At 73.2% G+C, this 54,980-nt stretch carries 54 protein-coding genes (1 of these 54 running past the window's edge); 20 read left to right on the plus strand and 34 right to left on the minus strand.

What is annotated here, in order from left to right; genetic code table 11:
* Nucleotides 1-77: 77 nt before the first annotated feature.
* From IEY71_RS05935 to IEY71_RS05950, 4 genes are read left to right on the plus strand one after another with little or no spacing between them, the layout of a single operon-like run.
* Nucleotides 78-401, plus strand: coding sequence for a chorismate mutase (locus IEY71_RS05935; RefSeq protein ID WP_189084335.1), 324 nt, complete (start codon nt 78-80; stop codon nt 399-401).
* Between the two features lie 10 nt (nt 402-411).
* Entirely contained in the window at nt 412-1,395 is a 984-nt protein-coding gene (locus IEY71_RS05940) for an SDR family NAD(P)-dependent oxidoreductase (protein ID WP_189084336.1), read from the plus strand.
* Complete coding sequence (locus tag IEY71_RS05945; protein WP_189084337.1) at nt 1,395-1,583, plus strand: hypothetical protein; 189 nt, start codon at nt 1,395-1,397, stop codon at nt 1,581-1,583. Before IEY71_RS05940 ends, IEY71_RS05945 begins: the two co-directional genes overlap by 1 nt.
* A gap of 20 nt (nt 1,584-1,603) precedes the next feature.
* The gene (locus tag IEY71_RS05950; protein ID WP_189084338.1) at nt 1,604-2,176 is read left to right on the plus strand and encodes a hypothetical protein; all 573 of its coding nucleotides are present in this window, start codon (nt 1,604-1,606) and stop codon (nt 2,174-2,176) included.
* 33 nt (nt 2,177-2,209) lie between these two features.
* Here IEY71_RS05950 and IEY71_RS05955 read toward each other — a convergent pair whose 3' ends face one another.
* On the minus strand, nt 2,210-2,776 hold the full coding sequence (locus tag IEY71_RS05955) for an OsmC family protein (RefSeq protein ID WP_189084339.1): 567 nt from the start codon (nt 2,774-2,776) through the stop codon (nt 2,210-2,212).
* 308 nt (nt 2,777-3,084) lie between these two features.
* Between IEY71_RS05955 and erm the strand changes: the two genes are divergently transcribed.
* The gene (gene erm / locus IEY71_RS05960; RefSeq protein WP_189084340.1) at nt 3,085-3,945 is read left to right on the plus strand and encodes a 23S ribosomal RNA methyltransferase Erm; all 861 of its coding nucleotides are present in this window, start codon (nt 3,085-3,087) and stop codon (nt 3,943-3,945) included.
* Nucleotides 3,946-4,019: 74 nt separating this feature from the next.
* Here the strand turns inward: erm and IEY71_RS05965 are convergent, their stop codons facing one another.
* The 4 genes from IEY71_RS05965 to IEY71_RS05980 form a co-directional block, all read right to left on the minus strand.
* Entirely contained in the window at nt 4,020-4,280 is a 261-nt protein-coding gene (locus IEY71_RS05965; RefSeq protein ID WP_189084341.1) for a hypothetical protein, read from the minus strand.
* Nucleotides 4,281-4,282: 2 nt separating this feature from the next.
* Complete coding sequence (locus IEY71_RS05970) at nt 4,283-4,771, minus strand: NUDIX hydrolase (protein ID WP_229781540.1); 489 nt, start codon at nt 4,769-4,771, stop codon at nt 4,283-4,285.
* Between the two features lie 51 nt (nt 4,772-4,822).
* Complete coding sequence (gene purL, locus IEY71_RS05975) at nt 4,823-7,141, minus strand: phosphoribosylformylglycinamidine synthase subunit PurL (protein WP_189084342.1); 2,319 nt, start codon at nt 7,139-7,141, stop codon at nt 4,823-4,825.
* A gap of 267 nt (nt 7,142-7,408) precedes the next feature.
* Nucleotides 7,409-8,227: a shikimate 5-dehydrogenase gene (locus IEY71_RS05980; RefSeq protein ID WP_189084343.1), complete on the minus strand. Its 819-nt coding sequence runs from the start codon at nt 8,225-8,227 to the stop codon at nt 7,409-7,411.
* Nucleotides 8,228-8,429: 202 nt separating this feature from the next.
* On the opposite strand from IEY71_RS05980, the gene IEY71_RS05985 reads away from it, so the two are divergent.
* Nucleotides 8,430-9,632 carry an MFS transporter gene (locus tag IEY71_RS05985; RefSeq protein ID WP_189084344.1) on the plus strand — a complete coding sequence of 401 codons (1,203 nt, stop codon included), beginning with the start codon at nt 8,430-8,432 and terminating at the stop codon, nt 9,630-9,632.
* Between the two features lie 49 nt (nt 9,633-9,681).
* On the opposite strand, the gene IEY71_RS05990 is transcribed toward IEY71_RS05985, so the two are convergent.
* Nucleotides 9,682-10,152 carry a DUF3817 domain-containing protein gene (locus tag IEY71_RS05990; protein WP_189084345.1) on the minus strand — a complete coding sequence of 157 codons (471 nt, stop codon included), beginning with the start codon at nt 10,150-10,152 and terminating at the stop codon, nt 9,682-9,684.
* Between the two features lie 125 nt (nt 10,153-10,277).
* Here IEY71_RS05990 and IEY71_RS05995 point away from each other — a divergent pair, with 125 nt between their 5' ends.
* Nucleotides 10,278-10,811, plus strand: coding sequence for an adenine phosphoribosyltransferase (locus IEY71_RS05995; RefSeq protein ID WP_189084346.1), 534 nt, complete (start codon nt 10,278-10,280; stop codon nt 10,809-10,811).
* Between the two features lie 16 nt (nt 10,812-10,827).
* Here IEY71_RS05995 and IEY71_RS06000 read toward each other — a convergent pair whose 3' ends face one another.
* Entirely contained in the window at nt 10,828-11,691 is an 864-nt protein-coding gene (locus tag IEY71_RS06000; RefSeq protein WP_189084347.1) for a DUF1345 domain-containing protein, read from the minus strand.
* 40 nt (nt 11,692-11,731) lie between these two features.
* Between IEY71_RS06000 and IEY71_RS06005 the strand changes: the two genes are divergently transcribed.
* Nucleotides 11,732-12,466 (plus strand): flavodoxin family protein, encoded by a 735-nt coding sequence (locus IEY71_RS06005; RefSeq protein ID WP_189084348.1) that lies wholly within the window; start codon nt 11,732-11,734, stop codon nt 12,464-12,466.
* Nucleotides 12,467-12,479: 13 nt separating this feature from the next.
* Here IEY71_RS06005 and IEY71_RS06010 read toward each other — a convergent pair whose 3' ends face one another.
* Genes IEY71_RS06010 through IEY71_RS06035 form a run of 6 tightly spaced genes read right to left on the minus strand, consistent with a single transcriptional unit; the run spans nt 12,480 to nt 19,130 of the window.
* Nucleotides 12,480-13,607, minus strand: coding sequence for a zinc-binding dehydrogenase (locus tag IEY71_RS06010; RefSeq protein ID WP_229781541.1), 1,128 nt, complete (start codon nt 13,605-13,607; stop codon nt 12,480-12,482).
* Nucleotides 13,604-14,407: a phosphonatase-like hydrolase gene (locus IEY71_RS06015; protein WP_189084349.1), complete on the minus strand. Its 804-nt coding sequence runs from the start codon at nt 14,405-14,407 to the stop codon at nt 13,604-13,606. The genes IEY71_RS06010 and IEY71_RS06015 overlap by 4 nt, the downstream gene beginning before the upstream one ends.
* Nucleotides 14,404-15,645, minus strand: coding sequence for a TIGR03364 family FAD-dependent oxidoreductase (locus IEY71_RS06020; protein WP_189084350.1), 1,242 nt, complete (start codon nt 15,643-15,645; stop codon nt 14,404-14,406). Before IEY71_RS06020 ends, IEY71_RS06015 begins: the two co-directional genes overlap by 4 nt.
* Complete coding sequence (locus IEY71_RS06025; protein ID WP_189084351.1) at nt 15,642-17,306, minus strand: PhnE/PtxC family ABC transporter permease; 1,665 nt, start codon at nt 17,304-17,306, stop codon at nt 15,642-15,644. Before IEY71_RS06025 ends, IEY71_RS06020 begins: the two co-directional genes overlap by 4 nt.
* The gene (phnC, locus tag IEY71_RS06030; protein ID WP_229781542.1) at nt 17,303-18,154 is read right to left on the minus strand and encodes a phosphonate ABC transporter ATP-binding protein; all 852 of its coding nucleotides are present in this window, start codon (nt 18,152-18,154) and stop codon (nt 17,303-17,305) included. The genes IEY71_RS06025 and phnC overlap by 4 nt, the downstream gene beginning before the upstream one ends.
* A gap of 52 nt (nt 18,155-18,206) precedes the next feature.
* Nucleotides 18,207-19,130, minus strand: coding sequence for a phosphate/phosphite/phosphonate ABC transporter substrate-binding protein (locus IEY71_RS06035; protein WP_189084353.1), 924 nt, complete (start codon nt 19,128-19,130; stop codon nt 18,207-18,209).
* Nucleotides 19,131-19,323: 193 nt separating this feature from the next.
* Here IEY71_RS06035 and IEY71_RS06040 point away from each other — a divergent pair, with 193 nt between their 5' ends.
* Nucleotides 19,324-20,067 carry a GntR family transcriptional regulator gene (locus IEY71_RS06040; protein WP_229781636.1) on the plus strand — a complete coding sequence of 248 codons (744 nt, stop codon included), beginning with the start codon at nt 19,324-19,326 and terminating at the stop codon, nt 20,065-20,067.
* 18 nt (nt 20,068-20,085) lie between these two features.
* Here the strand turns inward: IEY71_RS06040 and IEY71_RS06045 are convergent, their stop codons facing one another.
* The 4 genes from IEY71_RS06045 to purS form a co-directional block, all read right to left on the minus strand.
* A complete protein-coding gene (locus tag IEY71_RS06045; RefSeq protein ID WP_189084354.1) occupies nt 20,086-21,000 on the minus strand; it encodes an EamA family transporter in 915 nt (304 codons plus the stop codon).
* Nucleotides 21,001-21,291: 291 nt separating this feature from the next.
* Nucleotides 21,292-21,804, minus strand: a complete 513-nt coding sequence (locus tag IEY71_RS06050; RefSeq protein ID WP_189084355.1) for a DUF1640 domain-containing protein — start codon at nt 21,802-21,804, stop codon at nt 21,292-21,294.
* 118 nt (nt 21,805-21,922) lie between these two features.
* On the minus strand, nt 21,923-22,621 hold the full coding sequence (gene purQ / locus IEY71_RS06055) for a phosphoribosylformylglycinamidine synthase subunit PurQ (RefSeq protein WP_189084356.1): 699 nt from the start codon (nt 22,619-22,621) through the stop codon (nt 21,923-21,925).
* A gap of 4 nt (nt 22,622-22,625) precedes the next feature.
* Complete coding sequence (gene purS / locus IEY71_RS06060) at nt 22,626-22,907, minus strand: phosphoribosylformylglycinamidine synthase subunit PurS (RefSeq protein ID WP_189084357.1); 282 nt, start codon at nt 22,905-22,907, stop codon at nt 22,626-22,628.
* A 172-nt stretch (nt 22,908-23,079) separates the two neighbouring features.
* Here purS and IEY71_RS06065 point away from each other — a divergent pair, with 172 nt between their 5' ends.
* Nucleotides 23,080-23,649 carry a PadR family transcriptional regulator gene (locus tag IEY71_RS06065; protein WP_189084358.1) on the plus strand — a complete coding sequence of 190 codons (570 nt, stop codon included), beginning with the start codon at nt 23,080-23,082 and terminating at the stop codon, nt 23,647-23,649.
* Between the two features lie 17 nt (nt 23,650-23,666).
* The gene (locus IEY71_RS06070; RefSeq protein WP_189084359.1) at nt 23,667-25,205 is read left to right on the plus strand and encodes a DHA2 family efflux MFS transporter permease subunit; all 1,539 of its coding nucleotides are present in this window, start codon (nt 23,667-23,669) and stop codon (nt 25,203-25,205) included.
* A 24-nt stretch (nt 25,206-25,229) separates the two neighbouring features.
* Here the strand turns inward: IEY71_RS06070 and IEY71_RS06075 are convergent, their stop codons facing one another.
* The 3 genes from IEY71_RS06075 to kynA are packed head-to-tail and all read right to left on the minus strand — an operon-like array spanning nt 25,230 to nt 28,395.
* Nucleotides 25,230-26,489, minus strand: a complete 1,260-nt coding sequence (locus tag IEY71_RS06075) for a kynureninase (RefSeq protein ID WP_189084360.1) — start codon at nt 26,487-26,489, stop codon at nt 25,230-25,232.
* Complete coding sequence (locus tag IEY71_RS06080) at nt 26,486-27,505, minus strand: amidohydrolase family protein (RefSeq protein ID WP_189084361.1); 1,020 nt, start codon at nt 27,503-27,505, stop codon at nt 26,486-26,488. The genes IEY71_RS06075 and IEY71_RS06080 overlap by 4 nt, the downstream gene beginning before the upstream one ends.
* Entirely contained in the window at nt 27,502-28,395 is an 894-nt protein-coding gene (gene kynA / locus IEY71_RS06085; RefSeq protein WP_268243555.1) for a tryptophan 2,3-dioxygenase, read from the minus strand. The genes IEY71_RS06080 and kynA overlap by 4 nt, the downstream gene beginning before the upstream one ends.
* Nucleotides 28,396-28,506: 111 nt before the next feature.
* Here kynA and IEY71_RS06090 point away from each other — a divergent pair, with 111 nt between their 5' ends.
* On the plus strand, nt 28,507-29,148 hold the full coding sequence (locus IEY71_RS06090) for a TetR/AcrR family transcriptional regulator (protein ID WP_189084362.1): 642 nt from the start codon (nt 28,507-28,509) through the stop codon (nt 29,146-29,148).
* Between the two features lie 55 nt (nt 29,149-29,203).
* Here IEY71_RS06090 and IEY71_RS06095 read toward each other — a convergent pair whose 3' ends face one another.
* Both IEY71_RS06095 and IEY71_RS06100 read right to left on the minus strand, forming a co-directional pair.
* Nucleotides 29,204-30,046: a VOC family protein gene (locus IEY71_RS06095; RefSeq protein WP_189085094.1), complete on the minus strand. Its 843-nt coding sequence runs from the start codon at nt 30,044-30,046 to the stop codon at nt 29,204-29,206.
* Nucleotides 30,047-30,199: 153 nt separating this feature from the next.
* Entirely contained in the window at nt 30,200-30,793 is a 594-nt protein-coding gene (locus tag IEY71_RS06100) for a TetR/AcrR family transcriptional regulator (protein ID WP_189084363.1), read from the minus strand.
* Nucleotides 30,794-30,942: 149 nt separating this feature from the next.
* On the opposite strand from IEY71_RS06100, the gene IEY71_RS06105 reads away from it, so the two are divergent.
* Both IEY71_RS06105 and IEY71_RS06110 read left to right on the plus strand, forming a co-directional pair.
* On the plus strand, nt 30,943-33,267 hold the full coding sequence (locus IEY71_RS06105) for an arylsulfatase (RefSeq protein WP_189084364.1): 2,325 nt from the start codon (nt 30,943-30,945) through the stop codon (nt 33,265-33,267).
* A gap of 63 nt (nt 33,268-33,330) precedes the next feature.
* On the plus strand, nt 33,331-34,851 hold the full coding sequence (locus IEY71_RS06110; RefSeq protein ID WP_189084365.1) for an ABC transporter substrate-binding protein: 1,521 nt from the start codon (nt 33,331-33,333) through the stop codon (nt 34,849-34,851).
* A 72-nt stretch (nt 34,852-34,923) separates the two neighbouring features.
* On the opposite strand, the gene IEY71_RS06115 is transcribed toward IEY71_RS06110, so the two are convergent.
* From IEY71_RS06115 to IEY71_RS06125, 3 genes are read right to left on the minus strand one after another with little or no spacing between them, the layout of a single operon-like run.
* Nucleotides 34,924-35,808, minus strand: coding sequence for a sugar phosphate isomerase/epimerase family protein (locus tag IEY71_RS06115; RefSeq protein WP_189084366.1), 885 nt, complete (start codon nt 35,806-35,808; stop codon nt 34,924-34,926).
* A complete protein-coding gene (locus IEY71_RS06120; RefSeq protein WP_189084367.1) occupies nt 35,805-37,061 on the minus strand; it encodes a dihydrodipicolinate synthase family protein in 1,257 nt (418 codons plus the stop codon). The genes IEY71_RS06115 and IEY71_RS06120 overlap by 4 nt, the downstream gene beginning before the upstream one ends.
* Nucleotides 37,058-38,236, minus strand: coding sequence for a Gfo/Idh/MocA family protein (locus IEY71_RS06125; protein WP_189085095.1), 1,179 nt, complete (start codon nt 38,234-38,236; stop codon nt 37,058-37,060). The genes IEY71_RS06120 and IEY71_RS06125 overlap by 4 nt, the downstream gene beginning before the upstream one ends.
* Nucleotides 38,237-38,418: 182 nt before the next feature.
* Between IEY71_RS06125 and IEY71_RS06130 the strand changes: the two genes are divergently transcribed.
* On the plus strand, nt 38,419-39,555 hold the full coding sequence (locus IEY71_RS06130; protein WP_189084368.1) for a glycerate kinase: 1,137 nt from the start codon (nt 38,419-38,421) through the stop codon (nt 39,553-39,555).
* A gap of 84 nt (nt 39,556-39,639) precedes the next feature.
* Here the strand turns inward: IEY71_RS06130 and IEY71_RS06135 are convergent, their stop codons facing one another.
* The 4 genes from IEY71_RS06135 to IEY71_RS06150 form a co-directional block, all read right to left on the minus strand.
* Nucleotides 39,640-41,400, minus strand: coding sequence for a glycoside hydrolase family 9 protein (locus IEY71_RS06135; protein ID WP_229781543.1), 1,761 nt, complete (start codon nt 41,398-41,400; stop codon nt 39,640-39,642).
* Nucleotides 41,401-41,402: 2 nt separating this feature from the next.
* Nucleotides 41,403-42,335, minus strand: coding sequence for a carbohydrate ABC transporter permease (locus IEY71_RS06140; protein WP_229781544.1), 933 nt, complete (start codon nt 42,333-42,335; stop codon nt 41,403-41,405).
* Nucleotides 42,336-42,359: 24 nt separating this feature from the next.
* Nucleotides 42,360-43,310, minus strand: a complete 951-nt coding sequence (locus IEY71_RS06145) for a carbohydrate ABC transporter permease (RefSeq protein ID WP_189084370.1) — start codon at nt 43,308-43,310, stop codon at nt 42,360-42,362.
* 87 nt (nt 43,311-43,397) lie between these two features.
* Entirely contained in the window at nt 43,398-44,684 is a 1,287-nt protein-coding gene (locus IEY71_RS06150; RefSeq protein ID WP_189084371.1) for an ABC transporter substrate-binding protein, read from the minus strand.
* A 224-nt stretch (nt 44,685-44,908) separates the two neighbouring features.
* Here IEY71_RS06150 and IEY71_RS06155 point away from each other — a divergent pair, with 224 nt between their 5' ends.
* Nucleotides 44,909-45,670, plus strand: a complete 762-nt coding sequence (locus IEY71_RS06155) for a GntR family transcriptional regulator (RefSeq protein WP_189084372.1) — start codon at nt 44,909-44,911, stop codon at nt 45,668-45,670.
* Between the two features lie 18 nt (nt 45,671-45,688).
* Here the strand turns inward: IEY71_RS06155 and IEY71_RS06160 are convergent, their stop codons facing one another.
* Genes IEY71_RS06160 through IEY71_RS06180 form a run of 5 tightly spaced genes read right to left on the minus strand, consistent with a single transcriptional unit; the run spans nt 45,689 to nt 51,418 of the window.
* Complete coding sequence (locus IEY71_RS06160; RefSeq protein WP_189084373.1) at nt 45,689-46,585, minus strand: N-acetylglucosamine kinase; 897 nt, start codon at nt 46,583-46,585, stop codon at nt 45,689-45,691.
* Nucleotides 46,582-47,601, minus strand: coding sequence for an SIS domain-containing protein (locus IEY71_RS06165; protein WP_189084374.1), 1,020 nt, complete (start codon nt 47,599-47,601; stop codon nt 46,582-46,584). Before IEY71_RS06165 ends, IEY71_RS06160 begins: the two co-directional genes overlap by 4 nt.
* 19 nt (nt 47,602-47,620) lie before the next feature.
* A complete protein-coding gene (locus tag IEY71_RS06170) occupies nt 47,621-49,579 on the minus strand; it encodes a primary-amine oxidase (RefSeq protein WP_189084375.1) in 1,959 nt (652 codons plus the stop codon).
* Nucleotides 49,580-49,631: 52 nt separating this feature from the next.
* On the minus strand, nt 49,632-50,384 hold the full coding sequence (locus IEY71_RS06175; RefSeq protein WP_189084376.1) for a GntR family transcriptional regulator: 753 nt from the start codon (nt 50,382-50,384) through the stop codon (nt 49,632-49,634).
* Nucleotides 50,381-51,418, minus strand: coding sequence for a Gfo/Idh/MocA family protein (locus IEY71_RS06180; protein ID WP_189084377.1), 1,038 nt, complete (start codon nt 51,416-51,418; stop codon nt 50,381-50,383). The genes IEY71_RS06175 and IEY71_RS06180 overlap by 4 nt, the downstream gene beginning before the upstream one ends.
* A gap of 219 nt (nt 51,419-51,637) precedes the next feature.
* Here IEY71_RS06180 and IEY71_RS06185 point away from each other — a divergent pair, with 219 nt between their 5' ends.
* The 4 genes from IEY71_RS06185 to IEY71_RS06200 form a co-directional block, all read left to right on the plus strand.
* Nucleotides 51,638-52,912, plus strand: coding sequence for an ABC transporter substrate-binding protein (locus IEY71_RS06185; RefSeq protein ID WP_189084378.1), 1,275 nt, complete (start codon nt 51,638-51,640; stop codon nt 52,910-52,912).
* A 106-nt stretch (nt 52,913-53,018) separates the two neighbouring features.
* On the plus strand, nt 53,019-53,903 hold the full coding sequence (locus IEY71_RS06190; RefSeq protein WP_189084379.1) for a carbohydrate ABC transporter permease: 885 nt from the start codon (nt 53,019-53,021) through the stop codon (nt 53,901-53,903).
* Between the two features lie 8 nt (nt 53,904-53,911).
* Nucleotides 53,912-54,778: a carbohydrate ABC transporter permease gene (locus tag IEY71_RS06195; RefSeq protein ID WP_189084380.1), complete on the plus strand. Its 867-nt coding sequence runs from the start codon at nt 53,912-53,914 to the stop codon at nt 54,776-54,778.
* Nucleotides 54,775-54,980 carry the beginning of a hypothetical protein gene (locus IEY71_RS06200; RefSeq protein ID WP_189084381.1) on the plus strand. Its footprint extends 316 nt past the window's final position, so 206 of the gene's 522 nt are visible here — the first part of the coding sequence; the start codon lies at nt 54,775-54,777; its stop codon lies off the right edge, out of view. Before IEY71_RS06195 ends, IEY71_RS06200 begins: the two co-directional genes overlap by 4 nt.

Raw genomic sequence — 54,980 nt, forward strand, 5'->3', positions numbered from 1 at the left:
AACGGCTCCGGTGCCCCGTCGGCGCGGAATGCGCGAGCTCGCGCGAGAAGCCGGCCCGCGCGAAGTAGGGTCGAAGCATGACCGCGATCGACGACCGGGACGCCGCGATGTCCGAGCTCCTCGGCATCCGAGCGAGCATCGACAACATCGACGCCGCCCTCATCCACCTGCTGGCCGAGCGCTTCAAATTCACCCAGCACGTGGGCCGGCTGAAGGCGACGCACGGCCTCCCGCCGAGCGATCCCGACCGCGAGAAGCGCCAGATCCAGCGGCTCCGCGCGCTCGCCGAAGACGCCCACCTCGACCCCGCGTTCGCCGAGAAGTGGTTCAACTTCGTCGTCGCCGAGGTCATCCAGCACCACGAGGAGCTCGCCGGCAACGGCGCCTCCGGCGAGCTGTGAGCCGCGCCCGATGAGCTGGTACCCCGTGCCGCTGCCCGATCTCACGGGCCGCCGCTACCTCGTGACCGGCGCGAACGCCGGGCTCGGCTTCTTCACGAGCGCCCGACTGGTCGGCGCGGGCGCCCACGTCGTGCTGTCGGGGCGCAGCCCCGAGCGGCTCGAGGCGGCCGCCGCGGTCATCCGCGAGCGGGTGGATGCCGGAGCCGACCGCGGCGAGCTCGGCGGGCGGGTCTCGACGCTCGTCATCGACACGGCCTCGCTCGACTCCGTGCGCGCCGGCGTCGCCGCCCTCCGCGGCGAGCCGCAGCTCGACGGCGCCGTGCTGAACGCCGGCATGGTGCACACGCCCGGACGACGACTCGAGAGCCCCGACGGCAACGAGCTCGTGCTCGCCACGAACGTGCTCGGGCACTTCGCGCTCCTCGCGGGGCTGTTCGGCGCGGCGGGCTCGGGCGACGAGCTCGTCCCCGGCTCGCGCCGCTTCGCGGACGGCGCACGGGTGATCACGCTCGGCTCGCTGTCGACGAAGCTCTCGACGTTCCGGGTCGAGCAGCTGCAGCTCGAGCGGGGCTACGACTTCTGGCGCGCCTACGCGCAGTCGAAGATCGCTGGGCAGTCGATCGGCTTCGAGCTCGACCGCCGGCTGCGCGGCGCCGGCGTGCCCGTGGCGAGCATCGTCGCGCACCCCGGCTACGCGATCTCCGGTCGCACCCCCACCGTGCCCGGCGTGAACGAGCCGAGCCGGGGCGACCGCTTCGCCGACGCGCTGCAGGCCGCCTGGGCGCAGGGCAAGCACCGCGGTGCGGAGCCCGTGCTGCACGCGCTCACCGCCGCGGAGGTCGCGGGCGGCGAGTTCTGGGGCCCGCGCGGGCTCGTGAAGGGCGAACCCGCCAGGCAGCAGCCGACGCGGGTGTCGAGCGACCCCGCCATCGGCGCGAAGACCTGGGCCTTCGCCGAGCTCGCCACGGCGACCCCGTTCACCCTCGTCGGCTGATGCGCGGGCTCCTCGCGAGCTGGTGGACGCGGCCCGCCGTGCGGCGACGCGCCGCCTCGATCGTGGCCGTCGTCGGAACAGCGCTGGCCGTGCTCGGCGTGTTCACCGGGCGCTGGGGACTCGTGGTCGTCGCCATCGTGCTGCTCGGCCTGGCGGCGGCCCTCGGCCCCGCACGGATCCGGCGGTGAGGGCGGGTACGCTGCACTCCATGAGCGACGGGCCTGGCGAGGCATCCGCGCACGCCGCGGGCGATGCGGCGTTCGCCGACGAGGCGTTCGCCGAGGCGCGCGCCGCCGTTGCCGCCGCGACCGCGCGTCTCGCGGCGGCCGGAGCGCGCCGGGAGGTGCTCGCCGCCTACGAGCCCCCGCGCCGTCGGCTCGGCCTGCCGCGGGCGGCGCGGATGCGACGGCTCGGCGAGGTCTGGCGACTCGGCTCGCTGCTGCTGGACGGCGACGGGCGGCTGTACGCGGTCGGCCGGGTCGTGCGCGCGGAGGCCCCGGCCCGGCGCTCCGTCACCGCGAACGCGGTCGCCGAGCAGCGCGCCTACCGCGCGGCGGCGGTGAAGGGCGGCATCCCGGCCGGCGAGACGGTGGACTTCGACGCCGTGCCGATCCCGCTCGACGGGGGGACAGCGGCGCTGCCGGCCGGTGGGCCGGTGGCGCTCCGCGACGGCCGGGTCATGGTGCGCTGGAACCCGAGCGACCCCGGTGCCTGGACGCCGCTCGCCGGCTACCTCGCCGAGCGGGCGGAGCTGCTCGCGCAGCCGGCGCCTGGGACGTGACGCCGGCCGGGCGGCCGGGCGCCGTCGCGCGGCTCAGCCGAGCGTGACCTGCACCGGCACCGGGTTCTGGAACAGGTCCAGCACCGGGCAGTGCGCGTCGACCGCGGCCTGCAGCTCGGCGTAGCGCTCCTTCGACTCGGGACCGCTCAGGCGCACGTCGAGGCGCACGGCCGAGAACCCGGCGCGGCCGGACTCGTCGATCCCGAAGAGCTTGCGCACGTCGAGGTCGCCCTCCGCGTTGATCTCGACGTCGTCGAGCACGATGCCGAGCGCCTGCGCGTACAGCCGGTACACGACGACCTGGCAGGAGATCAGCGCGCCGAGCGCGTACTCGACCGGGCTCGCGGCGGCGTCGTCCCCGGCGAGGGCGGCGGGCTCGTCCACGGTGAAGCGGTGCTTCCCGGCGATGATGCGGGTCGCGACGGCGCCGGTGCCGCGGCCGGAGACGCGGTAGGTGAGCTCGGCGTTCGCCGGCGCGGCGGCGATGCGCTCGTGCCAGGCGGTGCCGGCGGCGGTGAGGCGGGCGGCGCGGTCGGCCGCGTCCGCGGCGGTCTCGGCCGACGCGGCGGGAGTGGCGGTGGGGTCGTCGATGAGCGTCATGGCGGGAGCGTACGCGCGGGACGGATGCCTCGGCGAGCCCGCCCGTCATGCTCCGACGCCCGGCGTCACGCGGCGTCGCACGAAGCCTCCGGCGCCCGGCGTCACGCGGCGTCGCACGAGCGATTCGCGGCGCTCGCCGGCGCTTGCTAGGGTGGCGGACCATGTCCTGCATGTGCTCGCAGATGATCATTCGGCCCCGCACCGCCTGAGGCGGAGCGACCGGATCATTCTCCCGCTCCGCCGCCAGCCGAGTCCTCGGCCGCGGCGCGCTTCGGCGTCCCCGGCGTTCATTCGTCAGCGGAGCATCCATGCCTTCATCGAACCCACGTCCCTCACGCGCGCGCGGACGCGCGCAGCCGCACAGCGCGCGCAGCCAGAGCCATGGCGGCCGTCATGAGCTCGGGCAGAACTTCCTCGTCGACCGCCGCGTCGTCGCCGAGATCGTCGAGCTCGCCCGCACGAGCCGTCACCCCATCGTCGAGCTCGGCCCCGGCGGCGGGGCGCTCACCCGGCCGCTCGCCGAGCTCGGCCGGCCGCTCACCGCGGTCGAACTCGACCCCGCACGGGTCGCCCGACTGCGACGCGAGCTCGGGTCGCACGTCGAGGTCGTGCACGCCGACCTGCTGCGCTGGAGGCTGCCGAGGCATCCGCATCTCGTCGTGGCCAACCTGCCGTTCCACGTGACCACCGCCGCGCTCCGGCACCTGCTGGAGTCGCCCGGCTGGGACCGGGCGGTGCTGCTCACCCAGTGGGAGGTGGCGCGGCGGCGCTGCGGCGTCGGCGGGGCGAGCATGCTGACCGTGCAGTGGGCGCCGTGGTACCGCTTCCGGCTGCGTCGGCGGGTGCCGGCGTCGGCGTTCCGGCCCGTGCCCGCCGTCGACGGCGGCCTGTTCACGATCGAGCGGCGCGAGCGACCGCTCGTCGACCCCCGCGAGCGGCGGAGCTACCAGCGCTTCGTCGGAGAGGTCTTCCAGGGGCGCGGGGCCGGGCTCGCGCAGCGGCTCACCGCGGCCGCCGCGGCGACGGGCGGGACGGGCTGGGCGGATGCCGGTTCGGGGTCGGCGAAGGTGTGGCTCCGTCGCCGGGGCATCCCCTCCTCCACCCCGCCGGGCCGCCTCGCGGCGGACGACTGGGCCGCTCTCTGGGACGCCTCCCGCGGTCGCGGCTGAGCGGGTCGCTGACCCCCGCTCCCATCGCGACGTGCCCGACTTTCATGAAAGTCGGGCACGTCGCGATGGGGCGCTCAGCGCGGGGCGTCGGCGTCGCGCCCGGCGCCGCCGCCCTGCTCCTGCTCCTGCACCGCCTCGATGATGGAGGCCTGCAGGCCGCGCTGGCCGGTGTGCAGCTCCTGGTAGCTCTCGCCGGCGCCCGCGATCGGGCCGAGGGCGTGCCGCAGCCGGGACCGGACGCCGCGCGGGGCCCGGATCCAGCGCACGATCACCCCGACGAGGATGACGGCTCCGAAGCCGAGCATCGCGACGGTGCTGATGAGCGACGGATCCACGATCAGAAGCCGAACGTCGTGATGCCGGGAACCGGAGCGGCGCGCAGGGCCTCGAGCACCCGCAGCTCGTGCGGCACGACCGGGGCGGGCAGCGCGTCGAGCGGGAACCAGTCGAGCCCCGCGGCCTTGCCCTGCTCCATCAACCGGGGCTCGCCCACCCACTCGCGGGCCTGGAAGAAGACGTCGAAGCGCTGCTCGATCGGACGACCCGAGCCGTCGGTGCGGTGCATCAGCGTGACGAACTCCAGTGCGCCGGGCGCCAGCTCGACCCCGAGCTCCTCGCGGGCCTCGCGGGCGGCGCCGGCCGGCAGCGATTCGCCGGCCTCGACGTGGCCGGCCGCCCCGAAGGCCCAGTGCTCGTCGTAGTACCCCGTGCCGCGCCGCAGCTGCAGCAGCACCTCGTCGCCGCGGCGCAGCAGCACGTAGGCGGCGGGCACGACGGTGAAGCGGCCGTGCGTCGCGGCGTAGGCGTCGGAGTACTCCTCGATCACGCCACCAGTCTCACACGGGGCCGGGCGCTCCGCGCGCGGGCGATCCGGCGCTCAGTACCCGACGATCGGGCCGAAGGCCTCGGCGAGCGGTGCGCGGTTCACACCGCGGAGCTCGTCGACGGAGACCGTGAAGGCGTCCTGCACCTCGAGCGCGTCGGAGGCCGCGTCGGTCACGCCGATGCGGCGCACCGGGTAGCCGCGTCCCTCGCAGAGCCCGCGGAACTTCACGTCGTCCTCGCGCGGCACCGTGACGATGACCCGGCCGGTCGACTCGCTGAACAGGGCCGTCGCGAGGTCGATGCCGGCGTCTTCGACGACCTCGCCGAGGAACACCCGGGCGCCGACGCCGAAGCGGGAGACGCCCTCGGCGAGGGCGACCGCGAGTCCGCCGTCGCTGAGGTCGTGCGCCGAGTCGATGAGCCCCTCGAGCGCCGCGGCGCTCAGCAGTTCGCCCAGCGTCTTCTCGCGCCCGAGGTCGACCGCCGGCGGGCGACCGCCGAGGTGGTCGTGCACCGTGCCGGCCCAGGCCGAGCCGTCGAGCTCGAGCGCGGTGTCGCCGAGCAGGTAGATGTTGTGGCCGTCGTCCTGCCAGCCGCTCGGCACCCGGCGGGCGACGTCGTCGATCACGCCGAGCACGGCGATGACCGGGGTCGGGTGGATCGGCACGTCGCCGGTCTGGTTGTAGAACGAGACGTTGCCGCCGGTGACGGGGATGCCGAGCTCGAGGCAGCCGTCGGAGAGGCCCTCGACGGTCTGCGAGAACTGCCACATGACCTCGGGGTTCTCGGGGGAGCCGAAGTTCAGGCAGTCGCTGACGCCCATCGGCGTGGCGCCGGTGACGGCGACGTTGCGGTACGCCTCGGCGAGGGCGAGCTTGGCGCCCTGCTTCGGGTCGAGCTGCGAGTAGCGGCCGTTCGCGTCGGTCGCGACGGAGACGCCGAGGCCCGACTCTTCGTCGACGCGGATCATGCCGGCGTCGTCGGGCGCGCCGAGCGCCGTGTTGCCGAGCACGTAGGAGTCGTACTGGCTCGTGACCCACGCGGCATCCGCCTGGTTCGCCGAGCCGACGAGCTGCAGGAACTGCTCGCGCAGCTGCTCCGGCGTCTCGGGGCGGGCGAGGCCCGCGGCTGAGTCGGCCTGGAGCGCGTCGATCCAGGCGGGGTAGGCGACGGGGCGCTCGTAGACCGGGCCGTCGACGGCGACCGTGCGCGGGTCGACGTTGACGATCTCCTCGCCGCGCCAGGTGATCGAGAGGCGGCCGGTGTCGGTGACCTCGCCGAGCACACTCGTCTCGACATCCCACTTCTGCACGACCTCGAGGAAGCCGGCGAGCTTCTCGGGGCGCACGATGGCCATCATGCGCTCCTGGCTCTCGCTCATGAGGATCTCCTCGGGCGTGAGCGTGGGGTCGCGCAGCAGCACCTCGTCGAGCACGATCGACATGCCGCCGTCGCCGTTCGAGGCGAGCTCGCTCGTCGCGCAGGAGATGCCGGCGGCGCCGAGGTCCTGGATGCCCTCGACGAGGTCGCCGGCGAAGAGCTCGAGGCAGCACTCGATGAGCACCTTCTCGGCGAAGGGGTCGCCGACCTGCACCGCGGGGCGCTTGGTCGGGCCGCCCTCGGCGAAGGTGTCGGAGGCGAGGATGGAGGCCCCGCCGATGCCGTCGCCGCCCGTGCGGGCGCCGAACAGCACGACCTTGTTGCCCGCGCCCTTGGCGTTGGCGAGGTGCAGGTCCTCGTGGCGCAGCACGCCGACCGCGAGCGCGTTGACGAGGGGGTTGGCCTGGTAGGTGGGGTCGAACCAGGTCTCGCCGCCGATGTTCGGCAGGCCGAGGCAGTTGCCGTAGAAGCTGATGCCCGAGACGACGCCGTGCACGACGCGGGCGGTGTCGGGGTGGTCGATGGCGCCGAAGCGCAGCGCGTCCATGACGGCGACGGGGCGGGCGCCCATGGAGATGATGTCGCGCACGATGCCGCCGACGCCGGTCGCGGCGCCCTGGAACGGCTCGATGTACGAGGGGTGGTTGTGCGACTCGATCTTGAAGGTGACGGCCCAGCCCTCGCCGATGTCGAGCACGCCCGCGTTCTCGCCCATGCCCACCATGAGGTGCTGCTTCATCTCGGGCGTGACCTTCTTGCCGAACTGGCGCAGGTAGATCTTCGAGGACTTGTAGGAGCAGTGCTCGCTCCACATCACGGAGTACATCGCGAGCTCGGCGCTCGTCGGGCGACGGCCGAGGATGTTGCGGATGCGCTCGTACTCGTCGGGCTTCAGCCCGAGGGCCGCGTAGGGCTGCTCCTTCTCGGGCGTGGAGGCCGCGACGTCGACGGTGTCGAGCACGGAAGCAGGGGTGGTGGCCGGCTGAGTCACAGGGGAGTCTCCAGGGCTGAGCGACGGATGCCGCGGACGGAAGCCTGACCGGATCAGTCTACCGGCGGCGCGCGGGCCCGGAGGCCTGCCCGTCCGTCCGTCCGTCGCCCCTTGCCCGGGGCCGTGTCGTCAGTATTTGCGGGTCACGCCGCCCGCGGACCCGCAAATACTGACTTCACGGGGAGCTCGGAGCGGGGACGAGGAGGGGGCGGGGCGGGGGACGAGGCGGGGGACGGGCGGGAAGGCGGAGAGGCAGGAGCGCGCGGGTCACCCCTCCCGGGCGAAGGCGGCCGCGCGGGCGACCTGCTCCGGCGTGAGCGCGACCCCGGTGTAGCGCTCGAACTGCCGGGCGGCCTGCAGGGCGTGCACCTCGGCCCCCGAGATCACGAGCTTGCCCGCGTCTCGTCCGGCCCGGATGAGCGGCGTCTCGGCCGGGAACGCGACGACGTCGAAGACGACCGCCGCCGCGGCGATGTGCTCTGGGGAGAAGGCGAGCGTCTCGGCATCCGCCCCGGCCATCCCGATCGGGGTGACGTTCACGAGGACGTCCGCGGCGCCCGGCGCCGGGTCCTCGGCGAGCCACTCGTAGCCGTACCGCTCGGCGAGCGCCGGGCCGAGCTCGGCGTTCCTGGCGAGCACCGTCAGCCGGGCGAAGCCCGCGTCGCGGAACGCGGCGACCACGGCCTTCGCCATCCCCCCGGAGCCGCGCACCAGCACCCGCGCCTCGGGGTCGAGCCCGTTCGCGCGGATCAGCTCGGCGATCGCCTCGTAGTCGGTGTTGGCCGCGACGAGCCGGCCCGCGTCGTTCACGATCGTGTTCACGGACTCGATCGCGCGGGCCGAGGGCTCGAGCTCGTCGACGAGGGGGATGACCGCCTCCTTGAACGGCATCGAGACGCTCGCCCCGCGGATGCCGAGCGCGCGGATGCCCCGGACGGCGCCCGCGATGTCCTCGGTCGAGAACGCCTTGTACACGAAGTTCAGCCCGAGCTCGTCGTAGAGGAAGTTGTGGAACCGGGTGCCCAGGTTCGACGGCCGCGCCGAGAGCGAGATGCACAGGGTCATGTCCTTGTTGAGGATGGGCATGCTCCCAGTGTGCACCCGGCTCCCGAAGAAGCGGCACTGGAAGCGGCACCGACGGGGCGCCACGGGCCCGGGTACACTGGACGCGGTCGTCGGTTCCCGGCGGCCCTGGGCGCGCACATCGGCGCGCAGTCCTCGTCGCGGCGCACGCGCGGAGCCCCGCCCCGGTGCCGACGAGCGACACGCTCCCTCTTGGGTATCCGCAATGACCACGTCTTCGTCGGCGCGCGCCACCCCGGCGCCGCCGTTCCCCTGGCTCGGGCTCCTCACCCTGGCCACCGCCGTCTTCCTGTCCATCACGATCGAGATGATCCCGACCGGGCTCCTGCCCGACATGAGCCGCGAGCTCGGGGTCGGCGAGCCCGCGATCGGCGTGCTCGTCACCGTGTTCGCCGGCACCGTCGTGATCGCCGCCGTGCCGCTCTCGGCGCTCACCCGCCGCGTCCCGCGCCGCACGCTCATCGTGATCACCCTCGGCATCCTCGCGCTGAGCTGCGTGCTCACCGCGCTCGCACCGAATTACCCGACCGTCGTCGCGACGCGCGTGCTCGGCGGCGCCGCGCACGCCGTGTTCTGGTCGGTCGTCGGCGCCTACGCCGGCCACCTCGTGCCGAAGGAGCAGCTCGCCCGCGCCGTGTCCATCAGCGTCGCCGGCGGCTCCCTCGCCTTCGTGCTCGGCGTGCCGCTCAGCACCGCGCTCGGCCAGGCGTTCGGCTGGCGCCTCGCCTTCGCCGTCGTGGGCGGCGCCGCGCTCGTCGGCGCGCTGCTCGTGCTGCGCTTCCTGCCGCCCGTGGCGCACCATGCCGCTGCCGCCGATGCGGAGCCGCTCAGCCTGCGCCGCGACCCCACCTTCGTGCCGGTGCTCGTCGTCTGCCTCATCACGATGGTGACGATGGTGGGCGCGTACACCTTCTACACCTTCGTGGCGCCGTTCATCACCGAGGTCATGGGTCTGCCCGCGAGCGCCATCAGCCCGATGCTGCTCGCCTACGGCATCGCCGGCGCGGTCGGCCTGCTGCTCGCCGGCACGGTGCTCGGCCGGCGGCCGACCGTCGGCCTCCTCATCGCGCTCGTCGCGACCGGCATCGGCGTCGCGGGCCTCGCCGCCTTCGCCCAGTCGCCCGTCGTCGGGATCGCCTCGTTCCTGCTCTGGGGCACGGCCTTCGGGGCCCTGCCGCCGATGCTGAACACCCGGCTGCTGCACTCGGCGTCCGCGCGCATCCGCGACGCTGCGGCCTCGTTCTACACGACCGCGTTCAACCTCGGCATCGGCGGCGGCGCGCTGCTCGGCTCGGTGCTCTACGGCGCGATCGGGCTCGCGGGGCTGCCGTGGGTCTTCGTCGGGCTGCTCGTCTGCTCGACGGCCGCCCTCGTCTGGACGGCGCTCGTCAACCGGCTGCGCCGGTAGCGAGAGCCGCCCCGCTCGCGCAGGCCGGTGGAGGCCGCGTCCGCGCCGCTCAGCTCTGCCAGCCCCCGGGCGGGCCGAGCACGAGCAGGCCGCCGAAGATCGCGGCGATCGCGACGACCGCGACCGAGACGAGCAGCACCGGGCGGGCGAGGAACCAGCGCAGCACGCGGTTCCACCAGGCGCCGTCGGCCGGGTGCTCGGTGGCTTCGCGCCGCCACTCGCCCTCGAGGCGTCCGCTGCGCACGAGGTGCAGTTCGAAGGGGATCGTCGCGTACGGCACGATCGCGGTGAGCACGGCGAACGCGATGCGGCCGACGCTCCAGCGCTGGTTCACGCCGACGAGGATCGAGCTCGCCGCGTACGCGAGGAAGACGAAGCCGTGGATCGAGCCGCCCACGAGGACGGCCCATTCGACGCCGGCGGCGTACTTCAGGATCATGGCGACGATGAGGATCGTCCAGGTGACGGCCTCGGCGAAGGCGAGGCCGCGGAAGAGCCGCTTGGGGCTGAGCGTGGTCATGTGCGGGGGGACTCCAGCGATCGGGATGCTTCCATCGTCGCCGATCGGGCGCGCCGAGGCATCCGTCGAAGGTTGGAAAGGCCGAGCCGTTCTGGCGGCCCCTCGCGGCGGGCTAGCCTGTCACGGTGAACGAGTCCGAAACCCGTGCCCTCGTCGAGTCGCGCCTCGCGCTCATCCCCGACTTCCCCGAGCCGGGCGTGCTGTTCCGCGACCTGACCCCCGTCTTCGCCGACGGGGCGGCGTTCCACGCGCTCGCCGAGGCGCTGACGGCGCCGTTCGCCGGGCGGTTCGACGTGCTCGCCGGGGTCGAGGCGCGGGGCTTCCTGCTCGCGGCGGCGGCCTCGGTGGCGGCAGGCGTCGGCGTGCTGCCGATCCGCAAGGCGGGCAAGCTGCCGCGCGCGGTGCTCCGCGAGGAGTACTCGCTCGAGTACGGCACGGCCGCGCTCGAGGTGCACGAGGGCGAGCTGCCGCCGGGCACGCGCGTGCTGATCGTCGACGACGTGCTCGCGACGGGCGGCACGGTCGCGGCCGCCGCGCGTCTCGTCGAGCGGGCCGGATGGCACGTGGCGGGCGTCTCCGTCGCGATCGAGCTCGCCGAGCTGCACGGCCGCGACGCCCTGCCCGCCGGGCTCGAGGCGTACAGCCTGCTCAGCTACTGAGCGGGCGCGGGGCGCGTCACTTCAGCAGGTCCGGGTCGATCTGGATGCCGGTGATCGTGTTGATCGCGAGCACGAGGATCAGCGCGTTGAAGAAGAAGCTGAGCGAGGTGTGCCAGATCACGGTCCAGCGCATCCGCGTCGTGGTGACCAGCACGTCGGACACCGAGAAGTTCGTCGCGTTCGTGAAGGCGAAGTAGACGAAGTCGATGAGCTCCGGTTCCGGGGTCTTCGGGAACTCGAGCGGTCGGATGCCGGTCGCCCGGTGGTACCGGGAGTAGTAGATCCGCGCCCAGCCCCAGTGGAACAGCCCCCAGGCCACGAGCATCGCCCAGACCGCGAAGAGCTCGATGAAGCCGCTCCACTCGGGGTCGTTGCGCAGCACGATGAGCTGGATCGCCGCCATGATGCCGACCGTGCTCGACGAGAAGGTGAGCAGGCTCGCGGCGATGCGCATGGCCGGGTGCGCGAGGAGCCGGCGGGTGCCCGCCCGACCCGTCATGCCCGGCAGCCGCACCGCGAGATTCAGCGCGACGATCGTGACCACGAGATAGAAGGTGCCGAGGAGGCACCAGCCGACGAGCTCCTCGATGTCGTCGCCGACGATGAAGGCGATCCCGAGCCAGACGAGCGGGATCTGGATCGCGAGCCCGAGCGCCTCCGCCACCATCGCCCACACGTCGGCGCGGTGCAGCTTCGGCGCGCTCGCCGAGCGCTTCGCCGTGCTCGTCGACACCATGGGCTCCTTCCCGGACGGGCGGCGGGCCGCCGCGGCATCCCGCCGTCTGCTCGTAGCCTGCCGCAGCGCGGGCGAGAGCGCCAGCATCCGCACCCCGGATGCCTCGTGCCGGGCCATGGCCCGGGACCGCGTGCGTGCCGTCAACCCCCTCGCCGCGCCCCGCCCGCGGGCCTAGCCTCGCCGCATGAGCGAGCTCCCCGATTTCTCCGACCTCCGCGCGCTGTACGTGAACTGCACGCTGAAGCGCAGCCCGGAGCGCAGCAACACACAAGGGCTCATGGACGCGAGCATCGCGCTCATGCGCGAGCACGGCGTGCACGTCGACGTCCTGCGCTTCGTCGACCTGGATGTCGCGACGGGCGTGTACCCGGACATGCGCGAGCACGGCTGGGCCACGGACGCCTGGCCCGAGGAGGTGTGGCCCCTCGTCGAGTCGGCCGACGTCCTCGTGATCGGCGGACCCATCTGGCTCGGGGACAACTCCTCGGTCACGAAGCGGCTGATCGAGCGGCTGTACGCCATGAGCGGCGAGCGGAACGAGCGCGGCCAGTACGTGTACTACGGCAAGGTCGGCGGGGCCATCATCACCGGCAACGAGGACGGCATCAAGCACTGCGCCATGGACGTGCTGTTCAGTCTGCAGCACATCGGCTTCGCGATCCCGCCCGGCGCGGACGCCGGCTGGGTCGGCGAAGCGGGCCCCGGGCCGAGCTATCTCGACCCGGGATCGGGCGGACTCGAGAACGACTTCACCAACCGGAACACGACGTTCCTCACGTACAACCTGCTCCACCTCGCACGCTTGCTGAAGGACGCGGGCGGCTTCCCGCTCGGCGGCAACTCGATCGCCGAGTGGGAGGAGGGGCGGCACTCCGGCTTCGAGCCGAACCCGTACGGCGCGAACCCCGAGTACCGCTGAGCCGCGCGCCCGATCAGCGGGCGTGCGGGTCCACGGCGACGCGCACGTGCGTGCCGGCCGCAGCGGTGACGAGCGCCTCGTCGAGCGCGTCGAGCGGGAAGCTCGCGCCGACCAGCCGTTCGGCGGCGAACGGTCCCGGCGTCGCCGCGAGGAAGTCGATCGCCCCCTGCAGGTGGGCGGGCGCGTAGTTGTGCACCCCGCGGACGGTGAGGAGGCGCCGCACCATCCGCTCGGGGTCGAGCTCCACTGACGGCCCGGGCGAGACGCTGCCGACGAGCACGACCGTGCCGCCCACCTCGCTCGTCTCGAGCAGGGCGCGCACCGAGCCGGCGGCGCCCGACGCCTCGACGGAGAGCACCGGCGCCGAACGGCCGTGCGCGGCGAGCTGTCCGGCGAGCGCGCCGTCGCCCGGATCGAGCACGGTGCGCGCCCCGAAGCGCCGCGCGGTGTCGCGGCGCACGTCGTCGGGGTCGACGACCGTGACGGTCGCGCCCGCCGCGCTCGCGATCGCGGTGACCGCGAGGCCGATCATGCCGGCGCCGGCCACGAGCACCTCCGCGCCGTCGAGCGGGGCGCCGCCACCGGCATCCAGCGCGGCGACCGCCGTCGCGGTCGAGCAGGAGGCGGGCGCCGCGAGCTCGGCGGGCATCGCCTCGGGCACCCGCACGATGCCCGTGCCGCGGAGCAGGTGCACGTGCGTCGCGAAGCCGCCCGAGAGCTCCCAGCCGCGCTCGAGGCGCTCGTGCCCGTACTTGCGCAGCTCGTGGCACTTCTGCGGGAGCCCGCGCAGGCAGCGCTCGCACGCCCCGCAGCTCGCCGTGACGGTCCACACCACCCGGTCGCCGAGCGCGAGCACCGCGCCGTCGACGGAGGAGGCCCCGCCCGGGCCGAGGGCGACGATGCGGCCGACCTGCTCGTGACCGAGCACACCGGGGGCGGGCTGCCGACGGTGGCCGAGCACCGTGTGCACGTCGGAGCCGCACACCGTCGCCAGCTCGACCTCGACGAGCGCCTCGCCGGGGCGCAGCTCGACGCCGGGCACCGCGATCGACTCGTGGGCGCGACCGGGCTCGTGCCACACCATCGCCGCCGGCGACGGGGTCACGAGCACCGCGCCGGCCGAGCTGCGCGCGGGGCTCACGCCGACGCGCCGGGGGCGGTGTCGAGGCGCTCCGCGTCGAGCCCGAGCAGCGCGGGCAGCTCGGCGACCGAGGCGAGCACCTCGTCGGCTCCGGCGTCCTCGAGCGCGTCGCGGTCGTGCGCGCCGGTCAGGACGCCGACGACGAGCCCGGCACCCGCGTTCACCCCCGAGAGCATGTCGCTGCGGGTGTCGCCGACGACGGCCATCGCGTCCACCGAGCTCGTGCCCGTGCGCAGCAGCGCCGTGAGCGGCAGGTCGGGGTGCGGGCGCCCGCGGCCGGCGTCGGCGGGGGCGAGCACGAGGTCGGCGAGCCCGGTCCAGCCGAGCGCGGCGAGCAGGGCATCGCGCGTCGCGGGGGAGAAGCCGGTGGTGAGGACGACGGATGCCCCGGCCGCGCGCAGCGCGCGGACCGCGGCCTCGGCCCCGGGGATCGCCTCGACGCCCACCTCGTCGATGAGCTCGGCGTAGGCGCGTTCGAACTCCTCGTTGGCGCGCTGCGCGACGGCCTCGTCGCCGGTGAGAACTCGGAACACCTCGATCTTCGACTGGCCCATGGTGTCGCGCACGTACTGCAGCGCGGCCTCCCGCTGCTCGCCCTCCGGGGCGAAGCCCGCGCGCTCGGCCGCGAGGGCGAAGGCGCGCTCGACGAGGCCGTCGTCGCGGACCGTCGTGCCGGCGAGGTCGAGGACGACGAGCTCGATCTCGTGGGAGTCCGCGAGCTCGGCGAGGTCCTCGTCCTCGCGGTCCTCGGGGGAGGCGAGCTCCGGCTCGGCGAGTCCGGTGGCGGGGTCGATGGTCATCTCGTGCCTTCCTGCTGGTGCCGCGTGCGCGGCGTCTGGGTCTGGGGCCGCACCTGCGGCCCGGGTGCGGCGTCGGCGAAGCCGGCGACGACGTGCTCGGCGAGACCGAGACCGGTCGTCATGCCGATGCCGGTCGTCGCGGCGGCGAGGTGCACGCCGGGGCGGGCCTCGAGGTCGAGGAACTCGTCGCGGGCGCTCGCGTACACGCCCTGCCAGCGCTCGAGCACCCGGGGCGCCGCGCCGAACAGCGCCTCGAACTCCTCGAGCAGCGCCTCGGCGGCGGCCTCCGGCTGGAACGGCGTCACGGCCGCGCCCCGGTAGTGCGTGTCGCCCACGATGAGGCTGCCGTCCGGCAGCTGCGTGTACATCTGATTGAGGTCGAGCGCGGCGAGGTCGGGCCGTTCGCCGTGCAGTCGCTCGCGGAGCGCGGTGACCGCGGGCGTCGCCGCGAAGCCCGAGTAGCGCAGCAGCGACCAGCCGGTCAGCAGCGGCGCGTCGAGGGGGCGGGAGAGCTCGGCCGAGACGCGCAGCATGTCGAGGCCGCAGCGGACGATGCCGAGCTCCTCGGCGACCTCGGGGAAGAGCTGGTCGACGTCGTGGTTCGTCGCGACGACGATCCGCTCCGCCGCCACCTCGCCGCGGCTCGTCACGACCCGCCCGGGCTCGACGGCGCCCACGGCGGTGCGGAAGCGGAACTCGACGCCCCGCTCGCGCAGGTGCGCCGTGATCGCGGCGAGCGCCTGCCGCGGGTTCGCCTGCAGATCGAGGGGCAGCAGGGCGCCGCCGAGCGCGGAGCCCGCGGGGATCGGCAGCCGGGCGGCGATCGCGGTGGCGTCGAGCAGCTCGACCTCGGCGCGCCCGCGCGGCAGCTCGGGGGCGTCGCCCGCACCGGCCCTGGCGGCCGCGAGCTCCTCGAGCACGGCGAGCTCGTCGGCGGCGCGCGCGACGACGAGCGTGCCCGACTCGCGCAGCCACACCCCGGCGTCGCGGGCGAGCCGCAGCCAGAGCTCGCGCGCGGCGAGGCCGTGGCGGCGGGCGACGCCGGTCTGCGGCGTCACGCAGAGGTGCCCGAAATTGCGGACCGAGGCCCCGTTCGCCTCGGCCCCGCGCTCGACGACGAGCACCCGGAGGCCCCGGCGGAGGCCCGCGTACGCCGCGCCGAGCCCGATGACGCCGCCGCCGACGACGACGAGGTCGTAGCGCCCGGCGTTCGGCCCGGTGCGGAGTCCCGCGCTCACCGGAACACCCGCCGCATCCACATCGCGAGGCCCTCGACGGCGAGCACCGTCACGAGGATCATCAGCACGATCGCCGTGACGACGCCGTAGTTGGAGCCCTGCCCGGCGTTCAGCAGGTAGTAGCCGATGCCGCCGCCGCCGACGATGCCGAGGATCGTCGCCGCGCGGATGTTCGTGTCGAGCAGGTAGAAGCTGTGGCCGATGATCGCGGGCGCGCCCTGCGGCAGCGTCGCGGCGGCGTAGCGCTGGAAGCGGCTCGCCCCGGTCGCGGTGATGGCCCGTTCGGGCCCGCCCTTCACCTCCTCGAGCGAGTCGGCGATGAGCTTGCCGGCGAGCCCGATGCCGCCGAAGGCGAGCGCGAGGGTGCCGGCCTGGGCACCGAGTCCGGTGATGACGATGAGCACGATCGCGAGGATCACCTCGGGCACCCCGCGGATGCCGACGAGGAGGAAGCGCGCGCCCGCCCGGGTGCCGGGGTTCGGCGCGACGTTCCGAGCGGCGAAGGAGCCGATCACGATCGAGGCGAGCAGCGTCAGCACGGCCGCCGCGAGCGCGATGGCGATCGTCTCGAGCATCGCGCCCGACATCCGCGTCCAGTCGTAGGCGCCGAAGCTCGGCGGCCAGAACTGCGCAGCGACCGGCGGGATCTTGGCCCACACCGTGACGAGGTCGCCCCACTGGATGTTGCAGACCGCGATCGCGCCGATGAGGAGTGCCGCCGTCACCCAGCCCCAGACCGTCGTGCGCACGCGCGAGCCCGTCCAGGGTCGGCGGGCCGCGGCCTCGACCGTGGTCGCCGCGAGCGGACCGCCGCTCGCGCGGCCGCCGTGCAGCATGGCCCGTCGCACCGCGCTCGAGATGATCTCCATGAGCACGCAGAGGGCGAACATGACGATCGCGACGCCGAGTCCGAGGGAGTAGTTCAGCGACTTGAAGGCGTGTGACATCTCGAGGCCGAGGCCGGCGACGCCGACGTAGCCGAGCACGACCGAGCCGCGCAGGTTGATGTCGTTGCGGTGCAGCACGGTCGCCACCCAGCTGGGCAGCACCTGCGGCAGGATGCCGCTCGTGAACTCCTGCAGCTTCGAGCCGCCGGCGGCGCGGACGGCCCGGCGCGGGCCCTCGTCGATCTGCTCGATGGCGTCGGCGAAGAGCTTCGAGATCATCCCGATCGAGTGGATGCCGATCGCGAGGATGCCCGGCAGCGATCCGAGCGAGAACAGCAGCACGAACACCATCGCGAGCACGACGTCGGGCAGCGCGCGGGTGAAGACCGTGATGAAGCGGGCGGCGGCGCGCCACCCGGGCCCCGGCGTCGTGTTCGACGCGGCGAGGTAGGCGATCGGCACCGAGCAGATCGCCGCGAACAGGGTGCCCGTCACGACGATGCCGAGCGTGAGCGCGGTGAGCTGGACGAGCTCGAGCGGCTCGGGAAAGCTGATCGAGCCGACCCGGGTGAAGAAGCGCTCGGCGTTGGACCAGCTCTCGAGCATCGACGGCAGCGAGATGCCGAGCGAGTTCAGGGCGAAGAGCGAGGCCACGACGAGGGCGGCGAGGGTGAGGCCGGCGGCGATCCGCTCCGGCGAGGGGCGGTGCTTCGGGGCGCGCTCGGCGACGGAGGCGGCAGTGGCGGCGTGCGGGGCGGGCGCGAGCGCGGTCATCGACCCGCTCCCTCGGCGAGCGGCTCCGCGCGCTCCGGGGATGCCTCGGACGAGGCATCCGCGAGCTCCGTCTCGATGGCCTCGAGCTCGGCGGTCGCCGTCGCGACCCGGCCGTAGATCTCCATGACCTCGGCCTTGCCGAGGCCCTCGGTGGGGGTGTCGAGCACGAGGCGGCCGCCGCGCAGGCCGACGATGCGGTCGCCCCAGGCGAGCGCGAGGTCGACCTGGTGCAGGCTGCACACGACGGTGAGCCCGGCGTCCATCGCGATCTCGCGGATGAGGGCCATGACCTGCTCGCTCGACTCGGGGTCGAGGGAGGCGACGGGCTCGTCCGCGAGGAGGATCTCCGGCTCCTGCATGAGCGCGCGGGCGATGGCCACGCGCTGCTGCTGCCCGCCGGAGAGGGTGTCGGCGCGCTGGTAGGCGCGGTCGAGGAGGCCGACCCGGTCGAGGTGGCCGAGCGCCGCGAGCTTCAGCCGGCGCGGGTAGCTCCACAGGCCGAGGCGCGGGCCGCGGAGCCGGGCGAGCGAGCCGGTGAGCACGTTCTCCAGCACCGTGAGCGAGGGGACGAGCTCGAACTGCTGGAATACGAAGCCCACCCGGCCGCGCAGGGCGCGGAGGCGCCGGCCGCGCAGGCGCGGCACCTCCTCGCCCAGCACGCGCACCGAACCGGACGTCGGCGTCTCGAGCCCGTCGAGGTGACGGAGCAGGGTCGACTTGCCCGAGCCGGAGAGCCCGAGGAGCACGACGATCTCGCCGCGGTCGATCGTGAGCTCGACGCCCTGGAGGGCGAGCGTGCGGTCGAATCGCTTGTCGAGGTCGCGCACCTCGATGACGGGGCTGGGCATGTCGGCTCGTTCCGGTTCGGTGGCGTGCATTCGGGTGCCCAGGCCGCGGGGATCAGCCCTGGCACTGCTCCGCGTCGGTCTTCTTGCAGATGTCGCGGATGGTGTCGTAGTACGCGTCGTCGACGGGCTTGGTCTCGAAGAAGACCGAGCGGAAGCCGTCGGAGTCGGCGCTCGTCACGCCGGAGGCGATGATGTCGTCGATGGTCACCTCGCCGAGCAGCTCGGTGATCTGCGTCTTCAGCTCGGCCGGGAGCGAGTTCGAGACGACGATCGGGGCGCCGGGGACCATGGTCTCCGCGACGACCTTGACCTGGTCGCTCTTCGCGACCTCGCTGTCCTCGGCGAAGCCCGCCTCGCACTCGACGCCCTCGCCGACCTTGGCGACGCTGACGTCGTGCTTGCCGGCGAACACCGGGGTGAGGTCCTGCTCGGGGTCGATGCCGGCCTCGAGGAGGTTGTACGTCGGGAAGAGGTAGCCCGAGGTCGACGACGGGTCGACGAAGCAGACCTTCTTGCCGGCGAAGCCCTCGAGGTCGGTGATGTCGCTGCTCGCGGGCACGATGGCCTGCGAGTAGTAGCCGGGCTCCTGGCCCTCGGCCGTGACGATCGAGGAGATCGGGGTGATCTCGGCGCCGTTGTTCGTCGCGGTCACGTAGGTGAAGCCGGAGAAGGAGGCGACGTCGATCTTGCCGGCGACGGCGGCCTCGATGAGCGCCGCGTAGTCGGTCGACTCGTGGTACTCGACGGTCTTGCCGGTCTCCTGGGCGAGGTAGTCCATGAGCGGCTGGTAGTTGGTCTCGGTGTCGACCGAGTCGGGCACGACGCCGAACACGAGGGTGTTCGCGTCGACGGCGAAGCCGGCGGCGTCGTCGCCGGACTCGCCCGCGGAGGCCGTGCCCGAACAGGCCGAGAGGCCGATGGCGAGGGCGGCGGCGCCGAGGAGCGCGAACGCGGAGGTCGTGGTGCGGGTGATCATGACGGCCTTTCAGGCAGGGGTGCGGATGCTGGCGACGGCAACGCTGCCAGACCCGCAGCAAGGTGTATACCGATCTCGCCGCGCATTCACGAGGTGTTCACTCTTCTGCCGCCGAAGGTGAACAGTCGGTGTCCGGAACACCGCCGCCGTTTCGGAGGGCCGCATCGCGAACTAGTATTCCTACGTGACGTCCATGGTGTACAAGGAGATCGCCGAGGAGCTGCGGCAGCGCATCGCGAGCGGGCAGCTCTCGCCCGGCGACGAGGTGCCGACCGAGGCCGAGCTCGCCGAGCGGTGGAGCACTTCGCGCGGGCCTATCCGCAACGCCCTCGCCGAACTCCGGCAGGAGGGGCTCATCGAGACGAGCCGCGGTCGGCCGGCGCGGGTCATCGAGCGCAAGGCGCACCAGGCGGTCGACGTCTCGATCCCGTTCACGCGCTGGGCGCGGGAGCTCGGCGCGGAGCCCGGCGCGGACACCCAGGAGGTCTCGCTCCGCCGCGCCGACGAGGAGCAGGCGCTCCTGCTCGGCGTGGAACCGGGCGAGCTCGTCGTGCACGTGCTCCGGCTGCGCCGGCTCGACGGCCGGCCGGCCATGCTCGAGCGGCTCAGCTACATCGAGCCCGCCGGGCGCATCCTGTTCGGCATCGACCTCGACGCCGTGTCGATCACCGAGGTGCTCGCCGAGCACGGCTTCGGCTCGAGCGACGTCGACCACGAGATCGACGCCGTCGCCGCCGACGAGCTCGACGCGGCGCTGCTCGAGCTGCCGATCGGCTCGCCGGTGCTGCGGCTGCGGCGCATCTCCCGGGATGCCGAGGGGCGGGTGTTCGAGGCATCCGACGACCGATACCGCAGCGACCTCGTGCGCTTCACCGTGGCGGCCTCCGGGCGCGCACCGCGAGGCGAGCACTACCTGCGGCCGATTGCCGGCTCCTGATCGGGACGGCGGCGGGGCTCACATCGCGAGCAGGGCGATGCCGCCGACGACGAGCGCCGAGGCCGCGAGCCGCCAGCCCGGCCGGCTCTCCCGCAGCACGATCGCGCCGAACAGGCTCACGAGCACCACGCTGACCTCGCGCATCGGGGCGACGAGCGCGACGGGCGCCATCGTGACGGCGACGAGCACGAGGATGTACGAGAGCGGCGAGAGCGCGCCGAACAGCAGGATGCGCGGCCAGTGCCGGCGCATGACCGGCAGCAGCTCCGAGCGGCGCCGGCCGAGCATCGCCGCGTAGAGCACGATCTCGCCGAGGGTGCAGCCCACCATGTACGCGACGGGCGGGACGGCCCACTCCCGCACCGCGTGCGCGTCCCACACGGTGTAGATCGCGATGGCGACCCCGGTCGCGAGGCCCCAGGCGATGCCCGGATCGAGGCGGCGGCGAGGGCCCGACGTCTCGACGGCCGTTCGCGACGCGGCGGCCCCGGATGCCGCGGCACTCCCGCGTCCGCGGTCGAGCAGCCCGATGGCCACGATGCCGGCGAGGATCACCGCGATGCCGCCGAACGCGGCGGGCGAGGGACGTTCGCCGAGCACGGTCACCGCGACGATCACCGTCAGCGTCGGTCCGGTGCCGCGGGCGGTCGCGTACACCGTCGAGAGCCGGCCTCGGGCGTAGCCGCGCTGCAGCACGAGCATGTAGCCGCAGTGCAGCAGCGCCGAGACGGCGACGCCGAGGGCGATGTCCTCGGGTCGCGCCTCGCCGAGGCCGCCGGTCGCGGGGACGAGCGGCAGCCAGACGAGCGTCGCGGCGACGGCGCCCCACCAGAGGAAGGGGATGCCGATGCGGCTGACGCCGTGGGCGAGGATGTTCCACGCCGCGTGGCAGCAGGCGGCGGCGAGGACGAGGGCGAGCGCGGTGGGCGACATGGGGACCTTCTGCCCGTCGCGGGGCGCGACGAACCGGTCCTCCGGGCTTTTGTCCTGTCAGATGACGGCCGCCGTCGGCGGTGGCCGTGGCGCCGCTCGGACCAGTCGGGCGGACCTCGCGGTCGACCCCGGAACCCTAGGCGCTATCGCCCTCGACGCTAGCAGCGGGCAGTCGCCGCGCGGGGGCGAAGCGGCGGCGCATGTCGACGGTTCATCTGGAATTCGTCTCGGTGGGCCGCTCCGACGGGGCGCGCGGGTGAACGAACGGTGCTCAGCCGAATGCCGGGCCGCTCAGTCGACCCCGAAGGTGCGCTGCACGAGCATCTGCACGTCGCGGTCGATCCCGTCGATGCGGTGCCCGACCGCGTCGAAGCGGGCGTCGACGGCCTCGAAGCGGGCCCGCATCTCTTCGCGCACACCGCTGAGTTCGGCGCGGAGCGTGCCGATCTCGCCGTGGAGTTCGCTGCGGAGGGTGCTGATTTCGCCGCCGAGTTCGCTGCGGAGGGTGCTGATTTCGCCGCCGAGTTCGCTGCGGAGGCTGTTGATCTCGCCGCCGAGTTCGCTGCGGAGGCTGTTGATCTCGCCGCCGAGTTCGCTGCGGAGGCTGCCGATCCCGCCGTGGAGTTCGGCGCGGAGGCCGCCGGCCTCGCCGTGGAGTTCGCTGCGCACGCCGCCGATCTCGCTGCGGAGTCTGCCGATCTCGGCGCGCAGCACGCGGACGAACCCGACCGACACGATCGTGAGCATGCCGAACATGAGGGTCGTGAACACCCCCAGCATGGTCCACACCTGCGCCTCGGTCATCTGCACCCCTTCATCGTCGCCGTTCCAGGGCCACGCTTCCAGGGCCGGGCGCGCGGAAGTGGCGCGATCGCTACTCGGTGGAGCAGCGGGCGTGAGGTACGACTGGGGAGGAGGGGCGTCAGGCCGCGGCGAGGGTGCGCTGGATGACGCTCGTGAAGAAGCGCAGCCCGTCGACGCCGGAGCGCATCGCGGCGGCGGTGTCGGGGCCGAAGCCGGGCTCGACCGCGTGCTCGGGGTGCGGCATGAGGCCGACCACGTTGCCGCGCGCGTTCGTGATGCCGGCGATGTCGCGGAGCGAGCCGTTCGGGTTCACGTCGACGTAGCGGAACGCCACGCGCCCCTCGCCCTCGAGCCGGTCGAGCGTCTCGTCGTCGGCGATGAAGCCGCCCTCGCCGTTCTTCAGCGGGATGGTGATCTGCTCGCCGGCCTCGAACTCGGCGGTCCAGTCGGTCGAGGCGTTCTCGACCCGGAGCACCTGGTCGCGGCAGATGAAGGAGCCGTGGTCGTTGCGGATCAGGCCGCCCTCGAGCAGGTGCGCCTCGGCCAGCATCTGGAAGCCGTTGCAGATGCCGAGCACGGGCATGCCGCGGTTCGCGGCATCCACGACCTCGGTCATGATCGGCGAGAGCGAGGCGATCGCGCCGCAGCGCAGGTAGTCGCCGTAGCTGAAGCCACCGGGCAGGATGAGGGCGTCGACGCCCTCGAGGTCGTGCGAGCCGTGCCAGAGCGCGACGGGCTCGGCCCCCGCGAGCCGGACCGCGCGCTGCGCGTCGCGGTCGTCGAGCGAGCCGGGGAAGGTGATGACGCCGACGCGCATGGGCTCAGGCCTCGGCGGTCTCGTCGGCACCGAGCTCGGCGTCGCCGAAGTCGATGGCCACGACGTCCTCGATGACCGAATTCGAGAGGATCTCCTCGGCGATGGTGCGGATCTCGGCACGCACCGCCTCGTCGACCGGTCCGTCGACCGTGATCTCGAATCGCTTGCCCTGGCGGACTCCGGTGACGAGCGAGTGACCCGTGCGGTTCAGGGCGCCGGCGACGGCCTTCCCCTGCGGGTCGAGCAGCTCGGGCTTCGGCATCACGTCGACGACGATGGTGGGCACCTGGGACTCCGTCCGGTGTCGAGGGTGGGGATGCCTCGATTCTAGCCGGTGCCGCGGCGCGCTCGCGCCCGAGGCGGACCGGCTTGCGGGAGGGGCATTCCGGGCGTACTATTCCGGGCGGAATAGATGTCCGGCGAAGCTCGCGCCGAGCTCGCAGCGAGAGGAGGACCGGATGCCGCAGCTCACGCCGCTCGGCGTCACCGCCCTCGCGGTGCTCGCCGAAGGCGACATGCATCCCTACGAGATGTACCAGCTCATGCTCGCGCGCAAGGAGGACCGCGTCGTGCGGCTCTCGCCCGGATCGCTCTACCGCGCGGTCGAGCGCTTCGCCGCCGACGGGCTCATCGCCGAGGTCGGCGTCGAACGCGAGGGCAACCGGCCCGAGCGCACGGTGTACTCGATCACGCCCGCCGGACGCGCGGCGCTCCGCGCGTCGATCGCCGAGATGCTCGGCCGCCACGTGAACGAGTTCCCCGAGTTCCCGGTCGCGATCGGCGAGGCGCACAATCTGCCCGCCGGCGAGGTGATCCGGCTGCTCGGCGAGCGGGTGGCCAGCATCCGCGAGACCATCGGCTTCATCGACGCCTCCCTCGAAGGCATCGCCGCGCGCGGCGTCGCGACCGCGCACGTGCTGAACGTGCACTACACGCGGGCCATGCTCGTCGCCGAGGCGGACTGGCTCGACTCCACGATCTCCCAGCTCGGGACGGGCGCGCTCGCCTGGCCCGGGCCATCCAACTGACTCCGAAAGGTTCCGCGATGGAACGCAAGCCCTGGCCCGCACTCTGGGCCCTCGTCATCGGCTTCTTCATGATCCTCGTCGACTCGACGATCGTCTCGATCGCGAACCCGGCGATCCTCACCGACCTCGACACCGACTTCACCGCGGTGCTCTGGGTGACGAGCGCCTACCTGCTCGCCTACGCGGTGCCGCTGCTCATCACCGGGCGCCTCGGCGACCGCTTCGGGCCGAAGCGGATCTACCTCATCGGCCTCGTGATCTTCACCCTCGCCTCGCTCTGGTGCGGCTTCGCGGGCGACATCACGATGCTGATCGTCGCCCGTGCCGTGCAGGGGCTCGGCGCCGCGTTGATGACGCCGCAGACGATGGCCGTCATCACCCGCATCTTCCCGCCGAACCAGCGCGGCGCGGCGATGGGCCTCTGGGGCGCCGTCGCGGGCATCGCGACGCTCGTCGGCCCGATCCTCGGCGGCGTGCTCGTCGACACCCTCGGTTGGGAATGGATCTTCTTCGTCAACGTGCCCGTCGGCATCGTCGCCTTCGCGATGGCGGTCTGGCTCGTGCCGAACCTCGAGACCCACCCACACCGCTTCGACTGGCTCGGCGTCGTGCTGAGCGGCGTCGGCATGTTCCTCGTGGTCTTCGGCATCCAGGAGGGCGAGAGCTACGACTGGGGCACCATCGTCGGTCCGATCAGCGTGTGGGGGCTCATCATCACGGGCGTCGTGGTGCTCGCCGGCTTCCTCGTCTGGCAGCGCTTCAACCGCGCCGAGCCGCTGCTGCCGCTCGGGCTGTTCCGCGACCGCAACTTCGCCCTGTCGAACGTCGCGATCTCGCTCGTCGGCCTCGCGATCACCTCGATGCCGCTGCCGCTCGCGTTCTACTTCCAGATCGCCCGCGGGCTCGACCCGACCCAGGCGGCGCTCATGCTCGCGCCGATGGCGGTCGCCTCGGGCATCATGGCGCCGATCATCGGCAAGCTCACCGACCGCGTCGACCCGAAGTGGGTCGCGCTCGCCGGCTTCTCGACCGTCGCGGTCGCCCTCGGCTGGATGGCGCTCTGGCTCTCGCCCGACGCCGAACTCTGGACGCTGCTCTTCCCGGTCGCGCTGCTCGGCCTCGGCCTGTCGGGCATCTGGGCGCCGCTCGCGTCCTCGGCGACCCGCAACCTGCCGCCGCAGCAGGCCGGCGCCGGCTCCGGCGTCTACAACATGACCCGCCAGGTGGGCTCGGTGCTCGGCAGCGCGGCGATCACGGCGCTGCTGAACGCCCGGCTCGCGGCCGAGCTGCCCGGATTCACGGGCGGCTTCAGCGGCGAGGCGGGGGCCGGCTCGGGCGGCCTGCCGCCGCAGCTCGCCGAGGGCTTCGCGACGGCGATGAGCCAGTCGCTCTGGCTGCCGGTCATCGGCTTCGGACTCGGCGCGATCGTGGTGCTGTTCTTCGCGAAGCCGAAGGTCACCGTGGCCTGGGGCGGCCAGCGGCCGGCGGATGCCTCGGGCAGCGCGGATGCCGCGGGCGGCGCGCCCGCGGAGGCATCCGCGTCCCGCTCGGAGTAGCGCGACGGGCCCGGGCCTGGCCGATCAGGCCAGCCCGGCCCGCTCGGTCAGCACCTGGCGGAGCACCTGCTCGGTCTGCTGCAGGCCGCGGTGCACCTCCTCGAAGCTCGTCGACAGCGGCGAGAGGCCGATGCGGAGGCCCCCGGGATCGCGGTAGTCGGGGATGACGTCGCGCTGCCAGAGCCTGGCGGTCACCTCGCGCATGGCGTCGTGGTGCAGGGTGACGTGCCCGCCGCGCTCCTCGGGGTCGGCGGGCGAGGCGAGCGTCACCCCGAGCGGGGCGAGCCACGCCTCGGACAGCTCGATCGCGAAGGCGGTGAGCGCCATCGACTTCGCCCGGATCGCGGGCATGCCCGCCTCCTCGATCATCGCCAGCGTCTCGGCCATCGGCAGCATGCCGAGGATCGGCGCGGTGCCCGAGAGGAAGCGGCGGATGCCGGGCACGGGCTCGTACTCCGGCCCCATCAGGAACATGTCCGTCGTGCCCCACCAGCCCTGGATCGGCTGCGCGAGCACGCCCTGCAGCTCGTCGCGCACATAGGCGAACGCGGGCGAGCCCGGCCCGCCGTTCAGGTACTTGTAGGTGCAGCCGACGGCCAGGTCGAAGCCCCAGGCATCCGCCTTGACCGGAACCGAGCCGGCCGAGTGGCAGAGGTCCCAGAGGATGAGCGCGCCCGCGTCGTGCGCGATGCGCGTGAGCTCGGGGGCGTCGGCGAGGTGCGCCGAGCGGTACGCGACGTGCGAGACGACGACGAGGGCGGTCTCGGGCCCGACCGCGCGCGCGAGCTGCGCGGGGGTGACGCCGGCCGCGGTGTCGACCTCGATCCAGCGCAGCCGCAGCCCGCGCTCTTTGGCGATGCCTTCGAGCACGTAGCGGTCGGTGGGGAAGTTGTCCGTGTCGACCACGATCTCCCGCCGCTGCGGGTCGCGGGCGATCTGCGCGTCGACCGCGGCGCGGGCGAGTTTGTAGAGCAGCACCGTCGTGGAATCGGCGACGACGGTCTGCCCGGCCTTCGCCTCGATCACCGCGCGGCCGATGCGGTCGCCGAGCTCGGTCGGCTGGGCGAGCCAGGCCTCGTCCCAGCCGCGGATGAGCCGGCCGCCCCACTCCTCGGTCATGAACTGCTGCATGCGCTCGATCGCCGCGAGCGGCGGCCGGCCGAGCGAGTTGCCGTCGAAGTAGACGAGCGGGCCGTCGGCGCCCGCGAAGCGCTTGCGGAAGTGGGCGAGGCCGTCGGCCCGGTCCATGCGGCGGGCGTAGGCGAGGTGCTGGTCGAGGCTCATCCGAACTCCAGGTTCTCGATCGGGACGACGCGGGCGCCGGCGAGCCAGCCGGGCAGCCCGTCGGCGTCGCCCGGCGGCGGGCCGGGTACGAAGGTGGCGAGGGCGTCGCCGCCCCAGTCCGCGGCATCGGCGAGCGGCCACGGGTCGGCGAGCGCCGCGACGAGCTCGGCGGCACCGAGCCCAGCGGCGAGCATCGCGGCGAGCTCGCCCGCGTTCACCCCGTCGGGCAGCTCGCCGTTGCCGAGGTCGGTGCCGTACAGCACCCGCCCGCCGGCAGCGCGGAACCGTGCGGTGTTGTCGATCGCCGTCTCGAGGGCGGATGCCTCGCCGGCGCGGGCGTGGATGTCGAAGGTCGCGATCCAGCACTGCCCCGCCGCGGCCGCGCGCGTGAGGAGCTCGTCGTCGAGGCGCTCGGTGAACGGCGCGTGCACGAGGGCGTCGGCGCCGGCCTCGATCGCGAGCCGGGCCATGCCCTCGCCCTCGGCGTGCGCGGCCACGAGGAGGCCGTGCGCCCGCGCCGCGGCGATGACCGCGTCGAGCGTCTCGCGGTCGAAGACCGGCCCGGCGTCGGCGTTCAGCATGACCTTCACGAGCCGGGCGCCGAAGGCCGCCTGCTCGGCGACGGCGGTCTCGATCGGGTCCGGGAGCGCCCGGCGTTCGTGGGCGGGGAGGGGTGCGGGCAGCTCACGGAGGCTGCCCGGGCGGAGCCACCAGCGGTCGCTCGGATAGCCGCCCGGTGCCGTCAGGAACTGGCCGGCGAACACCACGCGCGGCAGCGGTTCGCGACCGGCGAGGGCCGAGATCGCGGTGAGTTCCGCGCCGAGGTCGACGACGCCCGCGATGCCCGCCCGGGGCGCGGCATCCGGGTCGACCATCTGCAGGTGCACGTGGTGATCGACGAACGGCGGGAAGGCCGTGCCCTCGGGGCCCGGTGCGCCGTCGGCGAGGCGCAGCCGCGCCGGCCGCCCCGGCAGCGGCTCGGGGCTCGGCAGCTCCTCGGCGGTGCGCACGCTCACCCCGGGATCTCGGTGCGGACGGCGAACAGCTCGGGGAAGAAGGTGAGCTCGAGCGCGCGACGCAGGAACGGGGCGCCCGAGGAGCCGCCAGTGCCGGTCTTCGAGCCGATGATGCGCTCGACCGTCTTCAGGTGCCGGAAGCGCCAGAGCTGGAAGTTGTCCTCGAGGTCGACGAGCTCTTCGCAGGTCTCGTACGCCGCCCAGTGCTCGTCGGGGTTCGCGTAGATCGAGGCGAAGAGCGGCACGAGCTCGGGCTGGAACGTCCAGGCGAGGGTGACGTCGCGGTCGAGCACCGCGGAGGGCACGGCGTAGCCGCGCCGGGCGAGCAGCCGCAGGAACTCGTCGTACAGGCTCGGCTGCTCGAGCGCCTGCTTCACCACGGCGTGCGCCACCGGGTCGGCGTCGAAGACCTGCAGCATCTTGGAGTTCTTGTTGCCGAGCACGAACTCGACGGCGCGGTACTGGTACGACTGGAACCCGCTCGCGTTGCCGAGCACGTTGCGGAACTGCGCGTACTCGGTGGGCGTGAGGGTCGCGAGCACCGACCATTGCTCGGTCAGGGTCTTCTGGATGTGCTTCACGCGGGCGACGCACTTCAGCGCGGGGGCGAGCTCGTCGGCGCGCAGGTAAGCGCAGGCCGCCTCGAGCTCGTGCAGCACGAGCTTCAGCCAGAGCTCGGTGGTCTGGTGCTGGATGATGAACAGCAGTTCGTCGTGGTGCTCGGGTCGGGAGATCGGCCGCTGCGCCGCGAGCAGGGTGCCGAGGTCGAGGTAGCCGCCGTAGCTCATGCGGTCGCTGAAGTCGGTGACGACGGATGCCTCGATCTGCCGGGTGTTCGATTCGACGCCGTTTGATTCGACGCCGTCGGCCACGTCTTCGTGCTGAGTCACGGAGCCAGCCTACGCGCGCGGCTCGGGCGGCCGGGGCCCGGACCGCGCGGAGGTGGCGCTCGGCGAAAATCCGCATGAATGGGCGAGGGCATCCGTCGCTACAATTCCAGAATGAGCTCGTCGACTTCCACCCGTCGCGACGCCAGGCGCAACCACGAGCGGCTGCTCGTGGAAGCCCGTCGCCTGTTCGCCGAGCGCGGCATCGACGCGCCGCTCGACGAACTCGCCAATCGAGCGGGGGTGGGGGCCGGCACGGTGTACCGGCACTTCCCCAACCGCGAGGCGCTGCTGCTCGAGCTGTACGACTCGGCCCTCGTCATGTTCCGCGACATGCAGCCGGAGATCGTCGAGGCGGACACGGCCTGGCAGGCGATCGAGCGCTACATCGAGCGACTCGCCGGCTGGATCGCCGAGACCCCGTACCTCGCGGCGCTGCTGCACCGCGTCGGCGAGATCTACCCCGACCACCAGCCGGCGCTGGCCATGGAGCCGCTCCTGAACGAGCTCGTCGAGCGCGCCAAGGCCGAGGGCTCGCTGCGCGCCGACGTCACGGGCGTCGACCTCTCCGTGCTCGCGAACATGCTCGGCTCGGTCGGGCAGTTCGGCGGCGGCTACCTGCCGCACTGGCACCGGCAGCTCACGATCGTGCTCGACGGGCTGCGCGCCCGCCCCGAGCTCACGCCGCTGCCGGGCGAGGCGCCGAGCTTCGCCGAGTTCCACGAGCTGCAGCACGGGCGCGGCGCCGCCGAGTAGTACGGCGACGCGGATGCCTCGACGAGGCATCCACGTCATCCGCGCTGACCCCGCGCTACTCGGCCGCGCGCACCTCGACGAGGTTCGCCCACGGGTCGTCGAAGGCGAGCGTGCGGCCGTCGTCCCGCACGCCGACGCGGAAGTGCGCCATGCGCTCGCCGAGCGCGCCGAGCTCCTCGGCGTCGGGCACGACGATCTCGACCTTGCCGAGTCCGAGGGCGAGCCCGCGACGACCGGCGCCGCGACTGCCCCAGGTGTTCATCGCCATGTGGTGGTGGTAGCCGCCGGCCGAGACGAAGAGGGCCTGATCGCCCATCTCGGCGGTCGTCTCGAAGCCGAGCCGCTCGACGTAGAACTCGCGCGCGCTCGCCACGTCGCCGACGGAGAGGTGCACGTGGCCGACGATCGCGCTGCCGAGCCCGGTGCCCGCGGCGGCCGCCTGCACGCCCGGCTCGCCGAGGTGCTCCCGCAGGTAGGCGTTCGGGTCGAGGTGCAGGGTCGCCATCTCGACGGTGCCGTGCACCCAGCTCCAGGCGGAGCGGTCGCGGTCGAAGTAGAGCTCGACGCCGTTGCCCTCGGGGTCGGTGAAGTAGAAGGCCTCGCTGACGAGATGGTCGGCGCTGCCCGTGAAGGTGCCGGGGTAGCGCGAGGCGACCGAGTAGATCGCGGTCGCGAGCGCCTCGCGCGTGTCGAAGAGGATGGCTGTGTGGTAGAGCCCGGCGTCGCGCGGCGAGGCGTGCCGCAGCTCGGGCGCGTGCTCGAGCACGATGATCGGCGTCGTGCCGCGGCCGAGCACGGCGAGGGGGCCGTCGTGGCGCAGCAGTTCGAGGGTGACGCCGTCGCGGTAGTAGCGGATCATGCCGTCGAGGTCGGCGACCCGCAGCGTCACGGCGCCCATGCCGGTGTCGGCGGCGAGGAGTCCGGCGCCCTGCGGCGCCCCATTGGTTGTAAGCACAACTAATACTACCGCGCGGCGCCCCGGGGTATTCCCGACTGATCTCTCGAGTTGCCCGACGTTCATGAAAGTCGGGCAAGTCTGGGGGTGGGGGCCTCAGCGGCGGCGCAGGCTCTCGAGCAGGGCGTCGAGGGCGGCGCGCATCCGCTCGTCGGTCGAGAACTCGGGCATCAGCAGGCGGATGGTCTGCCAGCCCATGTTCGCGGAGGCGACCCGGTCGGAGGCGGTGACGAGGTCGACGTCGTCGGCGAGCTCGCCGTCGTCGCGCGCCTCCTCGAGGTAGCGCAGGATGCGCTCGCGCCACTGCCGGGCGTGCTCACGCTGCGTCGCCCAGAACGCCTCGTTCTGCGCCGCGTAGCTCCAGTAGGCGACGCCGACCCTGGCGTGCCGGGTGCCCTCCGGGCCGAAAGGGAGCGCGGCCACGCACATGCCGTGCAGCGCCGCGAGGCCCCGCTTGCCGGCCGTGAGCTCGTCGATGCGCGCGTCGGCGTCGCCCCGGGTGAGCAGGAACACCGCGTTCAGCAGGCTCTCCTTGTCGGGGAAGTACCGCGCGAAGGCGCTGTGCGAGTACCCCGCCTCGGCCGCGATGCTGCGCATGGTCGCCTGATCGAAGCCGTCGCGGGCGATGACCTGCCACGCGGCCGCCGCGATCTCGTCGCGGCGCGCGTCGTGATCGACGACTCTCGGCATCCTCGGCTCCTCGTTCGGCCTGCTGACCGGCTGGTGCCTCACAGCATACGTTGTTCCACGCATGGAGAAAGTTATGCGTTCGTGACCTCGCGTGGGCCGCCGGCGGTTATCGTTAGTGACCACTTGGTCTCCAACGATTGCGAGGATGCATGGGACGGGCAGCTGCACGCGGCTACGAGGGCTTCGGCGGACGGGTCGAGGAGTTCGCCTCCGCCTCGACGCCCTGGGACCGCCCGCGCCGCGCCGCCCCCGCCGGGGCGCCGAACATCGTCGTCGTGCTCGTCGACGACCTCGGCTTCAGCGACCTCGGCCCCTTCGGCAGCGAGATCCCCACCCCGAACATCGACCGCCTCGCGGACGGCGGCTGGATCTTCACCGACTACCGCACCGCACCCGTCTGCTCGCCCGCCCGCGCCGCCCTGCTCACGGGCCTCAACCCGCACCGGGCGGGCTTCGGCACCGTCGCGCACGTCGACCCCGGCTACCCCGGCTTCACCTGCGAACTCCCCGAGGACGCCCCCACCCTCGCCGAGTCGCTGCGCGCCGGCGGCTACGCGACGTTCATGGTCGGCAAATGGCACCTCACCGTCGAGTCGGAGCTGCACGACGGCGGCGATCGCGCCAGCTGGCCGCTGCAGCGCGGCTTCGACCGCTACTTCGGCAGCATGGACGGCTTCACCTCGCTGCACCACCCGCACCGGCTCGTGCGAGACAACTCCGTCGTCGACCGGCCGAGCCTGCCGGAGGGCTACTTCCTCACCGACGAGCTCACCGAGGAAGCGCTCGGCATGATCGACGGGCTGCGCGCCAACGACGCGGCCAAGCCGTTCTTCCTCTACTTCGCGCACACCGCGGTGCACGGTCCGGTGCAGGCCAAGGCCGAGGACATCGCCCGCCAGCGCGGCCGCTACGCCGCCGGTTGGGACGCCCTGCGCGAGGCGCGCTTCGCCCGGCAGCGCGAGCTCGGCATCGTCGCGCCGGGGACGCGGTTGCCGGAGGGTGAACAGGCGGATGCCGCGCTCATCCCGCCGTGGGAGTCGCTGACGGAGGCCGAGCGCGAGCTCTTCGCCCGGCACATGGAGGTCTACGCCGCGTCGGTCGCCGAGGTCGACGAGAGCGTCGGCCGGCTCGTGCAGCGGCTCGAGGAGCTCGGCGAGCTTGACCGCACGATCATCGTCGTCGCGAGCGACAACGGCGGCACCGCCGAGGGCGGCCCCGGCGGCACCCGCAGCTACTTCGCGCAGTTCGTCGCGGGCACGCCCGTGCCGGGCGACTGGGTGCGCGACGTCCCCCGCGAGCTCGAACTGCTCGGCGGGCCGCGCGTGCACGGCCACTACCCGGCCGGCTGGGCGCGGGTCTCGAACACGCCGTTCCGCTCCTTCAAGGGCGGGCTGTACGAGGGCGGCGTGCACGCCCCGCTCGTGCTCTCGTGGCCGGGCGCGCCCGTGCAGCGCGCCGACCGCGGCCTCCGTGGCCAGTTCGTCTTCGTCGCCGACCTCGCCCCGACCCTGCTCGAGCTCGCCGGCGTCGCCCCGCTCGGGGAGCGGCACGGCCGACCCGCGCAGGAACCCGACGGGCGGAGCTTCGCCTCCGCGCTCGGCGACGCCACCGCGCCCGGCCGCTCGGCCCAGTACTTCGAGAGCTTCGGCCGTCGGGCGATGGTGTCGGCGGGCTGGAAGGCGGTGTCCCCGACCGCGCCGACTCCGGCGGAGGGCGCCGCGGGCGGCCGCTGGGAGCTCTACGACCTCGCGGGCGACCCGAGCGAGACGCGCGACGTCGCGGCGGAGCATCCGTCCCTCCTCGGCGAACTCGCCGAGAGCTGGCGCCGCGAGGCCTGGCGGAACACCGTCTTCCCGCTCGACGACGACGGCTCGCTGTTCCGCAGCCGGCCGGAGCGCGAGTGCGCGCTCGCCGAGCCGGTGCGGCTGCCGCCGTTCCGGCCGCCGCTCGAACGCTTCCGCGCCTCCCGGCTCACCGTGCTGCGCTCCTTCGAGGTGCGCGCCGAGCTCGTGCTCGGGCCCGAGGCCTCCGGCGTGATCGTCGCGCACGGCGACCAGGGCGGCGGGTACCTGCTCGCGATCGAGGGCGGCCGGCCGCTCGTCTCGTACAACGCCTACGGCGTCATGCACCGGGCGCACGGCGCCCGGCTCGAGCCGGGGGAGCACCGGCTCTCGCTCCGGCTCGACGAGCTGGACGGCCTGCGCTGGCGCGTCGCGCTCGAGGTCGACGGGATGCCGGACGCCGAACTCCCGGCGGTGCCGATGCTGCTCGGCATGGCGCCGTTCACGGGGATCAGCGTCGGCTACGACTTCGGCGGGCCGGTCGACTGGGAGCTGCACGAGCGGCACCCCGGCGGCTTCCGCTTCCTCGGCGGCGAGCTCGGCGCCGTCACCTACCTTCCCGGGGCGAGGTCCCGCCACGACGCGACCGTCATCCGACGGCTCGACGAGGCGGTGCTCGCCGTCGCCGACTGACCGTGCCGGCATCCGCCGGCCGACCCAGCTGTTCCGCACTCCCCCGACCACGAAAGGAACACCATGAACCGCACCCCCATCGCGGCCGTCGCGCTCGTCGCGGCATCCGCCCTCGCCCTGACGGCCTGCTCGGCCGGCGGCGGCGGCGACGACGCCGCCGTCCCGAGCGAGCTGCGCATCGGCAACTTCGCCGACCTCACCTCCTGGGATCCGGCGAGCGCCGACATCGGCTTCAACGCCCCGTACCTCTCGGCGGTCTACGACCCGCTCGTCACGATCGACGGGGCGGGGGAGCCGCAGCCCGGGCTCGCGACCGACTGGGCCTTCTCCGACGACCGGCTCACCCTGACGATGAACCTCCGCAGCGACGCGGTGTTCGCCGACGGTGAGCCCTTCGACGCCGAGGCGGCCGTCGCGAACCTCGCGCACCTCAAGGACGGCACCGTCTCGCGCGAGTCCTACCTGAACGTCGAGAGCTTCCGCGCCGTCGACGAGGACACCGTCGAGATCCGGCTCTCCCGCCGCGACGACCGGCTGCTGTATTTCATGGGCCTCGGGCGGAGCTACATGGCCGCGCCCTCGGCGATCGAGGCCGGCACGCTCGAGCAGGCGCCCGTCGGCTCGGGGCCGTACACGCTCTCCGACGCCACGATCCCGGGCGCCGAGTACCGCTTCGAGCGGGCCGCCGAGCACTGGGCCGCCGAGGAGTTCCCCTTCGACAAGGTCACCGTGCTGCCGATGCAGGACTCGAGCGCCCGCAACAACGCCCTCGAGGCCGGGCAGATCGACGTCAGCTACGGCGACGCGACGACCGTCGGGATGGCCGAGCAGCACGGCTGGAACGTCGCCTCGCAGGTCGCCTCCTGGGTCGGCCTGCGCATCAACGACCACACCGGCTCGAAGCTCGCCCCGCTCGGCGACGCCCGGGTGCGCCAGGCACTCGCCTACGCCTTCGACGGCGAGGCGCTGCTCGCGAGCATCGGCGAGGGCGAGGGGGTCGCGACGCCGCAGCTCTTCGCCGCAGGCTTCGCGGGCTACGACGAGGAGCTCGACGGCCGCTACCCGCACGACCTCGACCGGGCGAAGGCGCTGCTCGCCGAGGCGGGCTACGCCGACGGCTTCGACGTGACGATGCCGATGGCGCCGCCGTTCCAGCCGTGGCAGGCCGCGGTCGATCAGACCTTCGGCGAGCTCGGCATCCGCGTCACCTGGGACGAGTTCCAGTACGTCGACTACCAGTCGAACGCGCCGAGCTACCCGATGTTCATCTCGGTGCTCGCCGTCGACTCGAACCCGACCGCGACGATCGCCCGCCAGCTCACGGTGCCGCAGTGGTACATGCCGGAGCCGGACATCGCGCAGTTCCCCGGGCTGCAGGCGCAGGTCGACCGGGCGCTCGACGCGGAGCCGGGGGAGGCGCAGCAGGCCGAGATCCAGGCGCTGAACGCGATGCTCGTCGAGGAGGCCTGGCAGGTGGTCTGGTACCAGGCGAACGACATCTACGTGACGGTCGCGGGCATCGAGCTCACCCCGGTCACCGGCATGAAGTTCCCGTCGCTGCGGCAGATCCAGCCGACGGCCTGACGGGAGACGGCCGCGGCCGGTCCGTCCTCGCGGGGAGGGCGGACCTGCCGCGGTGCGCGCTGCTCTGTCGGCTCAGGCCGCCGGGGCGGCGGCCGCGGCGAGGTGCGGCGCGACGGCCGCGGCGAAGCTCGCCGAGGTGCGCGCGGCGACCTCGGCGTGCGGGCTCGCCCAGATGTCGGCGTTGAAGAGCTCGACCTCGACGTCGCCCGTGTAGCCCGCCGCCTCGACCGCGGCGGTCAGCCCGGCGAAGTCGACGACGCCCTCGCCCGGGTAGTGCCGGGAGAGCAGCACGTCGGCGGCGAGCGGGGTCCTCCAGTCGCAGACCTGGTACGTCGCGATGCGGCCCTCCCGGCCCGCGCGCGCGATCTGCGGCAGCACCTCCGGGTCCCACCAGAGGTGGAAGGTGTCGACGGCGACGCCGACCGTCTGCGGCGCGAAGGGCGCCGCGAGATCCAGCGCCTGGCGCAGGGTCGACACCACGGCGCGGTCCGAGGCGTACATGGGGTGCAGCGGCTCGATCGCGAGCGTCACGCCGGCGGCGGATGCCTCGGGCGCGAGTTCCCCGAGGGCGTCGGCCACCCGGTCGCGGGCGCCGATGAGGTCCGTCGACCCCTCGGGGAGTCCGCCCGCGACCAGGACCAGGACCGCGCGGGAGCCGACGGCGCCGGACTCGGCGAGCACCGCCGTCTCCTCGATCGCGCGGCGATTCTCGTCGATCGACGCCCGGCGGGCCGGGCCCTCCGCCATCGTGAAGAAGCCCTGCCGGCAGAGCGTCGAAAGCCGCAGCCCCGAGTCGTGGAAGCGGCGGGCGGCGGCGGCGAGGCCGACCTCGGCGATCGGCTCGCGCCAGAGGCCGACCGAGCGGTAGCCGGCGTCGACGAGCACGCGCAGCGACTCGTCGAAGCCCGCGTGCTTGATCGTGCCGACGTTCATCGACAGCCGGGGGTGCGCGCTCATGCGCCGGCCCCGACCGGGACGGCGGCGCTGCGCGCCTCGATCCCGTTCACCCCGAGCAGCGCGTGCCAGCGCGCCGCGGCGAGCTCGGGCCGCTCGAGCGCGCCCGCCTCGTTCGCGAGCTCGACGATGCGGGAGAGGTGCGGCAGGCTGCGGGCGGCGTGCAGGCCGCCGACCATCTGGAAGGCGGGCTGGTGCCCGTTCAGCCAGGCGAGGAACGCGACGCCCGTCTTGTAGTAGTACGTGGGGGCGGCGAACACCTGCCGGGAGAGCTCCTCGGTGGGCCCGAGGATGGCGCGGTACGAGCCGACGTCGCCGGCGTCGAGCGCCTGGATCGCCGCGGAGGCGTTCGGGGCGACGGCGGCGAACGCCCCGAGCAGCGCGTCGGAGTACGGCCGGCCCGACCCGTCGCCGGCGGCACCGGCACCGGCACCGGCGCCCTCGCCCTCGATGAGGCCGACGTAGTGGAAGTCGTCGCCGGTGAACATGCGCGCGGTCGCGGGCAGCCGGCGGCGCACCGCGATCTCGGCGTCCGCGTCGAGCAGGCTCATCTTCACGCCGGAGACCCGGTCCGGGTTCGCCGCGATGATGTCCAGCAGGGTGTCCGCCGCGGCATCCACGTCGTCCGAGCCGCTCGTACCGGGCTCCGTCGACGTGAAGTACCCCGCGAGCACCGGGTCGAAGGCGGGGCCGAGCCAGTGCAGCACGACGGGGGCGCCGGCCGCGGCGAGCACCTCGCCGTAGACGCGCCGGTAGTCCTCGGCGCTCTGCGCCGCCCGGGCGAGGTGCCGGCTCGCCATGAGCACGGCGCCCGCGCCGGCGTCCTCGGCGTGGTGCAGCTGGGCCCGGTACGCGTCGACGATCTCCGCGAGGGAGACGTGCTCGGCCTCGAGGTGGTCGGTGTTGACGCCCACGACGAGCCGGCCGCCGACCGCGTTCGCCTCGGCGGCGCTGCGGCTGATGAGCTCTCGGGTCGCGGCGGGGTCGAGGCCCATGTTGCGCTGCGCGGTGTCCATCGCGTCGGCGACGCCGAGCCCCCAGCTCCAGACGTGGTGGCGGAACGCGAGCGTCGCGTCCCAGTCGATATCGGCCGGGACGCCGGGGGTGTTGTCGGCCGAGGCGCGCGGCACGACGTGCGCGGCCGCGTAGGCGACACGGCTCGCCGGCGGCCGGCCGGGCTTCGTGAACGCGGGGGCCTCGCGCAGGGCGACGGCGCGCACGGCGCCGTCGCCCGCGAGCAGGGTGAGCGCGGTCACGCGCCGACTCCGGCGAGCTCGGCGGATGCCTCGGCGCCGGCCGCGCCCGCGATCGTCACGTGCGGCAGCTCGACGCGGCGGCCCTCGGCGTTCGAGCGCAGGCCGGCCTCGGCGAGCAGCACGCCGCGCGCGCCGGCGAGGAAGTCGAAGCGGTTCGGGGCGTCCTCGATGACGTGGCGGAGGAACTCCTCCCACTGCGCCTTGAAGCCGTTCTGGAACTCCCGGTTGCCGGGCGACTCGATCCAATCGCCGGCGTAGTCGTGCGCGTCGGCGAGGTCGGGGTTCCAGACGGGCTTCGGGGTGGCGTTGCGCGGCTGGATCTTGCAGCCGAAGAGGCCGACCACGGCCGAGCCGTGCGTGCCGTCGACCTGGAACTCGACGAGCTCGTCGCGGTTCACGCGGGTGGTCCAGCTGGAGTTGAGCTGCGCGGTCACGCCGCCCTCGAGCTCGAAGATCGCGTAGGCGGCGTCGTCGGCCGTCGCGGCGTACGCCCGGCCCTGCTCGTCGATGCGCTCGGGGATCTCGGTGACGGCCTTCGCGTAGACCGACTCGACCCGGCCGAAGAGGTTCTCGAGCACGTAGTTCCAGTGCGGGAACATGTCGACGATGATGCCGCCGCCGTCCTCGGCGCGGTAGTTCCAGCTGGGGCGCTGGGCGGGCTGCCAGTCGCCCTCGAACACCCAGTAGCCGAACTCGCCGCGCACCGAGAGGATGCGCCCGAAGAAGCCCGAGTCGATCAGGCGGCGGAGCTTCTCGAGCCCCGGCAGGTAGAGCTTGTCGTGCACGACGCCGTTCTTGATGCCGGCCGCGTCGGCGAGGCGCGCGAGCTCGAGCGCCTCCTCGAAGCTCTCGGCGGTGGGCTTCTCGGTGTAGATCGCCTTGCCGGCGGCGATCGCCTTGCGGAGGGCGGCGGCCCGCGCCTTCGTGACGAGGAAGTCGGCGTAGATCTCCCAGCGCGGGTCGGCGAGCGCCTCGTCGAGGTTCGTCGTCCAGTGCTCGATGCCGTGCTTGGCGGCGAGTTCGGCGAGCTTCTTCTCGCTGCGGCCGACGAGGATCGGCTCGAGCTGGACGCGGGTCTCGCCGTCGCCGAGGAGCACGCCGCCCTCCTCGCGGATGGCCAGGATCGAGCGCACGAGGTGCTGGCGGTACCCCATGCGCCCGGAGACGCCGTTCATGATGATGCCGATGGTGCGGGTGGGCTGCTCTGCCACGGTGGTTCCTCTTCAGGTCCGGGAGCGCGGGCGTGATCGCCGCACTCGGGAAAGCGTTTACCGAGAGTGTGGCATGCGGCGGAGCACCGCGCAAGAGCGGATGACGCGGGGTTGCCGCCCCGCCGCGCGGCTGCCATGATCGCAGCATGGATAACGCTTTCCCGAACGGCGACGGAGCCGCTCGCCCGGCGGGTCCCCGCATCGTCGTCGCACCCGATTCGTTCAAGGGCAGCGCCACCGCGGCCGACGCGGCCCGGGCGATCGCCGGCGGCTGGGCTTCCGTGCGACCCTTCGACGAGCTCGTGCTGCGGCCCATGGCCGACGGCGGGGAGGGCACGCTCGACGCCTTCGCGGCCGCCGTGCCCGGCGCCGAGCGCCGCCCCGTCGTGGTCGCCGGCCCGGCGGGTGGTGAGCACACCGCCGAGTGGCTGCTGCTGCCGGACGGTACCGCCGTCGTCGAGCTCGCCGCGACGAGCGGCCTCACCCTGCTCGACCGGCCGCGCCCGCTCGAGGCGTCCACCCGTGGCTTCGGCGAGGCGATCGGGGCGGCGCTCGACGCGGGCGCGGAGCGGCTGCTGCTCGCACTCGGCGGCAGCGGATCCACCGACGGCGGCACCGGGGCGCTCACGGCGCTCGGCGCGCGCTTCCTTCGGGCCGACGGCGCGCCGATCGCCCCGGGCGGCGGCGGGCTCGTCGAGCTCGATCGGGTCGAGCTCGACGGGCTGCGCGCCCTGCCGCCCGGCGGGGCGACGATCCTCGGCGACGTGACGAACCCGCTGCTCGGCGCCGACGGCGCGGCGGCCGTCTTCGGTCCGCAGAAGGGCGCCGACGCCGCCACCGTCGCGCGGCTCGAACAGGGCCTCGCCCGGCTCGCCGAAGCCACCCCGGGCGGAGCCGCCCTCGCTGCCGCGGCGGGAGCGGGAGCGGCCGGCGGCACCGGCTTCGGGCTGCTCGTGTGGGGCGCCAGGATGAGCGGCGGCGCCGCCGCGGTCGCGGAGGCGATCGGCCTCGACGCCGTGCTCGACGGGGCGCGCATCGTCATCACCGGCGAAGGGCGCTACGACCGGCAGTCCGCCGCGGGCAAGGCCCCGAGCGAGGTCGCCGCCCGCGCGGCGGCCGCCGGCGTGCCCGTCGCGCTCGTCGCCGGACGGATCGAAGCCGAGACGAGCGCGTTCCGCGCCGCGGCGTCGCTCAGCTCGCTCGCGGGCTCGGGCGCGCGGGCCATGGCCGATCCCCTCGCCTGGCTCCGGGCCGCCGGGGTCGAGCTCGCCCGGGCGCGCTGAGGCGTCCGCGCCAACCCAGGCGTCCGCGCCAGCCGAGGCATCCGCCCGCCTGCGCGCGCCGAGGCATCCGCCCGCGGGGCCCCGCTACTCGGCCGCGGTCGAGGGCAGCGCCGAGGCGGCGAGCAGGTACCACGCCGAGTGCGGGATCCACTGCTCGGCCCAGCGCCAGCTGTCCGGCCCGCCCGCGGTCTCCTCGGTGAGGAAGGCGATGCCGTGCTCGTCGTCGGGGGCGCTGGTGATGCCGTTCACGATGCCGCCCGGCACATTCGGGTGGTCGCGCGAGTACTCGACCGTGTTGCGGCCGCGGCCGTGCAGCATGCTCGCGTCGAAGGGGTTCCGGCCGAGGATCCAGGCGAGCTGGTCGGCGGCGAACGCCTCCAGCCGGGCGGCGAGCCCGGGCTCCGTCTCGTCCAGCTCGGCGACGAGGAGCGCCGCGAAGGCGAGCGAGCCGAGTGCGGCGTTCTCGCCCTGCCACCAATAGCCGGAGTCGTTCTCGTGCGGGAAGAAGAAGGCGTCCCGCGGGGCGCCCCCGCGGGGCTGCACCCGCTGTCGCGGGTAGCCGAAGGGGTTCGCCACCGCCTCGGTGCGGGCGAGCAGCTCCTCCGCGAGCCGGATCGCGAGCGCGGTCGCCGCCGGTGCGGTCGCGGCGTCGGGCAGCACCGCCGCGTAGCGCAGCAGCGCGACGATCGGCAGGCCCGCCTCGACCGGGCTGAAGTAGGGGCGGCCGTCGTCCCACGCTTCGAGCCAGCCGGGGGCGCCGGGATCGTCGGGGTCGCCGCGGTGCCGGGCGAGCAGCCCGGCGGCGCGGCGCTCGGCCGCCTCGCGGTACGCCGGGCGGCCGGGGTCCGCGGCGGCGAGCTCGGCCGCGGCGAGCAGGGCGCACACGTCGTCGACGATCGACTCGCTGCTCGGCGTCAGCTCGCCCGTCGCGAGGTCGAGCCCGAAGAGGTAGTCCCGGTTGTGCCGCTCGAGGTCGGCGAAGGCGCCGTGCGCGGCGTCGAGGTAGCTCGCGGCGTCGTACTCGCCGAGCGGCTCGTCGCGGGCGACGGTCGCGGCCCGGGCGAGGGCGGCGATCGCGAGCCCGCCGCCGCCGCGGTACGAGGCCTGGAAGCGGTCGGTGCGCACGCACTCCGGCAGCGGGGCGTTCACGATCCGCTCCTCGAGCCGCTTCGTGAGCCCGTCGAAGATCCCCGTGTAGAAGTAGCCCTCGGGCGCGCGGAACCGCACCAGGAAGTCCGCGCCGAAGAGCGCCTCGTCACGGGCGCGCGCGCCGAGCGCCCGGTGGAACCGCGGATGCCTCGCGGCGAGCCGGTCGCGCGCCTCGAACAGCGCCCACACGCACATCGGGATCTGCTGCGGGCTCATCGTCGGCGAGTACGTGAGGTGGCTGAGGAACTTGCTCGGGTCGCCGCTCGCGTCGAGCCAGCCGCCGCGCGCGTCGACCGTCGGTCCCTCGGGGTCGCCCCAGCGCGTCGCCGCCCGGTCCTTGCGGTCGATCTCGCCGCTCGAGCGCACCGCCTTGAAGGCGTACAGCACGTCGGAGAGCGTGCCGGCGGCGAACTGCTCCACGCCGATGGTGAACGGCTCGGAGGCGACGGTCGTCCCGCCGGCCGTGGCCTCGAGCCGGTAGCGGCCGGCCTCCTCCACCCGGCTCAGCTCGACCCGGGCGTACGCGCCGCCCGCCCAGGCGTCGACGTGCACGGCGGGCTCCGCGGCGAGCGGGATGCGCCGCCCGTCGTCCCGCACGAGCGCGCAGTCGGGCGTCTCGCCCTCGGCGAGCCCGGCCACGACGGCGCGCTTGGCCGCGCCGAGGTCGTAGCCGAGGTGGCTGGTCAGCACGCGCACGGTCATCCCTTCAGCGCTCCGGCGAGCACGGCGCTCTCCATCTTGTCGGCGAACACCGCGTAGACGAGGTAGGCGGGCACGAGCGTGATGATGATGCCCGCCGCGAGCACGCCGTACTGGGCGGCGTTCGCGATGGACAGCGTCGGCAGCGCGACCTGCGCGGTGCGCAGTGCCGCGTCGGGCCCGATGATGACGAGCGAGAAGAAGTACTCGTTCCAGAACGACAGGAAGTTCAGGATCGCGACGACGGTGAGCGTGGGCACCGACAGCGGCACGTAGACGGACCACAGCACGCGCAGCGGCCCGGCGCCGTCGAGCAGCGCCGACTCCTCGAGCTCGGCCGGCACGGCGCGCATCGCCTGGGTGAGCAGGATGACCGTGAGCGGCAGGGCGGAGGCGGGGAGGAACAGGATGAGGAACTCGCGGGTGTGGAACAGTCCGAGCGAGATCGACAGCAGCACCGTCGGCACCAGGGCGGCGAACCCCGGGATCAGGAAGCCGAGCGCGAACACCCGCTCGACCATCCGCCCGACCGCGCCCTTCGAGCGGGCCAGCGCGTAGGAGGCGGGGATGGCGAGCAGGAGCGTGACGAGCTCCGCGCCGAGGGTCACGTAGACGGAGTTCAGCATCGCCGTGCCGAGCGAGGCCTGGCTGAACGCGAGGCCGAAGTTGTCGAACGTCAGCGGGGTGAAGGGCGAGAACGGCTGGTTGAAGATGTCCGTGTTGCGCTTGAACGCCGAGATGACGAGGTAGTACAGCGGGGCGGCCAGCAGCAGCACGTACAGCCAGACGCCCGCGTGGGCGAGGTACTTCATCGGGCCGGTGCGGCCGAGCGCGTCGCCGCGGCGGCGACGGCGGCGACGGACGGCCGTCGGGGCGGCGGGGGCGGTGCGGCGCTCGGCGGGGCGGGCTTCCGGGGCGACGGTGGTGGTCATGACGATGGCTCCTGAAGCTCGGCTCTAGTACTTCTGCCGGAAGGCGCGGCGGATGAGGAGGATGCCGGCGACGCCGACGACGAACAGCACAACGGCGACGGCCTGGCTGTAGCCGACCTTCGACTGGTTGAAGGCGAAGTCGTACACGAGGAAGGAGAGGGTGACGGTCGCGTTGCCGGGGCCGCCGCGGGTGAGCAGCAGCACGACCGCGGCGGAGGCGAAGAGCGTCCAGAGGAACTGCAGCATCGTCACCACCCCGATGAACTCGCGGCAGATCGGCCAGGCGATCTGCCACATCCGGCGCCAGTGGCCGGCGCCGTCGATCTCGGCGGCCTCGAAGATCGACTCGTCGACCGAGTTCAGGCGCGCCGCGAGCATGATCGCCGACACCGACAGGCTGCACCAGATGGTGACGATGATGATGGCCCACAGCGCGCTCGTGCCGTCGGCGAGCCAGGGGCGGGCCAGCTCGTCGAGGCCGACGGCGTCGAGGAGGCCGTTGATCATGCCCTTCGGCGCGAAGACGCCGACGAAGACCATCGCGAGCGCCGAGGCGGAGAGCAGCACGGGGGTGAACATGAGCGCCCGCATGATGCGGTGGCCGCGGGGCTTGAGGCTCAGGTAGTAGGCCAGCATGAACGCGCCGAGCACGACGATGGGCAGCGAGACGACGAGCTGGAGGAGCGTGTTCCAGGCGCCGAGGCCGACCACCGGGTCGGTGAAGAGCCGCTCGAAGTTGCCGAGCCCGGCCGGGGTGCGCGGTGCGATGAGGCCGCGCCAGTTCACCGTGGAGAAGTAGAAGAGGCTCACCAGGGGCCCGACGGTGAAGACGAGGAACCAGATGAGCGCGGGGAGCGTGGCCGAGAGCTGCGCCGCTTCGCGGACGCGCGCCGAGCGGCGGCGGCGCGGGGCGGGGGAGCCGGCGCGGTCGGGGGAGTCGGGGGAAGGGCGGTGCGGGGTGGTGAGCGTGGTCACGTCGGTCCTCGGCGGTGCGGCGGTGCGGGGTGCTGCGATGGGAAGCGGATGCGCGGGCCGGCGCGTGTGCGCCGGCCCGCGCCGGGATCACTGCGCGGCGGCGTAGATCTCGTCGACCGTCGAGCAGATGGTCTGCGCGTCGGTGCCGGGCGTGAACGCGATCGAGGTCGCGCGGTACATCGGGTTCGAGACGTCGGCCGGCACGTAGATGTCGGGCATGACGGGGAACTCGACGCGCTCGGGGAACTCGGTGAGCGACTGCGCGAGCAGCGGCGCCGAGACGCCGGAGGTGTCGCCGCCGAAGTCGGCGACCGGGATCACGCCGCCCTCGTCGAGGATGCCCTTGATGACCTCGTTGCCGTACATGTGCTCGATGAGCTGGCGCACCTGGTCGATCTTCTGCTCGCCGTTCGGGCTGATCCACCAGCCCGCGGAGGTGGAGCCGCGGTAGGCGATGGGCTGCTCGTAGGCGGCGTCGTCGGGCAGCGGCAGGCCGCCGAGCTCGGTCGCGGCGGCGAGCTCCTCGGAGGCGCCCGGGTAGGCCCACGAGCCGAGCGGGGCGATGGCGGCCTGGCCGTCGAGGTAGGCGGCCTGCGCCTGGTCGGCGGTGTAGCCCTCGATGCCGTCGACGAAGACGCCGGCGTCGCGCAGCTCGATCAGCAGCTCGATGCCCTGCATCGCCTTGGGGTTCTCGCAGACGCCGCCCTCGGCGTAGACCTGCTTGGCCTCGTCCTCGCTGAGGTAGGCCTCGAGCAGCTGCAGGAAGATCTTCTGGCCGGACCAGTCGATGCCGCCGAACACGACGGGCGCGATGCCGGCGGCGCGCAGCTTGCCCGCGGCGGCGATGAGCTCGTCGGTGGTCTGCGGCACGCCCTCGACGCTGGCCTGGGCCAGCAGCTCGGTGTTGTACCACCACGGCCAGGTGAAGCCCGAGTAGGGGAAGGCGCGCAGATTGCCCTCGGTGTCGGTCCAGTCGACGAGCGCGTCGGCGGGGATGCGGTCGGCGATGCCCCACTCGTCGATGTAGTCGTTGACGGGCACGACGGCGCCGTTGGCGGCCCAGTCGAGCTGCTTCTCGAGCAGGCCCACCAGGAGCACGTCGGCCTCTTCGCCGGCGAGCAGGGAGGTCTCGTAGACCTGGTTCAGGTTGTCGCCGGACTCGAGCACCTTGACCTCGATGCCGGTCTCCTCGGTGAACGCCTCGAAGGCGTCGAAGAGCGGCTTGTTCTGGGCCTGGCTCGAGGTCCAGTTGGTCTGCACGACGATGACGTTCTCGTCGCCGGCGGCGTCGCCGCCGCTCGCGCACGCACCGAGTGCGAGCACCAGGGCGATCGCGCCGGCACCGGCGCCGGCCGTGGACAGGGTCTTCCTCACGGGGTTGCCTCCTGGGGGTTCGGCCGGCGTCCGCACCGGCGCGTTGAGGCGATGGTACATTTCGGACTACATGTGGTCAATACTGGTATTGAACTTGATGCCCGAATGGTGTGCTCGGCGACGAGGCATCCGCGGCTCGACGCGCAGCGCGAACCCGCGCCCGCCAGGATGGAGTGGTCGTGTACGGTACTGACTGGTATCGATCCCGAGCGGAGGGGGACCGCGTGGCAGAGCAGGGGACGACGGCGTCGCCGATCCGGGCGGACTATCCCGAGCCGCTCTGGGTCCAGGCCGTGCAGCTCATCACGGACGAGATCGCGCAGGGCCGCCTCGCCGAGGGCTCCCGCCTCCCCCCGGAGCGCGAGCTCTGCCAGCAGCTCGGCATCAGCCGCGTCACGCTGCGCAAGGCCCTCCTGCAGCTCGTCGACGACGGCGTGCTCGCCTCCTCGCACGGGCGCGGCTGGTACGTCGCCTCGGCGAAGGTCGCGAAGGAGTGGCCGAACAACCTCGAGTCGTTCACCGAGACGGCGCGCAAGATGGGCCTCGAGGCGTCCTCGCGCGTGCTGCGGGCCGAGGTGGCCCCCGCCGACCTCGACGAGGCCGAGTCCCTCTCGATCGCCCCGGGCACGCCGGTCTTCCACCTCGACCGGATCCGCCTGCTCGAGGGCGTGCCGACCGCGCTCGACACGACGATCGTGCCCGCCGCCCTCATCGGCGAGGCCGAGGCCGTCGATTTCGCCCACGGCTCGCTCTACGAGGAGCTCGAGCGCGCCGGCGCCTCGCCCGAGCGCGCGGACAGCACGATCGAGGCCCGCGAGTCCGACGCCGAGACCGCCGAGGCGCTCGGCATCGCGCCGGGCAAGCCGCTGCTCGTGATGCGCCAGCTCGTGCACGGCGCCGACGGCCGCGCGGTCGCGCTGTCGACGCTCCGCTACGTGGGTGAGCGCTACCGGCTGCGCACGGTCTTCGCGCGCGGGGCCCGCTGAGGCCGAGCCGGGTCCGCGTCAGGCGTCGCCGGCGATCCGGCGGGCGATCGCGAGCGCGCCGGCGACCGGCGGCTCGCGCAGGATCACGAGCTCCAGCTCGGGATGCCGTGCCGACAGCCGCTCGCGCAGCCCCTCCGCGAGCCGGGGCTGCCCCGCGATGACGCTGCCGCCCGCGACGACGTGCCGGCCGACCGCCCCGCGGGCGAGCAGCTGGTCGACGAGGCGGGCCAGGTGCTCGGCGCCGGCCGCGACGACCCCGGCCGCGAGCGCGGAGCCGGCGTCGGCCGCGCGGAACACGGCGGGCGCGTGCGGCGCCCAGTTCGCCATCGTCGGCTCGTCGTTCACCGCACGGGCGAGGCGCTCGGCATCCGCGACGCCGTAGGCGCGGAGCAGCGCGCCGAGCAGGCCGTCGTCCGGATCCCCGTCGTCGTGCGCGAGCAGGGCCGCCCTCGTGGCCTCGCGGACGAGGCCCGCGGCGCCGGCCTCGTCGCCGATGACCCAGCCCCAGCCGCCCGTCACGAAGTCGCGGCCGTCGGCCGTGCGCCCCACCCCGATGGCACCGGTGCCCGCGATGAGGCCGAGCCCCTCCGTGAAGCCCGCGGCCGGCACGAGCAGGGCGGCGTCGTTGACGCAGGCGACGCGCGGAATCCCGCTCGTCTCGAGCTCCGCCTCGAGGTCCCGGGCCACCGCCTCGGCGTCGAGCCCCTGGGCCCCGACCGCGAGCGCGTTGACGCGTCGGTCGGGCAGGGCCGCGGCGACCACGTCGAGGATCAGCCGTGCGGCCCGGTCCGCGGGCTCGGCGTCCCACTCCCCCGAGGGCACGACGACGTCCGCGACGACGGCGCCCGAGGCATCCGCCGCCCGGAGCGCCGTCTTGGTGCCGCCGACGTCGAGGCCGACCCGCAGTCCGCTCATGCCGGCACGTCGCTGACGTCGAGCTTGGTGTCGTCGTTGTGGAACACGAACTCCTCGATGTCGACGCCGCGCAGCTCGGCGACGCGGCGGACGAGCCCCTGCAGCGCGAGGGCCTCGAAGACCGGCCGCTGCGCCTCGCTCGACTCGGGCAGCACGACGACGGCCGCGTCGCGGACCTCGAGCCCCGGGTCGCTCGTGACGAGCAGCACCCGGTGCCCGGCGTCGGCGAGCGTGCGCGCCAGCTGCGCCTCGCGCGCCTCGCCGAAGAGCACGTGCACCCCGTCGCCCGCCGACTCCATCGAGCCGTGCAGGTACTGCCGGGTGCTCATCGCGCTCGCCGGGATGCGGGCGGCCTCACGGAAGAGCAGCGCCCCCGCCTCGGCCGAGCCGAGCGAGCCGCCGCCCCCGACGAAGTCGGCGCTCGGCGCGGCGGCGAAGAGCTCCGCCGCGGCACCGAGCCCCGGGTCGAGGCTCGCCTCGGCCGCCCGGAAGCGCTCGCCGAGACTCGCCCACGAGGCATCCGTCCGGCCGTCGGCCCACGCCTCGGCGAGCATCGCGAGCGCCGTCAGGGTCGCCGTGTAGCCGATCGTCGAGGCGTAGCTGTCGGCGATGTTGCCGAGCTCGAGGCGGCGGCTCGCCAACTCGGAGAGCGGGGACGGCGCCGTGTTCACCACCGCGTAGCGGAGCTCGGGGGTGACCGACTCGAGCGCCGCCACGGTCTCCGAGCTGCGGCCGCTCTGCGAGATCGCGACGACCGGGTGGTCGCCCGTGACGAGCGGCAGCGGGGTGTCCCCGGCGCCGAGGCGCCAGGCCGGCACCCCGCCGGCGCGCAGCCGCCACACGGCGGGCGCCGCCGCCGAGAGGCTCGCGCCGATGCCGAGCAGCACCGGGCCGGGCGCCGAGAACGCGCCCGCCGCACCGAGGGCGGCGAGCTGCGTCTCGAGCCGCGGCACGAGCCGCGTGAGCTCCTCGGCCTGCGTCGCCGTCGCCTCGGTGAATGCGATGTATCCGTCCACGTTTCCTCGTGCTCCAGTCTCAGTGGTGCGCGTCGTGCGGGTGCGCATGCCCCGCCGATGCGTGATGGTCCGGTGCGCAGTGGTCGGCGGCGGCCGGGATGTCGAGCGAGGGGTTGCGCCCGAAGAAGCCGTGCGGCTTCAGCACGAATCCCGTGGAGTCGACGGGCATGATCGGCCAGTCCTCGACCCGCGGGAAGTGGGTGAGGCCGAAGGTGTGCCAGAGCACGAGGTCGCTCGCCTCGACCGGGCGGTCGCCCGCGGTCCACTCGGGCAGGCCGGCGCCGCCCCGGTGCAGGTTCACGAAGTCGCCGGCGGGGTACCGCTCGTCCGGCGCGTAGGGCGTCACCCAGAGGTGCTTCGTCGTGTACGCGGCGCGCGCGGCGATGTCGGAGTCGGCGTCCGCGAGCAGCAGCGGGCCGCCCTCGGGGAAGAGCACCCAGCCGGTCGGGCGGCCGAGCCGGTTGCGCCGCTCCTCGCTCGTGACGAGCCAGACGCGGCCGCGGCGGTTGTCCGCCTCGCGCTGCGCCTGCAGCTCGCTGCTGAGCCGGGTGAACGACTGGGTGAAGCCCGTGCCGCTGGGGTTGTCGGCGCCGCGGGGCACGGCGACGGCCTCGACCTCGTCGACGGAGTTGCGGTGCCCGTCGACCATCATGTCGAGGCGGGCGCTGAAGAGGTGCTGGTGGTTCGGGGCGCCGAGGCCCGGGGCGACCTCGGTGGCCCACGGGTAGCCCTCGCCCGGGTACGAGGAGGTGAAGACGATGCCCGTCGCCTTGATCTCGAACTCGATCGTGCCGTCGAGGCCGAAGTACCAGTAGAAGCCGTAGTCGTAGTTGCCGACGGTCATGAAGAAGCTCACGACGAGGCGGCGGTTGCGGCGGGTCTCGCTCGAGCCGTTCCAGTTGTCGGAGTGCTTCCAGAGGATGCCGGCGTCCTCCTCGTGGATGCAGATCGCCTGGTGGATGACGTGCGGGGCGCCGTCGTTGCCGGCGACGACCGCGTCGAGGTACGTGATGTCGCCGACGCAGTCGCAGCCGAGCTCGAGGGAGTTCGCGAAGCCGCCGAAGAGGTACTCGCCGCCGTCGAAGAAGTTCTGGAACCAGCGCTGCGGGCTCGGATCGCCGTAAGGCACGACCATCTCGGCGATCGAGGCGCGGTAGATCACGGGCCGGGTCTCGCCGTCGTCGTCGATGCCGATGTTGTGCAGCACGAGGCCCTCGCGCTGGTCGAAGCCGACCTGGAGCTGCCAGCCCGCCCAGGAGAGCACGCCGTGCTCGTCGATCGTGAAGCTCGGGCCCTCCGGCTGGGTGATCTCGATCGGCTTCAGGCCCTCGCGGTCGGGGCCGCGCCACTCGGGGAGGTGGTAGTTGCCCTCCTCGGCGGGAACGGGGAGCTCGGCGTAGTCCACGACGTCGAGCACCTCGCCCGTGACGACGTCGACCATGACCGTCACGCCGTCGACGGGATGCGCCCAGCCGAGGTCCTCGGGCGTGTGCTGCACGAAGGTGAAGCAGCGCTGGATGCGCCGCCCGCGCTCGGTGTCGGCGAGCACGCCGGCGGAGAGCGGGTTCACCCGCAGCTTCGAGACGTCAGTCAGCCCGCGCTTGGCCATCGCGGCGAGCCAGCGCTCGTCCCGGTGCACGACCTCCTCGACGAGGGAGAACTCGCGGAGCACGACGGGGACGGCGCCGTCGACGTCGAGCTCGAGCTCTCGGGCGGAGACGAGCACGCCGGTCGCGGGCTCGACGACCGTGTCGTGCGATCGGCCCGTCGCCATATCGATGAGGAAGGAGCGGACCCGCCGGGGCGGCCGCCCGCCGGCGAACAGCTCCCGCTTGTCGGCCTCGTCGAGGCCGACGTAGGAGAAGTGCGTGTCGTCGGTGACGAGCCCCTCCCGCTCGAGCACGGCTCGGTTCCCGGCGATCTCGTCGGCCTGCAGGGTGCGCAGCGCCTCGGGGAGGTGGTCGGGGAATCGGGTCATGGTGGTGCTCCTTCCAGGCCGGCGGGGCCGGCGGATCGGTTGGCGGGCGGCGTCAGCCGCCCTTGGTGAAGGTGGTGCGGAGCCGGTAGCGGTCGCCCGCGTACTCGACGAGGGAGAGGAGCACGGCGCGGCCGCGCTCGTCGTGGACGAGCTGGCGGATGACGAGCATCGGCGCGCCGCGGCCGAGCTGGAGCGCCTCGCTCGCCGCGGCGTCGGCGGGCCGGGACTCCAGCACGGACTCGGCGCGGTGCACGGTGGCGCCGCGGGCCTGCATCGCCCGGTAGAGGCTCTCGCGCGTGAAGTCGTGGTCGAGCAGGCCGGGCGCCGCGGCCTCGGGCACGACGGCCGTGTCGAGCGCGGTCGGCACGCCGTCGAGATGGCGGATGCGGCGGATGCGGTAGACCGGCGTGCCCGGGGCGATGCCGAGCGCCTCGGCATCGTCGAGGCTGGATGCCTCGCGCGCCGCCTCGACGACGGTGGAGGAGGCAGCGAGGCCGAGCCGTTCGGCGGTCTCGCTGAACGACTCCAGGCTCGACGGCCAGTCGCCGCGCGGGGGCCGGGAGACGAACCAGCCGCGGCCCTGGTGGGAGGTGAGCGCGCCGGCTTCGACGAGGTGGGCGAGCGCGCGCCGCAGCGTGACCCGAGAGACGTCGAGCTGCTCGCAGAGCTCGCGCTCCGGCGGGAGCCGGGTGCCGAGCGGATACTGTCCGGCCTCGACGGCCGCCAGGATCGAGCCCGCGACGCGCGACCAGAGCGGGTCGGGTCGTCCGCTCGCGAGCAGCGCGTCGGAGGGCGGGCGGGTCATCGGGCGACCAGCACCTTCTCCCACGTGCCCGAGCGCATCGAGCGGTAGCAGGCGTCGAGGATGCAGTTGACGGTCCAGCCGTCCTCGAAGGTCTCGATCGGGGTCTCGCCGGCCGCGAAGCGCTGCACGAAGTGGCGCATCTGCTGCGAGAAGCCGTAGGCGCGGGTCTCCTCGGGCACCGGGTGCACCCAGCCGGTGTCGACGTCGGCCTTCTCGACGAGGTAGCCGACGGGCTTCGTGATGAAGCCCCACACGGGGCTCACCGAGGTGTCGGTGACGAGCCGGCCGGCGCTGCCGGAGAACTCGTGGCGCAGCTGCATGCCGCCCTGTTCGGCCCAGGACGCCTCGATGATCGCGAGCTGGCCGCGCTCGAACTTCAGGAGCGCGACGGCGGTGTCCTCGCCGGTGGTCTTGTCGGCGTGGCGGAGCGTCGCGCCCCAGGCGAACGCCTCGACGACGCGGTTGTCCTTGCCGAAGAAGTGGCGGGCGGACTCGACGGTGTGGCAGCCCATGTCGAGCAGGGCGCCGCCGCCGGCGGTCTCCGCGTCCCAGAAGTGCGCGGCGTGGGGGCCGGAGTGCGCCTCCCTGGCGCGCATCGTGAGCAGGTCGCCGATGCCGCCGGCCGCGGCCATGCGGTGCGCCTGCTCGATGTTCGGCGAGAAGACCGAGCTCTCGGCGTAGCCGTGCCAGACGCCGGCCTCCTCGACGATGCGCAGGATCTCCGCCGCCTCGGCGCCCGTGCGGGCGAGGGGCTTGGTGCAGACGATCGCCTTGCCGGCGGCTGCGGCGATGCGCACGGCCTCGAGGTGGGCCTCGTTCGGCAGGGCGATGACGACGAGGTCGATCGAGGGGTCGGCGCACAGCTCGGCGGGGTCGGTGGTCCAGAGCGGGCTGTTCCAGCGCTCGGCGAACGCGCGGGCCTTGTCGGCGTCGCGCGAGGTGTTGCCGGCGAGCACGGCCTCGCGGACGTCGAGCAGCGAGTCCGCGTAGCAGTCGGCGATGAAGCCGGAACCAAGGATGCCGACACGAATCACAGGTCCTCCAACGATCGATGCGCCCGCCTTACCGGACGGTGTACCAATCTGTATCAGACAATACAACTACGCACAATCAATCAATCCAGAAAATACCTCTTGCTACCTCATTGGTACAACAGTATGCTGACGGCACCGCGCGGCGAGGCGCATCCGCTCTCCCCGCGACGGCTTCCATCCCCCTGACCGAGCGACACCACAGCAAGAGAGAAGGAACCGATGCGTTCGAAACTCGCTCCGCTCGCCACCCTCGCCGTCGCCGCCCTGGGCCTCGGACTCGCCGGCTGCGCCGCCGGCGGATCGGGCGACGGCGACACCACCAAGATCGTGCTGGGCACCTGGCGCACCGAAGACGCGGCGATGTGGGAGAACGACATCATCCCCGCGTTCGAGCAGAGCCATCCCGGCATCACGGTCGAGTACGCCCCCGTCGACACCAACGACTACAACGCGGCCATCCAGTCGCAGATCGAGGGCGGCACCGGACCCGACGTCATCATGTGCCGTCCGTTCGACGTCAACCGCTCCTGGATCGAGCAGGGCTACTTCGACTCGCTCGCCGAGCTCGACGCCATCTCGACGTTCCCCGAGTCCGCGCTGACCGCCTGGGAGGGCGACGACGGCACGCCCTACTGCGTCCCCGTCGCCTCGGTGCTCGCGGGCTTCTACTACAACACCGCGATCTTCGACGAGCTCGGCCTCGAGGTGCCGACGACCCAGGCCGAGTTCATCGACGTGCTCGACGCCATCAAGGAGGACGGCACGTACACGCCGTTGGCCCTCGGCTCCGCCGACGGCTGGCAGCTCGCGTACAACATGCTCTACCAGGTGGGCCCGAACGCCTGGCACGGCGAAGACGGTCGACTCGGCCTCATCGACGGCACCAAGAAGCTCACCGACCCCGACTTCGTCGAGGGCTTCCGGGTGTTCGACTCCTTCAAGGACTACCTGCCCAAGGGCTACGAGTCGATCTCCTACGAGGACATGACGCAGCTGTTCACCCTCGGCCAGGCCGCGATCCTGCCCGACGGCTCGTGGCAGATCAGCCAGGTCACCTCGACCGGGCTCGACGTCGGCGTCTTCGGCGCCCCGCCCGCCGCGGCCGGCGACCAGCGCTACCAGCAGGAGATGGCCGACATGGCCTTCGGTCTGAACGCCGCGGGCAAGCAGAAGGAGGCCGCGACCGAGTTCCTCGAGTGGCTCGGCACGCCGGAGTTCCAGCAGCTCTACGTGAACAAGCTGCCCGGCTTCTTCTCGATGGGCTCCGAGCCGGTGAGCTACGACGACCCGCTCGCCCAGGAGTTCGCCGACCTGAAGGAGGGCGCCGAGCTCACCTCCCGCCTCGCCCTCGACCGCCTGAGCGCCGGCCAGCCGCCGCTCGACGACGAGATCTGGCGCGTCGCCCAGCTCATGTACAACTCCGGGCTCTCCCCGGAGGAGGCGACCGCCGAGCTCCAGAAGGGGCTCGACTCCTGGTACACACCGGCCGGGTAGTCGCACGAACGGCCGGGGCGGGCGACGCCCGCCCCGGCCGACCCGGCTCGCCGCGCCATCCGCCCGTCCGTCCCCCGGACCGCCCCCGCCCCCGAGGAGTCCACGCATGATCCGAACCGGCACCCGATACCGGATGCTCGCCCTGTTCGTCGCGCCCGCGCTCGTGGTGTACGTCGCCTTCGCGGTGTACCCGCTGCTCAGCTCCGTGGGGATGAGCTTCTTCGACTCCGGCGGCGGCGAGAGCACCTTCGTCGGATTCGGCAACTACGTGGAGCTGTTCACGAACCCCACCACGAGCGAGCGGTTCTGGAACGCGCTCGTGAACAATGTCGAGTTCTTCCTCATCCACCTCCTCGTGGAGCTGCCGATCGGCCTGCTCATCGCGGCCCTGCTCACCTCGGGCCGGCTCCGCCGCTCGGTCGGCGTCTACCGCACGCTGCTCTTCATCCCCGCGACGCTCTCGGTCGTCATCGTCGGCTTCCTCTGGCGGCTCATCATCAACCCGCTGTGGGGCATCGTCGAGTTCCCGCTGCTCGGCAACGAGGCGACGGCCCTGCCGACGATCTCGCTGATGTCGGTCTGGCAGTACCTCGGCATCCCGATGGTGTTCCTCTACACCGCGCTGCTCGCCATCCCCGACGACGTCGTCGAGGCCTCGCGCATCGACGGCGCGGGCGCCTGGACGATCTTCTGGCGGATCAAGTTCCCGCTCATCGCGCCGCAGTTCGGGCTGATCACGATCCTCACCTACATCTGGACGTTCAACGGCTTCGACATCGTCTACGCGCTGAACGGCTCGGCCCCGGGCCCGAACTACTCGACCGACATCCTCGGCACCTTCTTCTACCGATCCTTCTTCGGCTCGAGCGGACAGGTCGCCGACCTCGACCTCGGAGCGACGGTCGCGAGCGTCATCTTCGCGATCATCCTCGTCACGACCGCCGCCTACTTCTGGGTGCTCCAGCGGCGCCTGAAGACCTACGAGCTCTGAGAGACGCCATGACCACCGTGACCCCGCCCCGCCAGCGTCGCCGCGTGCGCCCGGCCGACCGCGCCGCGAACGTCGGCTTGCACGCCGCGCTCATCGCCCTCTCGCTCGGCGCCGTCGTGCCCGTGCTCATCGTCGTGATGAACTCCTTCAAGACGACGCAGGGCATCTTCGGCTCCTTCCTCGCGCCGCCCGACGCCGAGACGTTCAGCGTGCAGGGCTACCTGAACGTCTTCAGCCGCGGCAACTTCCTGCTGAACTACCAGAACAGCCTCATCGTGACGATCTTGACCATCGTGCTCACGATCGTGCTCGGCACGCTCGCCGCGTGGGCGCTCGTCGAGTACCGCGTGCCGATCGCGCCGGCGCTCGCCGGGTTCTTCGTCATCGGCATCATGCTGCCGATCCGCCTCGGCACCGTGCCGCTGCTGAAGACGATGACCGCGTGGGGCATCGTCGACACGCTCGGCGCCCTCGTGCTCGTCTACACGGCGATGCAGTTGCCGCTCGCGATCGCGCTCATGACGACGTACTTCCGCGCGGTGCCCGCCGAGCTGAAGGAGGCCGCGCGCATCGACGGGGCCGGCGAGTGGCGCACGCTCTGGATCACGCTGCCGATCGTGCGCGTCGGCATCGCGGCGGTCGCGTCGATCACGATGCTGCCGGTGTGGAACGACCTCTGGTTCCCGCTCATCCTCGCCCCCGGTAAGGGCAACCAGACCGTGACCCTCGGGGTGCAGCAGTTCGTCGGGCAGTTCCAGAGCGACTACCCGGCGCTGCTCGCCGCGCTGACGCTCGGCGCGATCCCGCTCGTGGTGCTCTTCGCGGTGTTCTCGAAGCAGTACATCGCGGGCCTCAGCAAGGGCTACGGGAAGTGAGCCGGGGCGCCCCCGGTGCCGCGTCCGCGGCGCGCGCCGGGGGCGCGGCGAGCGGTGCGGCGCCGTGGCTCGCCTTCGGGGCGTGGCAGCTCGCGATGCTCGCGGTGATGGTCTTCGCGATGACGACGGGCCCGCACCCGCTCGCCCAGCTCGGCGCGGCGCTGCTGCTCGTGGCGCTCGCCGGTGTCGACGCGGTGCGGGC

It is taken from the genome of Agromyces mediolanus (genome assembly GCF_014648575.1).
GTDB lineage: Bacteria > Actinomycetota > Actinomycetes > Actinomycetales > Microbacteriaceae > Agromyces > Agromyces mediolanus.

Excerpts from the sequence above, each read along its gene's own strand:
- IEY71_RS06095 (WP_189085094.1), bottom strand. The coding sequence starts at position 30,046 with ATGGGCGCCGTGACGCTGCGGGTCGCCGACCTCGACGGCATGATCCGC.
- IEY71_RS06140 (WP_229781544.1), bottom strand. The coding sequence starts at position 42,335 with ATGACCACCACCGTCGCCCCGGAAGCCCGCCCCGCCGAGCGCCGCACC.
- IEY71_RS05955 (WP_189084339.1), bottom strand. The coding sequence starts at position 2,776 with ATGACGCTCATCGACGACCCCACCGCCACTCCCGCCGCGTCGGCCGAG.
- IEY71_RS06175 (WP_189084376.1), bottom strand. The coding sequence starts at position 50,384 with ATGACCCGCCCGCCCTCCGACGCGCTGCTCGCGAGCGGACGACCCGAC.
- IEY71_RS06075 (WP_189084360.1), bottom strand. The coding sequence starts at position 26,489 with ATGAGCCTCGACCAGCACCTCGCCTACGCCCGCCGCATGGACCGGGCC.
- IEY71_RS06160 (WP_189084373.1), bottom strand. The coding sequence starts at position 46,585 with ATGAGCGGACTGCGGGTCGGCCTCGACGTCGGCGGCACCAAGACGGCG.
- IEY71_RS05940 (WP_189084336.1), top strand. The coding sequence starts at position 412 with ATGAGCTGGTACCCCGTGCCGCTGCCCGATCTCACGGGCCGCCGCTAC.
- IEY71_RS06195 (WP_189084380.1), top strand. The coding sequence starts at position 53,912 with ATGACCACCGTGACCCCGCCCCGCCAGCGTCGCCGCGTGCGCCCGGCC.
- phnC (WP_229781542.1), bottom strand. The coding sequence starts at position 18,154 with ATGCCCAGCCCCGTCATCGAGGTGCGCGACCTCGACAAGCGATTCGAC.
- IEY71_RS05935 (WP_189084335.1), top strand. The coding sequence starts at position 78 with ATGACCGCGATCGACGACCGGGACGCCGCGATGTCCGAGCTCCTCGGC.
- IEY71_RS06050 (WP_189084355.1), bottom strand. The coding sequence starts at position 21,804 with ATGACCGAGGCGCAGGTGTGGACCATGCTGGGGGTGTTCACGACCCTC.
- IEY71_RS06005 (WP_189084348.1), top strand. The coding sequence starts at position 11,732 with ATGAGCGAGCTCCCCGATTTCTCCGACCTCCGCGCGCTGTACGTGAAC.
- IEY71_RS05945 (WP_189084337.1), top strand. The coding sequence starts at position 1,395 with ATGCGCGGGCTCCTCGCGAGCTGGTGGACGCGGCCCGCCGTGCGGCGA.
- IEY71_RS05980 (WP_189084343.1), bottom strand. The coding sequence starts at position 8,227 with ATGCCCATCCTCAACAAGGACATGACCCTGTGCATCTCGCTCTCGGCG.
- IEY71_RS06100 (WP_189084363.1), bottom strand. The coding sequence starts at position 30,793 with ATGCCGAGAGTCGTCGATCACGACGCGCGCCGCGACGAGATCGCGGCG.
- purQ (WP_189084356.1), bottom strand. The coding sequence starts at position 22,621 with ATGCGCGTCGGCGTCATCACCTTCCCCGGCTCGCTCGACGACCGCGAC.
- IEY71_RS06170 (WP_189084375.1), bottom strand. The coding sequence starts at position 49,579 with ATGACCCGATTCCCCGACCACCTCCCCGAGGCGCTGCGCACCCTGCAG.
- IEY71_RS06065 (WP_189084358.1), top strand. The coding sequence starts at position 23,080 with ATGCCGCAGCTCACGCCGCTCGGCGTCACCGCCCTCGCGGTGCTCGCC.
- IEY71_RS05950 (WP_189084338.1), top strand. The coding sequence starts at position 1,604 with ATGAGCGACGGGCCTGGCGAGGCATCCGCGCACGCCGCGGGCGATGCG.
- IEY71_RS06025 (WP_189084351.1), bottom strand. The coding sequence starts at position 17,306 with ATGACCGCGCTCGCGCCCGCCCCGCACGCCGCCACTGCCGCCTCCGTC.
- IEY71_RS06185 (WP_189084378.1), top strand. The coding sequence starts at position 51,638 with ATGCGTTCGAAACTCGCTCCGCTCGCCACCCTCGCCGTCGCCGCCCTG.
- IEY71_RS06190 (WP_189084379.1), top strand. The coding sequence starts at position 53,019 with ATGATCCGAACCGGCACCCGATACCGGATGCTCGCCCTGTTCGTCGCG.
- IEY71_RS06115 (WP_189084366.1), bottom strand. The coding sequence starts at position 35,808 with ATGAGCGCGCACCCCCGGCTGTCGATGAACGTCGGCACGATCAAGCAC.
- IEY71_RS06105 (WP_189084364.1), top strand. The coding sequence starts at position 30,943 with ATGGGACGGGCAGCTGCACGCGGCTACGAGGGCTTCGGCGGACGGGTC.
- IEY71_RS06090 (WP_189084362.1), top strand. The coding sequence starts at position 28,507 with ATGAGCTCGTCGACTTCCACCCGTCGCGACGCCAGGCGCAACCACGAG.
- IEY71_RS06040 (WP_229781636.1), top strand. The coding sequence starts at position 19,324 with ATGGTGTACAAGGAGATCGCCGAGGAGCTGCGGCAGCGCATCGCGAGC.
- IEY71_RS05990 (WP_189084345.1), bottom strand. The coding sequence starts at position 10,152 with ATGACCACGCTCAGCCCCAAGCGGCTCTTCCGCGGCCTCGCCTTCGCC.
- IEY71_RS06125 (WP_189085095.1), bottom strand. The coding sequence starts at position 38,236 with ATGAACGGCGTCTCCGGGCGCATGGGGTACCGCCAGCACCTCGTGCGC.
- IEY71_RS06035 (WP_189084353.1), bottom strand. The coding sequence starts at position 19,130 with ATGATCACCCGCACCACGACCTCCGCGTTCGCGCTCCTCGGCGCCGCC.
- IEY71_RS05985 (WP_189084344.1), top strand. The coding sequence starts at position 8,430 with ATGACCACGTCTTCGTCGGCGCGCGCCACCCCGGCGCCGCCGTTCCCC.
- IEY71_RS06130 (WP_189084368.1), top strand. The coding sequence starts at position 38,419 with ATGGATAACGCTTTCCCGAACGGCGACGGAGCCGCTCGCCCGGCGGGT.
- IEY71_RS06110 (WP_189084365.1), top strand. The coding sequence starts at position 33,331 with ATGAACCGCACCCCCATCGCGGCCGTCGCGCTCGTCGCGGCATCCGCC.
- IEY71_RS06045 (WP_189084354.1), bottom strand. The coding sequence starts at position 21,000 with ATGTCGCCCACCGCGCTCGCCCTCGTCCTCGCCGCCGCCTGCTGCCAC.
- IEY71_RS06070 (WP_189084359.1), top strand. The coding sequence starts at position 23,667 with ATGGAACGCAAGCCCTGGCCCGCACTCTGGGCCCTCGTCATCGGCTTC.
- erm (WP_189084340.1), top strand. The coding sequence starts at position 3,085 with ATGCCTTCATCGAACCCACGTCCCTCACGCGCGCGCGGACGCGCGCAG.
- IEY71_RS06015 (WP_189084349.1), bottom strand. The coding sequence starts at position 14,407 with ATGACCATCGACCCCGCCACCGGACTCGCCGAGCCGGAGCTCGCCTCC.